Below are 41974 nucleotides of genomic sequence, written 5' to 3'. Positions count from 1 at the left end.
TGGCTGGCATCGTGCGGCCTGACGGTGGCGCAGATGCAAAACCAGATGGACCCGGTGTACACGCCGGCGCGAAAAATTCACCTGTACCACTGCGACCATCGCGGCCTGCCGCTGGCGCTTGTCAGCGCGGAAGGGGCAACAGCGTGGTACGCAGAATATGATGAATGGGGCAACCTGCTGAATGAAGAGAATCCGCAACAGCTGCAGCAGCTCATTCGCCTGCCGGGTCAGCAGTATGATGAGGAGTCCGGCCTGTATTACAACCGCCATCGCTATTATGACCCGCTGCAGGGGCGGTATATCACTCAGGATCCGATTGGACTGAAGGGGGGATGGAATTTTTATCAGTATCCGTTGAATCCAGTTACGAATACAGATCCTCTGGGGTTAGAAGTTTTTCCTGGACCATTCCCCTTGCCAATTCCATGGCCAAAAAGCCCTGCACAGCAGCAAGCAGATGATAATGCTGCAAAAGCATTGACAAAATGGTGGAACGATACAGCATCACAAAGAATATTTGACTCTCTAATATTGAATAATCCGGGACTAGCATTAGATATAACAATGATAGCTTCTCGTGGAAATGTTGCAGACACAGGGATAACTGATCGTGTCAATGACATAATAAATGACAGATTCTGGAGTGATGGGAAAAAACCCGACAGATGTGACGTACTTCAGGAACTAATTGATTGTGGTGATATTAGTGCTAAAGATGCAAAAAGCACACAGAAAGCCTGGAATTGTCGTCACTCCAGACAGTCAAACGATAAAAAAAGATAGCCTTTATGGAGGTTCCTGCAATGTCAAATACATACCAGAAAAGAAAGGCAAGTAAAGAGTATGGTTTATATAATCAATGTAAGAAACTAAATGATGATGAATTATTTCGCTTACTTGATGATCACAATTCCTTGAAAAGGATTTCATCTGCCAGAGTATTACAGTTAAGAGGTGGGCAAGACGCTGTTAGATTGGCAATTGAGTTCTGCTCTGATAAAAATTATATCCGTAGAGATATCGGAGCATTTATACTCGGGCAAATAAAAATTTGCAAAAAATGCGAAGGTAATGTGTTTAATATTTTGAACAATATGGCATTGAATGATAAGAGCGCTTGCGTTCGAGCTACGGCAATCGAGTCAACGGCTCAGCGATGCAAGAAAAACCCAATTTATTCACCTAAAATAGTAGAACAATCTCAAATTACTGCTTTTGATAAATCGACTAATGTCAGACGTGCTACAGCATTTGCTATTTCTGTTATCAATGATAAAGCAACAATTCCACTATTGATTAATCTGTTAAAAGATCCAAATGGAGATGTCAGAAACTGGGCCGCATTTGCAATAAATATCAATAAATATGATAATAGTGATATTAGGGATTGTTTTGTGGAGATGCTTCAGGATAAAAATGAGGAAGTCCGTATTGAAGCAATAATCGGACTTTCCTACAGAAAAGATAAAAGGGTTTTATCTGTTTTATGCGATGAGTTAAAAAAAAATACTGTTTATGATGATATCATTGAAGCTGCGGGTGAATTAGGTGATAAAACGCTACTTCCTGTTTTAGATACTATGTTGTACAAGTTTGATGACAATGAAATTATAACTTCCGCTATTGATAAGCTGAAGCGTTCATAGCGTGAGTTGCCTATGCACAGTGGGGTATTCCCGCCGGCACGGTGCAGATGCTCGACCGGCTGGAAAGTGAAATCCTGGCTGACCGGGTGAGTGAGGAAAGCCGCCGCTGGCTGGCATCGTGCGGCCTGACGGTGACGCAGATGCAAAACCAGATGGACCCGGTGTACACGCCGGCGCGAAAAATTCACCTGTACCACTGCGACCATCGCGGTCTGCCCCTGGCGCTTGTCAGCACGGAAGGGGCAACAGCGTGGTACGCAGAATATGATGAATGGGGCAACCTGCTGAATGAAGAGAACCCGCATCAACTGCAGCAGCTCATCCGGCTGCCGGGGCAGCAGTATGATGAGGAGTCCGGCCTGTATTACAACCGCCACCGCTATTATGACCCGCTGCAGGGGCGGTATATCACTCAGGATCCAATTGGGCTGAAGGGGGGATGGAATTTTTATCAGTATCCGTTGGATCCGGTCATAAATGTAGATCCGCAAGGTTTGGTTGATATAAATTTATACCCCGAAAGTGATCTTATCCATTCTGTAGCTGATGAGATTAATATCCCAGGCGTTTTCACAATCGGGGGGCATGGTACCCCCACATCTATTGAATCCGCAACGCGCAGTATCATGACAGCTAAAGATCTAGCATATCTAATTAAATTTGATGGGAATTATAAAGATGGGATGACAGTTTGGTTATTTTCTTGTAATACAGGTAAAGGACAAAATTCATTTGCTAGCCAATTAGCTAAAGAGTTACATACAAATGTAATAGGACCTGACACGCTATGGACGTGGTGGGGCGAGGAACTAATGGTAAGTTAAAAATGGATACAGTGCTAACAGCACCAACGAACCTTAATTCAAATAAGGATCTTATGGCTATAACAACAAAAGACCTTGGTAATTGGATAACATATGGGCCATCTGGGCACCCCATTTCTAATATGCAAGGTACGCCAGAAAAACCCAGTGATATAAGATAGGTTGTAGATGTATGAAAGCATGCTTGTTACTATTTTTTTATTTCTCTTTTATTTTTCAATTGCATGGTGCTGATGTGAAAATAAAACAAAACGAAAGTATGATGGGGTCTACAGCAATGACCTATGATTTAAGTGAAGAAAAGTTGATGAAACTGAAGTATAAATCACAACATGGTGATTCAGAGGCATCATTTCGACTATATCAATATTACTGCTTTACTAAAAATAACATTTACAAACAATTGCGATACTTAGAAAGATCAGCATCTCAGGGGAATGTTACAGCGCAGTTTAATTATGGAGTTTTTTTATCGGATACAAATCCAATATTATCAGAATATTATAATTTGAATAAAGCTATTTATTGGATGGAATTCGCTGTAAATAACGGTAATATTGATGCAAAGAGCAAACTTCAAGAGCTCAAAAAGCTAAAGCTAAAGCTAAAGCGAATGGATAGAAGGAAGAATAAGGAGAATCCGTAAAAGCAATAATTCATCAGACTGCCGCAGCAGTAGTATGATGATGAATCAGGGCTGTACTATAACTATTATCGGTAACATTAACCGCAGCAGGGGCGGTATAACACTCAGGCTCCGATTGGGCTGGAAGGTAGGTGGAATTTTTATCAGTATCCTTTGAACCCGATTTCTGGAATCGATCCCCTTGGGATTAGCCACCTGTTTATACAGCATAACTTTAGGTATGCTTTCGTGTGTTTCAGATATACCAGGTGATGATAATTCTTATGGTGTGCTTACTATTTCAGTCGCCTCTGGTAATAATGGTAATAATATGCAATGTAAAAATAATCCTGGTTGTACACACTTACAAAATAGAGGCCCAATACCTCAAGGGGTATGGACCTGGAATGTTAATGGTCCTGGAGCAACTAATAGAAAACCTAATGGTATACGTTTAGTACCGTCAGCAAATACAGAAACGTATAATCGTGATGGATTTTTAATACATAGTTGTTTAAACGCTTTTGGTCCATCTTTAGGACCTCGATTCTGTTCCGAGGGTTGTATAACTGGTTCATCTAATGACATGCAAAAATTAAATGAGCTAATATTTTCAGAGCCAGATAACACATTAACAGTGACGGACTAGAAATATGGCAAGGTTATTAACAATTGTGCTTTTTTTCTCTATTTCTGCGAATGCAGTTACTGTAAACCAATTTCAGAGAGAGTTGGATTTGGCAGACAAGGCAATATTATGGGCACTAATATCAGCCAGTACCCAAGAGGGACGAAAAGCGTGTTCACTTAGCTATTTTTCATGTAAAGCCGCAGAGGCTGAACTCGGACTGGCATATATGGCTGCTAATGATAACAAGGCATTTCTCACATCCTTATCTAGAATAATGATGTACAAAATAGATGCTGGACTTTCCGAATCTTATACATGCTATTTATTAAGCAAGGGAAAGATCATAAGACCATATCTGAAGAATCTAAATCCACACCAACTTGTCGCTGATTGCATTGAAACTGTAAATAAAATAAAAGATAAAAATAAAAAAATCATTGATATAGATTCAGTTAATATTTGCAATGATAATAAAAATATAAATTGGAGAGTTAATAGTACTATTGTAGCCATTGATGATTCTATAAAATGCATCGATGAATAATAACTTAATTATATTTAAAAATATATTAATAACTCACTCTCCAGGAGTTTTTTTAACTTAGTGTTATAATGAATACGATAATTAAAAGTGAAGAGAAAAATAGTTGTATACATATATTCCATGAACCTACATTGTGATCTATAAATTATATATTTTTAAATGTGACAGCCATTCTTCAGATAATAAAACCATCATCGCAATAGATGGAAAAGCACTCCAGCACTTTTTTGATTAGCATCGTCGCAGAGGAACAATTCATAATCATTGCGATCTCGACGATGTATAGTCTGATCCTGCGGCAGATCAAGACGGATAAAAAATCCAATGAGTTCACACTCATCCCGAACTTATTAACATAATGAATATTAAAGAAAAATCATCACAGCCGATGAAATAATATGCAAAAATAATTAGTCCTTACAAGGAGCAAAGTTCCATAATATCCCCCGCCCCCCTCAATGATCCAAATAAAGATAATGCATCCAACTGGTCATTCTTAGCAGCACCTTCCGCATCACCGAAACATGGCTGAAATGGTCGGAGTAAACTGCCACCTGGGCGTAGATGCCGTCGGGTAAGGCATCGATATCATCGTTAGGGTCCAGTTCAATGGTTCCCAGCACACCGTCCGTGCCGGGCACGACCGTTAATGATTGCAATACCCCTTGCGCCTGATACGAACCGCCTGGCACGACAGGTAAAATACTAGTCAGTTTGCCGTGGAATACCTGCCCAGGTAGCGCATTAAACACTACTTCCGCATCATCACCTGGTTTCAGACGTAACAGCGAGTTTTGCCGAAATTGGGCGACAATTTGCCGTTTTTGCTCAGGGATGAAAACCATTACCGGACGCAACGGCAAGGCAGCTGCGTATGTACCTGGGCGGATCAGCACCTGAGTGACGTAGCCATTGCTCGGCGCGCGAATGACGGTCTGCTCAAGGTTATATTTCGCTTCGGTAAGCTGCGCCCTTAAGCTGACAATCTGCGACTGCTCACCGTTAACCATACTGTCGAGCTGGCTCTGGATCTGCGCCTGCTCCGCCACCGAGCCTTTCACCAGCGCGTCCTGCGCGAGGAAGTTTTGCCGCGCATCGTCGATGTCACGTTCCGAGAACGGATTTACCGCCGCCTGGCTGCCTTTCAGGTAACGTTGATAATTTTTAAACAAGCGGTCACGCTCCGCTGAAACCTGGGTGGTATTGGCTTGCGCTTCAGTGAGCTGCGCGCGCAGTGTCTTTATATTATGCGTCGCCGTCATCAGGTCAGCCTGAAGTCTGTCGACTCGCGCCTGATAACGTACCGGGGCGAGCTTAAAAAGCACCTCGCCCTTCTGAATAAGCTGATTATTCTTGTCAGTGACTTCAGTCACGATCCCCGTCACCTGTGGCGTGATGGGAATAGCAATCACCGCTTTCTGTGCGGTAAAAGTGTAAGGGTGGTTGTAGTTCATCAACAAAATCAAACCACTCACCAGAAACACGCCTCCCAGCGCCGCCGTCGCCAGCGTCCACTGATTTACCGGAATGCGGAAGATTTTAAAGACCGCCCACGCCAGCGCCACGTAAGTTAAAACAATCAACAGATCCATATTTAGATCTCCGGGAACGTGGAATAGTCAGTCTTTTTCTCGGCGGCGAGTTGATGCTCCAGCCGGGAAATTCGGTCAGAAAGTGCGGCGATTTCCGGGTCAGTCGCTTTCTCCTGCGACGCAACATGTGACTGCATACCCCAGCCACGCTCCGGTTGATAGAGCGTCGCCCAGATCCACAGGAACGGCCAGATAACATGCAGAGTAAACAGGCTCACCCAGCCCGCCGTATGAATAGCGTCGGCATGGGGGTGATTGCGCTTTTTGGCAATCAGATAAGGGATGTCATGTATCGCGATGATTCCATAAAAAATCACCAGAAAGACGAAGATCAGCACTCCCAACGCGAAATAGTTTAGAAACATATCTGCCTCGGATTCACGTTTATCGGTGTTGTTTTTTGGCTGGCAGCCAGAAGGGAGTCAGGCTGATATTTTGACAATAATTCGGGTTCGCGATTCTCGCCATAACACCAAAGAATAATTTTTAGAGGTGATGAGTTGCTTAGTTACATAACGATTTTATGACGAAGGCATAACATGCTGCAGATCACATCAGGTGAACGCCGTAAGAAAATATCTTGTGATTCAGATCACAAAGATTCAACAAACTAACAAAACAAAAATGTGACATTACTCACATTTAAATGCCATTTTTAGCGAAAATCGCCGTCTTGTTGCTTTTTTACACAAGTATTTTGTGATGCACATCACGTCAATTACCTCTCTACCCCCTATATTTATGTGATTCATATCACACAAAAAGCCGTCGACTGGACAGTTGATCGATTCAGTGCCAGATTTCGCACTATCAACAAGGTCCGGCTACCTCTGCCGCCACATTAACAAAAAACCTCGGGCTTCCAGCCTGCGCGACAGCAAACATAAGAAGGGGTGTTTTTATGTCATCCGATATTAAGATCAAAGTGCAAAGCTTTGGTCGTTTCCTCAGCAACATGGTGATGCCAAATATCGGCGCGTTTATCGCGTGGGGTATTATCACCGCATTATTTATTCCAACAGGGTGGTTACCGAACGAGACGCTGGCGAAGCTGGTCGGGCCGATGATCACTTATCTCCTGCCGCTGCTGATCGGTTATACCGGTGGTAAGCTGGTAGGCGGCGAACGTGGCGGCGTAGTCGGTGCCATCACCACCATGGGTGTTATCGTCGGCGCAGACATGCCGATGTTCCTCGGTTCTATGATTGCAGGTCCGCTGGGCGGCTGGTGCATTAAGCACTTCGACCGCTGGGTAGACGGTAAGATCAAATCCGGTTTTGAGATGCTGGTGAATAACTTCTCCGCTGGCATCATCGGGATGATCCTCGCCATTCTGGCATTCCTCGGCATTGGTCCGATTGTTGAAGCCCTGTCCAAAATGCTGGCTGCGGGCGTTAACTTCATGGTTGTCCATGACATGCTGCCGCTGGCGTCTATCTTTGTTGAACCGGCGAAAATCCTGTTCCTCAACAACGCCATTAACCACGGTATCTTCTCGCCGCTGGGTATTCAGCAGTCCCATGAACTGGGTAAATCCATCTTCTTCCTGATTGAAGCTAACCCAGGTCCTGGTATGGGCGTGCTGCTGGCGTACATGTTCTTTGGTCGTGGTAGCGCTAAACAGTCTGCGGGCGGTGCGGCAATCATCCACTTCCTCGGTGGTATCCACGAAATCTACTTCCCGTATGTGCTGATGAATCCGCGTCTGATCCTGGCCGTTATCCTCGGCGGTATGACTGGCGTGTTCACGCTGACTATCCTGGGTGGTGGTCTGGTTTCGCCGGCATCTCCGGGCTCTATCCTTGCGGTACTGGCGATGACGCCAAAAGGTGCTTACTTCGCTAACATCGCGGGTGTGTGTGCGGCGATGGCAGTCTCCTTCGTTGTCTCTGCCATTCTGCTGAAAACCAGCAAAGTGAAAGAAGAAGATGATATTGAAGCTGCTGCACGTCGCGTTCAGGAAATGAAAGCTGAGTCTAAAGGCGCGTCTCCGCTGTCTGCGGGCGATGTGACTAACGACCTGAGCCACGTACGTAAAATCATCGTTGCCTGTGACGCCGGTATGGGTTCCAGTGCGATGGGTGCAGGCGTGCTGCGTAAGAAAATTCAGGATGCAGGTCTGTCGCAGATTTCTGTTACTAACAGCGCGATCAACAACCTGCCGCCAGATGTGGACCTGGTCATCACTCACCGTGACCTGACCGAACGCGCTATGCGTCAGGTTCCGCAGGCACAGCATATTTCGCTGACCAACTTCCTCGACAGTGGCCTGTACACCAGCCTGACCGAACGTCTGGTTGCTGCCCAGCGCCACACTGCAAACGAAGTAAAAGTGAAAGACAGTCTGAAAGACAGCTTTGACGATTCCAGTGCTAACCTCTTCAAACTGGGCGCGGAAAACATCTTCCTCGGTCGCAAAGCGGCCACCAAAGAAGAAGCGATTCGTTTTGCTGGCGAGCAGCTGGTGAAAGGCGGTTACGTTGAGCCGGAATACGTTCAGGCGATGCTGGATCGTGAAAAACTGACCCCGACTTATCTGGGTGAGTCCATCGCGGTACCGCACGGTACGGTTGAAGCGAAAGATCGCGTACTGAAAACGGGCGTGGTGTTCTGCCAGTACCCGGAAGGCGTGCGCTTCGGTGAAGAAGAAGATGACATTGCCCGTCTGGTGATTGGTATTGCCGCCCGTAACAACGAGCACATTCAGGTTATCACCAGCCTGACCAATGCACTGGATGATGAGTCCGTCATCGAGCGTCTGGCACACACCACCAGCGTGGATGAAGTGCTGGAACTGCTGGCAGGTCGTAAGTAATCCAATCCCACCTCTCCACATGGAGACGGTGGGGCTAATTGCCTGATGCGCTACGCTTATCAGGCCTACAAAACAAAGCACAGTTTGTTGAATTTGCACGTTCTTGTAGGCCGGATAAGGCATTTACGCCGCATCCGGCGCGGCCCCTCTCCACATGGAGAAGATGGGCTAATTGCCTGATGCGCTACGCTTATCAGGCCTACAAAAACAAAGCACAATTTGTTGAATTTGCACGTTCTTGTAGGCCGGATAAGGCGTTTGCGCCGCATCCGGCGCGGCTCCTCTCCACATGGAGAGGGTTTGGGTGAGGGAAAAGCCTCACCCCAGCCCTCTCGGGTAAAAACATTGATGAAGGTTAATACTATGAAAGCATTACATTTTGGCGCAGGTAATATCGGTCGTGGCTTTATCGGTAAACTGCTGGCAGACGCGGGTATCCAACTGACGTTTGCCGATGTCAATCAGGTGGTACTTGATGCCCTGAATGCCCGTCATAGCTATCAGGTTCATGTGGTCGGTGAAACCGAGCAGGTAGATACCGTTTCTGGCGTCAATGCTGTCAGCAGCATTGGTGATGATGTCGTTGATCTGATTGCTCAGGTTGATTTAGTCACTACCGCCGTGGGCCCGGTTGTGCTGGAACGTATTGCTCCGGCAATCGCCAAAGGGCTGGTGAAACGTAAAGAACAAGGTAATGAATCCCCACTGAACATTATCGCCTGTGAAAACATGGTACGCGGCACCACGCAGCTGAAAGGCCATGTGATGAACGCCCTGCCAGAAGACGCCAAAGCGTGGGTAGAAGAACACGTTGGCTTTGTGGATTCCGCCGTTGACCGCATCGTACCGCCTTCCGCTTCGGCAACGAACGATCCGCTGGAAGTGACAGTCGAAACCTTCAGCGAATGGATTGTCGATAAAACCCAGTTCAAAGGTGCACTGCCGAACATCCCAGGCATGGAGTTAACCGACAACCTGATGGCATTTGTCGAACGTAAACTCTTCACCCTGAATACAGGTCATGCTATAACCGCGTACCTCGGAAAACTGGCAGGTCATCAGACCATTCGTGACGCAATTCTCGACGAGAAAATCCGCGCGGTAGTAAAAGGGGCGATGGAAGAAAGTGGCGCTGTACTGATTAAGCGTTACGGTTTTGACGCGGACAAACATGCGGCGTACATCCAGAAAATCCTTGGTCGTTTTGAAAACCCGTATCTGAAAGACGATGTAGAGCGCGTAGGCCGTCAGCCGCTGCGTAAACTGAGTGCTGGCGACCGTCTGATCAAGCCACTGCTCGGAACGCTGGAATATGGTCTGCCACATAAAAACCTGATTGAAGGTATTGCCGCTGCAATGCACTTCCGCAGTGAAGATGATCCGCAGGCTCAGGAACTGGCAGCACTGATTGCCGACAAAGGCCCGCAAGCCGCACTGGCGCAGATTTCCGGCCTTGATGCTAACAGCGAGGTTGTATCCGAGGCAGTAACCGCTTATAAAGCAATGCAATAATGGTGGACCAGGCGCAGGACTCCCTGCGCCCGAATAACAGATTGTCAGATATGCAGGCAACAATGGAACAAACCCAGGCCTTTGAAAACCGTGTGCTTGAGCGTCTGAATGCTGGCAAAACCGTGCGAAGCTTTCTGATTACCGCCGTCGAGCTTTTGACCGAGGCGGTAAATCTTCTGGTGCTTCAGGTATTCCGCAAAGACGATTACGCGGTGAAGTATGCTGTAGAACCGTTACTCGACGGCGATGGCCCGCTGGGCGATCTTTCTGTGCGTTTAAAACTCATTTACGGGTTGGGTGTCATTAACCGCCATGAATACGAAGATGCGGAACTGCTGATGGCATTGCGTGAAGAACTAAATCACGACGGCAATGAGTACGCCTTTACCGACGACGAAATTCTTGGCCCCTTTGGTGAGCTGCACTGTGTGGCGGCGTTACCACCGCCGCCACAGTTTGAACCCGCAGACTCCAGTTTGTATGCAATGCAAATTCAGCGTTACCAACAGGCTGTGCGATCAACAATGGTCCTTTCACTGACAGAGCTGATTTCCAAAATCAGCTTAAAAAAAGCCTTTCAAAAGTAAGTACTTTCGCTTACTTCTCCTCTACCTGTTTCGGCCGATAAAGCCGACGATAATACTCCAGACGTTGTAGATATAACGGCACGCTTTCATCAGGTATTCCGGACGGAATCGCATTGCGGGGAGGAAGTTTTTTCAGATACTCCCGGAACGCCTGGCTCGATGCCATGAAATCTACAGCTTTATCGATAAGAAGCGGAACGTTTTCACCTAATTTGCCCATGATGATATCTCCGTATTACCCCGCGTCGGGAATGCGCGGCCGCCAATTTTAGTTTAGATCCCGGTATAAATGACATTAAGGAAAACGTGCTCAATCCTCAATAATGATCCTCTTCTGTTGTCTATCTTTTTTCTTTAAATTTCCTAACTAATCAATAGATTGGGTGATTTTCAAACACATTAATGGTTACAATCTGGAACTATTACAATGCCATCTGTTGTGAACAAAGCACCTGGTCGCGCATACTAGAGGCTATAAATTTATCTCTATCAGAAGTCATCACATGAAAGAAGTCGAAAAAAACGAAATCAAACGTCTCAGCGATCGCCTGGACGCTATCCGCCATCAGCAGGCTGACCTGTCACTTGTTGAAGCCGCAGATAAATATGCCGAACTGGAAAAAGAAAAAGCCACGCTGGAAGCCGAAATTGCTCGCCTGCGTGAAGTTCACAGCCAGAAACTCAGTAAAGAAGCGCAAAAACTGATGAAAATGCCCTTCCAGCGCGCGATTACCAAAAAAGAGCAGGCTGATATGGGCAAGCTGAAGAAAAGTGTTCGCGGACTGGTAGTTGTGCATCCGATGACCGCGCTGGGCCGCGAAATGGGCCTGCAAGAGATGACCGGATTCTCTAAGACCGCATTTTAAGTACCTGTCTCACCGCTGTAATCACAGCCTCTCACGATTTACTCGCTCCTGCTGGCACATGCAGGAGCCTGATACCAGATATCGGATATCTTTAACATTCTTATCACTATTGCTTCCATCTCACCGGCTCTTTGAAGCGCATATTACAGGCTAAATTCTGAAATTGTGGTATGGAATAAAAAAGTGATATATAAGCGATAACAATGAATTAATGCACATTAATGCCTGTAACAGCCATTAATTATTTATATTTATCGCTCAGAATCACACACTTCCCAAGAAAACATCACCATGCTGAATATTAATATTTCTCCTGGTCGGTGTTTTCATCCGGTGAAACATTTGACATTGATTGACATCGATCATTAAAATCCGCGCGATTAATATTATTGGCTACAATCTGAAATTGTCTGACATTTAATGTCATATTCGCACTACCAATTAATACAACAATTAATAGAAAAAGTCTCTTATAAATTTATATAACGTATATTTCCACTCGAATCATTCATAAAAAGGATGATTACGCCGTAACAGTTAACGTATCGGGATCATGAAAAGGAATTCACCCTATGAGCATCAAAAAAGCACTATTAAGCATGTTTATAACATTGCCACTCTGGGTATTGACTGGGTGTGACTATATTGAGAAAGCGAATCTGATCGACGATCTTGCCAAACAGCAAGAATTGCAAAAAAGTAAAATAGAGATTCTTGAAAAAAGAACAAGAACAATATAAAAGAAAAATAGAAATTATTGAAAATCAACAAATTAATATTGCAAACACCACTAAAGTGCTGGCGGGTGTAGTAAAGGCGGTCAAAGACAAACAGGACGAATTTGTCTTCACCGAATTTAACCCAGCACAAACAAAATACTTCATTTTAAACAATGGCTCGGTTGGTTTGGCAGGCCGGGTGCTGTCTATTGATGCAGTTGAAAATGGTAGCGTTATTCGTATTTCGCTGGTTAACCTTTTAAGCGTTCCCGTATTAAATATTGGCTTTCAAGCCACATGGGGCAATGAAAGACCCACCGATGCCAAAGCGCTGGCAAAGTGGCAGCAACTGCTGTTCAACACCACCATGAACTCCACCCTGCAATTAATGCCAGGTCAATGGCAAGACATTAATCTGACATTAAAAGGCGTTTCACCTAATAACCTGAAGTATCTGAAATTGTCCATCAATATGGCCAATCTCCAGTTCGACACTGTTCAACCTGCTGAAACCCGGCAGCGGAAAAACAAAAAATAAATGCAGCTTCTGCGCTTATATCAAGGAATAGAGAGCATCACGAATGAACAAAATATTTAAAGTTATCTGGAATCCGGCAACGGGCAGCTATAGCGTTGCCAGTGAAACGGCGAAAAGTCGTGGAAAAAAGAGCGGGCGCAGTAAGCTCATGCTGGCGACGGTGATTGGTATCAACAGCCTGGCGTTTTCATTCAGCGCATCCGCACAGTTAGTGGGGAAAGATACTGGTCGTGGCGTTGATTATGGTCAGGGTACAGGAACAGGCTGGGTTGCTGTCGGTGAGGATGCAAGAGCAAATGCTTATACAGACACCGGTGGTGGCTCCAGTACCGCAGTGGGTTATCAGTCAAACGCCGAGGGAAGATGGTCAACAGCCATCGGCGGTAAGACTCATTCGATTGGCGAAGCATCAATGGCGTTCGGGATTAATACCACCTCAATAGGCCAGCGAAGTCTCGCTATGGGCGCATCGACAACGTCAACAGGTGACTATTCAATCGCATTTGGTCGTTATGCGGAATCAATAGGCGAATTTTCTATTGCACAAGGTGATAGCGCGAAAACAGGTGCTGATAAAGCCATCGCAGTAGGACATGGGAGCAAAGCCTTAGGAATAATGAGTATCGCCCTCGGTGACACTGCCAATGCCTCGAAAGAATATTCTATGGCACTGGGAGCAAATAGTGCAGCTAACGGCACAGACAGCCTCGCTTTAGGCAGACAATCTCTCGCCAGCGCAGCAAACGCGATTGCGATTGGCGCTGAGACCGAAGCCGCTGAAAATGCAACGGCAGTGGGTACTAAAGCGGAGGCAAATGGGCTTAACAGTGTCGCGTTGGGCTCCGGGAGTATTGCCGATGTCGACAACACGATTGCTCTGGGTAACCAAAGCCAGGCAATCGCTGCGGGCGCCATTGCCATCGGTCAGGCGAATAAAGCTGACGGCGTAAATGCAATCGCACTGGGAAATGGGAGTATTACCGGTGGGGCAAATGCCATTGCTCTTGGACAAGGCAGTTATGCCGGTTTAGAAAATGGCATTGCAATTGGTGCTCAGGCCACTGCTCAAGGTAAAAATTCAATTGCTCTGGGGGCTGGTTCTGTCGCGACTGAAGCGGATACTGTCTCCGTGGGTAACACAACAGCTCAGCGAAAAATTGTCAATATGGCAAAAGGTGATATCGACAATAACAGTACTGATGCCATCAATGGATCACAGCTTTATGCTATCAGTAAGTCAGTAGCAGATAATCTTGGTGGAGGAGCGACCGTCAATTCACAGGGCGTAGTGACTTCCCCAAATTACAGACTGAAAAATGGTATTTATGGCAATGTTGGCGACGCCTTAGCGGATCTAAACACGAATACGATACAATGGGACTCCCTTAAAAAGGGATATAGTGCGGCACATGGTACAGATGCCACCAGCAAAATCACTAACGTCACCGCTGGCGACCTTTCAGCCACCAGCACCGACGCCGTTAACGGTTCTCAGCTGAAAGCGACCAAGGACGATGTGGCGGCAAACACCACCAACATCACTAACCTGACGAGCGAAGTGGCTGGCAACACCACTAATATCACTAACCTGACTGATACGGTGACTAACCTCGGTGAAGACGCCCTGAAATGGGACGATGCCGCAGGCGCATTCACCGCTGCACGCGGCACCAACGCCACCAACAAAATCACTAACGTCACCGCTGGCGAGCTCTCTGACACCAGCACCGACGCCGTTAATGGTTCTCAGCTGAAAGCGACCAAGGACGATGTGGCGACCAACACCACCAATATCACTAATCTGACGAGCGAAGTGGCTGGCAACACCACTAATATCACTAACCTGACTGATACGGTGACTAACCTCGGTGAAGATGCCCTGAAATGGGACGACGCCGCAGGCGCATTCACCGCTGCACACGGTACTAACGCCACCAACAAAATCAGCAACGTACAAGCTGGCATAGTCTCCTCTGACAGCACTGACGCCATAAATGGCTCACAACTTTACGGTTTGGCTGATTCATTCACGTCGTATCTGGGTGGTGGTGCTGATATTAGCGATACAGGTGTATTAACCGGGCCAACCTATAGTATTGGCGGCACTGACTACACTAACGTCGGGGATGCTCTGGCTGCGATTAACACTTCATTTAGTGATTCTCTCGGTGATGCTCTGCTCTGGGATACAACCGCAGGCAAATTCAGCGCCAAACACGGCATTAATAATGATCCCAGTGTAATCACTGATATTGCAAACGGTGCAGTCTCGTCCACCAGTAGCGACGCTATTAACGGTTCACAGCTTTATGGCGTTAGTGACTACATTGCCGATGCTCTGGGCGGGAACGCTGTGGTGAATGCGGATGGCAGTATCACCGCACCGACTTATGCCATCGCTGGCGGCAGTTACAGCAACGTTGGTGACGCACTGGAAGCGATCGATACCACGCTGGATGACGCCCTGCTCTGGGATGCAACAGCCAATGACGGTGCTGGTGCATTCAGCGCCGGTCGTGGGGTAGATAACACTGCCAGTAAGATTACTAACGTCGCAAATGGTGCAATCTCTGCCACCAGCAGCGACGCGATTAACGGCTCACAACTCTATACCACTAACAAATATATCGCTGATGCTCTGGGCGGTGATGCAGAAGTTAACGCTGACGGTACTATCACTGCGCCGACTTACACCATTGCGAATGCCGAGTACAACAATGTCGGTGAAGCTCTGGATGCGCTTGATGAGAACGCGCTGCTGTGGGATGCGACCGCCAATAACGGCGAAGGGGCTTACAACGCCAGTCATGACGGCAAGGCCAGCATTATCACAAACGTTGCTGATGGTAACATTGGTGAAGGTAGCACCGATGCTATCAACGGTTCTCAGCTGTTTAACACCAATATGCTGATCCAGCAGAACAGCGAAGTCATCAATCAGCTTGCCGGTAACACCAGTGAAACCTACATCGAAGAAAATGGTGCAGGTATTAACTATGTGCGTACCAATGACACCGGTTTAACCTTCACCGATGCCAGCGCAGCAGGTATTGGCTCTACCGCTGTGGGTTATAACTCTGTTGCTGAAGGCCATAGTAGCGTGGCCATCGGCCAGGACAGTTACAGCAACGTTGATACAGGTATCGCTCTTGGTAGCAGTTCCGTTTCCAGCCGTGTAATAGTTAAAGGTTCTCGTGACACCAGCGTATCGGAAGAAGGTGTTGTGATTGGTTATGACACAACTGACGGTGAACTGCTTGGCGCATTGTCGATCGGTGACGATGGTAAATATCGTCAAATCATCAATGTTGCCGATGGTTCTGAAGCCCATGATGCCGTTACGGTTCGCCAGTTGCAGAATGCGATTGGTGCAGTAGCCACCACGCCGACCAAATACTATCACGCCAACTCAACGGCTGAAGACTCACTGGCAGTCGGTGAAGACTCGCTGGCAATGGGCGCAAAAACCATCGTTAATGGTAATGCAGGTATTGGTATCGGCCTGAACACTTTAGTTCTGGCAGATGCGATTAACGGTATTGCTATCGGTAGCAACGCGCGTGCAAACCATGCAAACAGCATTGCAATGGGTAATGGTTCTCAAACTACCCGTGGCGCACAAACTGGCTACACCGCCTACAACATGGATGCACCGCAGAACTCTGTGGGTGAGTTCTCCGTAGGTAGCGAAGACGGTCAACGTCAGATCACCAACGTCGCGGCTGGTTCGGCGGATACCGATGCGGTCAACGTGGGTCAATTGAAAGTAACGGATGCGCAGGTTTCCCAGAATACCCAGAGCATTACTAACCTGAACAATCAGGTGACGAATCTGGATACTCGCGTGACCAATATCGAGAACGGTATTGGCGATATCGTGACCACAGGTAGCACCAAGTACTTCAAGACCAACACCGATGGCGTAGATGCTAACGCCCAGGGTAAAGACAGTGTGGCGATTGGTTCTGGATCCATTGCTGCCGCTGACAACAGCATCGCTCTGGGTACAGGCTCCGTGGCCAACGAAGAAAACACAATCTCTGTGGGTTCTTCTACCAACCAGCGCCGTATCACCAACGTTGCTGCCGGTGTTAATGCCACCGATGCGGTTAACGTTTCGCAACTGAAGTCTTCCGAAGCAGGTGGCGTTCGCTACGACACCAAAGCTGATGGCTCTATCGACTACAGCAACATCACTCTCGGTGGCGGCAATGGCGGTACGACTCGTATCAGCAACGTGTCCGCTGGCGTGGAAAACAACGACGCAGTGAACTATGCACAGTTGAAGCAAAGTGTGCAGGAAACGAAGCAATACACCGATCAGCGCATGGTTGAAATGGATAACAAACTGTCCAAAACCGAAAGCAAGTTGAGCGGTGGTATCGCTTCCGCAATGGCAATGACCGGTCTGCCGCAGGCTTACACGCCGGGAGCCAGCATGGCCTCTATTGGTGGTGGTACTTACAACGGCGAATCGGCTGTTGCTTTAGGTGTGTCGATGGTGAGCGCCAATGGTCGTTGGGTCTACAAATTACAAGGTAGTACCAATAGCCAGGGTGAATACTCCGCCGCACTCGGTGCCGGTATTCAGTGGTAATGATCCATTAATGAATGGGTAAACGCCAAATTGCGTGATGCGCTACGCTTATCAGACCTACGGGATGATTCAGCACATTCCTGTAGGACGGATAAGGCGTTCACGCCGCATCCGGCAAGATAAGGCGCACCAGATCAACAATCTGAGGGCAATTCTCTGATGGGAATTGCCCTTTTCTTTACAGACATCTCCCTCACTCCAAATTGGCCCTACCAATTCTTCGCTTATCTGACCTCTGGTTCACAGTTCCCCAATTAAAACTCACATCAATGTTGCCAATGCATAACATTTAGTTAACTATTCATTGTCATTATCCCTACACAACATAATTGGCAGTGCCACTTTTACACAACGTGTGACACGGAGATGAGCAACAGACTCATCACGCGGCGTGTGTGGACTGCAGGAGACCTGCAATGAATCTCTGGCAACAAAACTATGATCCCGCCGGGAATATCTGGCTTTCCAGCCTGATAGCATCGCTTCCCATCCTGTTTTTCTTCTTTGCGCTGATTAAGCTCAAACTGAAAGGATACGTCGCCGCCTCGTGGACGGTGGCAATCGCCCTTGCCGTGGCTTTGCTGTTCTATAAAATGCCGGTCGCTAACGCGCTGGCCTCGGTGGTTTATGGCTTCTTCTACGGTTTGTGGCCCATCGCGTGGATCATTATTGCAGCGGTGTTCGTCTATAAGATCTCGGTGAAAACCGGGCAGTTTGACATCATCCGCTCGTCTATTCTTTCGATAACCCCTGACCAGCGCCTGCAAATGCTGATCGTCGGTTTCTGTTTCGGCGCGTTCCTCGAAGGAGCCGCAGGATTTGGCGCACCGGTAGCAATTACCGCCGCATTGCTGGTCGGCCTGGGCTTTAAACCGCTGTACGCCGCCGGGCTGTGCCTGATTGTTAACACCGCGCCAGTGGCATTTGGTGCGATGGGTATTCCGATTCTGGTCGCCGGGCAGGTAACAGGCATCGACAGCTTTGAGATTGGCCAGATGGTGGGGCGTCAGCTACCGTTTATGACCATTATCGTGCTGTTCTGGATTATGGCGATTATGGACGGCTGGCGCGGTATCAAAGAAACCTGGCCTGCGGTCGTGGTTGCGGGCGGTTCGTTTGCCATCGCTCAATACCTCAGCTCTAACTTCATTGGGCCGGAACTGCCAGACATTATCTCTTCGCTGGTATCGCTGCTCTGCCTGACACTGTTCCTCAAACGCTGGCAGCCGGTGCGCGTATTCCGTTTTGGTGATTTGGGAGCGTCACAGGTTGATATGACGCTGGCCCACACCGGTTACACCGCGGGTCAGGTATTACGTGCCTGGACACCGTTCCTGTTCCTGACTGCTACCGTAACACTGTGGAGTATCCCGCCGTTTAAAGCCCTGTTCGCATCGGGTGGCGCGCTGTATGAGTGGGTGATCAATATTCCGGTGCCGTACCTCGATAAACTGGTTGCCCGTATGCCGCCAGTGGTCAGCGAAGCGACAGCTTACGCCGCCGTGTTTAAGTTCGACTGGTTCTCTGCTACCGGTACCGCCATTCTTTTTGCTGCCCTGCTCTCAATTGTCTGGCTGAAGATGAAACCATCTGACGCTATCAGCACCTTCGGCAGCACGCTGAAAGAACTGGCTCTGCCTATCTACTCCATCGGTATGGTGCTGGCATTCGCCTTTATTTCGAACTATTCCGGACTGTCATCAACACTGGCGCTGGCACTGGCGCACACCGGTCATGCATTCACCTTCTTCTCGCCGTTCCTCGGCTGGCTTGGGGTATTCCTGACCGGGTCGGATACGTCATCTAATGCTTTGTTTGCCGCTTTGCAGGCTACCGCCGCACAACAAATTGGCGTTTCTGACCTGTTGCTGGTTGCTGCCAACACCACCGGTGGTGTCACCGGCAAAATGATCTCTCCGCAATCTATTGCTATCGCCTGTGCGGCGGTAGGACTGGTGGGCAAAGAGTCTGATTTGTTCCGCTTTACTGTCAAACACAGCCTGATCTTCACCTGTATGGTGGGCGTGATCACCACGCTTCAGGCCTATGTCTTAACGTGGATGATTCCTTAATGATTGTTTTACCCAGACGCCTGTCAGACGAGGTTGCCGATCGTGTGCGGGCGCTGATTGATGAAAAAAACCTGGAGGCGGGCATGAAATTGCCCGCTGAACGTCAACTGGCAATGCAACTCGGTGTGTCGCGAAATTCACTGCGCGAGGCGCTGGCAAAACTGGTGAGCGAAGGCGTGCTGCTTAGTCGACGCGGCGGCGGGACGTTTATTCGCTGGCGACATGACACATGGTCGGAGCAAAACATCGTCCAGCCGTTGAAAACGCTGATGGCCGATGATCCGGATTACAGTTTCGATATTCTGGAAGCCCGCTACGCCATAGAAGCCAGCACCGCGTGGCATGCAGCAATGCGCGCCACGCCTGGCGAAAAAGAGAAAATTCAGCTTTGCTTTGAAGCAACACTCAGCGAAGACCCGGATCTCGCCTCACAAGCGGACGTTCGTTTTCATCTGGCGATTGCCGAAGCCTCACATAACATTGTGTTGCTGCAAACCATGCGTGGTTTCTTCGATGTCTTGCAATCCTCAGTGAAGCATAGCCGTCAGCGGATGTATCTGGTGCCCCCGGTTTTTTCACAACTGACCGAACAACATCAGGCTGTCATTGACGCCATTTTTGCCGGTGATGCTGACGGGGCGCGTAAAGCAATGATGGCGCACCTTAGCTTTGTTCACACCACCATGAAACGATTCGATGAAGATCAGGCTCGCCATGCACGCATTACCCGCCTGCCTGGTGACCATAATGAGAATTCGAGGGAGAAAAACGCATGATTATTTCCGCAGCCAGCGATTATCGCGCCGCAGCACAACGCATTCTGCCGCCATTCCTGTTCCACTATATGGATGGGGGGGCATATTCTGAATACACCCTGCGCCGCAACGTGGAAGATTTGTCAGAGGTGGCGCTGCGCCAGCGAATTCTGAAAAACATGTCCGACTTAAGCCTGGAAACGACGCTGTTTAATGAGAAATTGTCGATGCCGGTGGCGCTAGGTCCGGTAGGTTTGTGTGGCATGTATGCGCGACGCGGCGAAGTTCAGGCCGCAAAAGCAGCGGATGCACATGGCATTCCGTTTACTCTCTCGACCGTTTCTGTTTGCCCAATTGAAGAAGTCGCCCCCGCCATCAAGCGTCCGATGTGGTTCCAGTTATATGTGCTGCGCGATCGCGGCTTTATGCGTAACGCGCTGGAGCGTGCAAAAGCGGCAGGCTGCTCGACGCTGGTTTTCACCGTGGATATGCCAACGCCTGGTGCGCGTTACCGTGATGCGCACTCTGGAATGAGCGGCCCGAACGCGGCAATGCGCCGCTACTTGCAGGCGGTAACGCATCCGCAATGGGCGTGGGATGTGGGCCTGAATGGTCGTCCGCATGATCTCGGTAATATCTCGGCTTATCTCGGCAAACCGACCGGACTGGAAGATTACATCGGCTGGCTAGGGAATAACTTCGATCCTTCTATCTCATGGAAAGACCTTGAGTGGATCCGCGATTTCTGGGATGGCCCGATGGTGATCAAAGGGATCCTCGACCCAGAAGATGCGCGTGATGCGGTACGTTTTGGCGCAGATGGCATTGTGGTTTCTAACCACGGTGGCCGCCAGCTGGACGGTGTACTCTCTTCTGCCCGTGCGTTGCCTGCTATTGCAGATGCGGTGAAAGGTGATATCGCCATTCTGGCAGATAGCGGCATTCGTAACGGGCTTGATGTCGTGCGTATGATTGCACTCGGTGCCGATACTGTACTGCTGGGTCGTGCTTTCCTGTATGCGCTGGCAACGGCGGGCCAGGCGGGCGTGGCAAATCTGCTGAATCTGATCGAAAAAGAGATGAAAGTGGCAATGACACTGACTGGCGCAAAATCGATCAGTGAAATTACGCAAGATTCGCTGGTGCAGGGGCTGGGTAAAGAGTTGCCTGCGGCGCTGGCTCCGATGGCGAAAGGGAATGCGGCTTAAGAGTTAGATGAATATCTGCTATCCTGCCCCCGCACTAAGGGGGCAGTATGCTAAACATCGTACTTTACGAACCAGAAATTCCGCCAAATACTGGCAACATCATCCGTCTTTGCGCTAATACCGGCTTTCGTCTGCATATCATCGAACCGATGGGATTTGCCTGGGACGACAAGCGCCTGCGCCGCGCAGGACTGGACTACCACGAATTTACCGCCGTTACGCGTCATCATAACTATGCTGCGTTCCTGGAAGCAGAAAATCCCCAGCGTCTGTTTGCCCTCACCACGAAAGGCACACCCGCACACAGCGCCGTAAGTTATCAGGATGGCGACTATCTGATGTTTGGCCCGGAAACACGCGGCCTGCCCGCAAGCATTCTCGATGCCCTGCCCGCTGAACAAAAAATTCGCATTCCAATGGTGCCGGACAGCCGCAGCATGAACCTGTCCAATGCGGTGTCGGTCGTGGTGTATGAAGCCTGGCGGCAGCTGGGGTATCCGGGAGCGGTGTTGAGAGATTAGTTACTGTATGCCGGATAGATGATTACATCGCATCCGGCACAATTACAGGACGTCAGATCCCATCCCCATATTCAAACGTATGGTTAATGCCGTTGAAATGCTGATCCATATCCATTGATGGCTTATCGCTGTCTGGTTTACCGACAATGCGTGCCGGAACGCCAGCGGCGGTGGTATGTGGCGGTACCGGTTGCAGCACCACGGAACCTGCGCCAATCTTCGCACCGCGCCCAACTTCAATATTGCCGAGAATTTTCGCACCTGCGCCAATCATCACGCCTTCACGAATTTTCGGGTGACGGTCGCCGCCAGATTTTCCCGTACCGCCAAGGGTAACGGATTGCAGAATCGACACGTCATTTTCAATCACCGCAGTTTCACCCACCACAATGCCCGTCGCGTGGTCGAGCATGATACCGCGACCAATTTTTGCCGCCGGATGAATATCCACCTGGAACGTCACAGAAACCTGGTTTTGCAGAAAAATAGCCAGTGCGCGACGGCCCTGATTCCACAGCCAGTGACCGATGCGATAGGCCTGCAAGGCATGAAAACCTTTCAGATATAACAATGGGGTTGAGTATTTATCGACTGCCGGGTCGCGGGTACGCACTGCCTGAATATCACAGGCCGCAGAAGCGATCATTTCCGGGTCGGCGGCGTAGGCTTCTTCCACCACTTCACGGATAGCAATGGCAGGCATAATTGGCGATGACAGCTTGTTCGCCAACATGTAACTCAGTGCACTGCCCAGGTTTTCGTGCTTGAGTAGCGTTGCGTGGTAAAAACTGGCCAGCATTGGTTCACAGTCCGCCAGCGTTCTGGCTTCAGCTTTAATATTGTTCCAGACAATTTCCAGTTCTTCACACGACATTGCTTACTCCACACGATAAGATAATGACCAGCCCGTTCTGCGCGGGCCGGGTCATAGCGGTAACAAAGGTTCCCTGGGTTTAGTGGCTGCTGCGCTCGTCCTTGCGTGCACGACCTAGTAAAGTCAATGCTGCCTCGCGCGCGTTTTTTCCGCAATATAATACTTGATAAATTTCCTCGGTTATTGGCATTTCAACGCCGAAGCGATGCGCCAGTTCGCGGACTTCTTTCGTATTGCGGTAGCCTTCAACCACCTGACCAATCTTCTCCTGCGCGCTTTGTACATCCATGCCCTGACCGAGCATCATGCCAAAACGGCGGTTACGCGACTGGTTGTCGGTACAGGTAAGCACCAAATCGCCCAGCCCCGCCATGCCCATAAAGGTGGCAGGATCGGCACCCAGCGCCGCGCCAAGACGCGACATCTCAGCCAGCCCACGAGTGATCAGCGCCGTACGCGCATTCGCACCAAAACCGATACCATCGGACATTCCCGCGCCAATGGCAATGACGTTTTTCACCGCGCCGCCAAGTTGCACGCCAATGAAATCCGGGTTGCTGTAAACGCGGAAACTTTTACCACAGTGCAGCAACTGCTGAAGATCATCAGCAAAGGTTTGGTCGGTAGAGGCCAACGAAATAGCCGTCGGTAAACCTGCCGCCAGTTCTTTCGCAAACGTTGGGCCAGAGATAACCGCCAGCGGAATTTGATCGCCTAACGCCTCACGCGCCACGTCCTGTAACAAACGTCCGGTTTCCGCTTCCAGACCTTTGGTCGCCCACACCAGACGCGCATCAGGGCGCATCAGCGGTTTAATCTGGCGCAGCACTTCACCAAAGACATGGCTTGGCACGACGACAAGAATATTACGGCTGGCTGCCAGTGCGGTAGCGAGATCGCTTTCAAGATGGAGCGTATCGGGAAAAGGCACATCGGGGAGAAACGCGGCGTTACAGCGGTCGCGTTCAAGCGTCGCGATATGTTCAGGGTCATGGCCCCAGAGAACAACCTCGTGGCCATTTCTTGCCAGGGTGATGGCAAGAGCGGTGCCGTACGAGCCGGCACCGATCACAGTCATTGAAGCATTACGTTGGTTCATCAGGCATCCTGATGTTCTTCAGTACCTTCGCCAGCCTGCTGCTGCAAATAGTTCATGAACAGCGCATCGAAGTTAACCGGCGCAAGGTTCAGTTGCGGGAATGTACCGCGGGATACCATGCTGGTGATGCACTCACGAGCATACGGGAACAGAATGTTCGGGCAGTATGCGCCCAGGCAATGTGCCATCTGGGTGCCTTCGATACCCGCGATGGAGAAAATACCGCCCTGCTGCACTTCGCACAGGAACGCAGTTTCTTCGCCCAGGGATGCCGTTACGGTAACACGCAGTACCACTTCGTAAACGTCATCTGCCAGTTGAGAAGATGCCGTATCCAGATCAAGTTTAACTTCTGGCTGCCAATCTTTCTGGAAAACGTGCGGCGCATTCGGCGCTTCGAAAGAGATATCCTTGGTATAAATACGTTGGATCTGGAAAGTCATTTCAGTGTTGTTTTGTTCTGACATGTGTCGAAAACCCTTAAGTGTTGTCCTTAAATACTGCGCAATGTAATGCCAACGTTCACACGTTATTTCAGCAGGGGATCCAGTCCACCACGTGCATCCAATGCATACAAGTCATCACAGCCGCCAATGTGCTGTGCGTCAATAAAAATCTGGGGAACCGTGGTGCGACCGCTGCGTTTGATCATCTCTTCACGCTTAGCGGCGTTGCCATCGATCGGCAACTCCTGAAAACTCACACCCTTGCTGCTCAGCAGTGCTTTCGCACGATGGCAATACGGGCAGGTTTCTTTGGTATAGATTTCAACATTGGCCATAAATTAGCTCCTGTTTTTTACCCTGAAATTTCATGTTGCAGGGCGGCAGCAAAATGGAGTGTCCCCAGAAGCTTATAACAATAAGTTTCAGGGGGCCTAATTGCAGCTAACGGCCTGCATCATGAAAGACGACAGGTAAATTATTTGCCGCGCACCAGAGGCAAGTTTTCACCAGCCCAGCCAGCGACGCCCTCTTTCAGCACGAATACTTGCGCAAAACCTGCTTTCGTCAGCGCGTTTGCAGGCTCCTGGCACTGCATGCCAGAACCGTCTACCACGATAACCGGCTTGTCTTTGTGCTTCTCAAGCTCACCAACATTATTGGCTTTGATTTCGCTCGGCAACAGATTGATAGAACCTGCGATATGGCCTTTACGGAAGTCATCACGCTGACGTAAATCCACAACCACAGCGTCTTCTTTGTTGATCAGACGTGTAGCTTCACCACGAGTAATCACCTTCACTTTCGAGGTCAGGCTCTTAAACGTAGTCACAAGAACCGCCACCAGTAACGCGATCCAGGCGATACTCAGTATGGGATGACGGCCAACAAATTGCATAATTTCTTGCATGGGGGGTAACAACTCCCGACGTAGTGATTAAAAAAACCAGGAAAGGAGTATACCTGCGCGGTGCGGCAAATACAGCCAGCGCGTTAACTGGAATGCAATTTTGCGGGGCGCTACGAAAAAAAAGCGTAAATCTGGCATCGGCTTGCCGCGAGCGGTCGTATATTTTGATCTTCAGAGGCTATTTTATCGATTCAGCTGTAGTAAAATTACGCAAATTTTGACTCTTGAGTATGAGGTTGTCGCAATGTCGGTTTCTAAAAAACCTATGGTACTGGTGATTCTGGATGGCTATGGCTATCGCGAAGAACAGCAGGATAACGCCATTTTTAGTGCTAAAACCCCGGTAATGGATGCACTGTGGGCCAATCGTCCGCATACCCTGATCGACGCTTCCGGTCTGGAAGTCGGTCTGCCTGACCGTCAGATGGGTAACTCCGAAGTAGGTCACGTTAACCTGGGTGCCGGCCGCATCGTGTATCAGGACCTGACTCGTCTGGACGTTGAAATCAAAGATCGCGCTTTCTTCGCTAATCCGGTGCTGACTGGTGCGGTAGATAAAGCGAAAAACGCAGGCAAAGCAGTACACATTATGGGTCTGCTCTCCGCAGGTGGTGTACACAGCCACGAAGATCACATCATGGCGATGGTAGAACTGGCCGCTGAACGCGGCGCAGAAAAAATCTACCTGCACGCATTCCTTGACGGTCGCGACACTCCACCGCGCAGTGCTGAATCCTCGCTGAAAAAATTCGAAGAAAAATTTGCCGCGCTGGGCAAAGGCCGCGTAGCGTCCATCATTGGTCGTTACTACGCCATGGACCGCGATAACCGTTGGGATCGCGTTGAAAAAGCGTATGACCTGCTAACTCTGGCGCAGGGTGAGTTCCAGGCCGATACCGCCGTTGCTGGTTTGCAGGCTGCTTATGCTCGCGACGAAAACGACGAATTCGTGAAAGCGACCGTTATCCGTGCTGAAGGCCAGCCAGACGCGGCAATGGAAGATGGCGATGCGCTGATTTTCATGAACTTCCGTGCTGACCGCGCGCGTGAAATCACTCGTGCTTTCGTGAACGCTGATTTCGACGGCTTCGCGCGTAAGAAAGTGGTTAACATCGATTTCGTGATGCTGACCGAATACGCCGCTGATATCAAAACTGCGGTTGCTTACCCGCCAGCTTCTCTGGTTAACACCTTCGGCGAGTGGATGGCGAAAAACGACAAAACTCAACTGCGTATTTCCGAAACCGAAAAATATGCTCACGTCACTTTCTTCTTTAACGGTGGTGTAGAAGAGTCGTTCAAAGGCGAAGACCGCATTCTGATCAACTCGCCGAAAGTGGCAACTTACGACCTGCAGCCAGAAATGAGCTCCGCAGAGCTGACCGAAAAACTGGTTGCGGCCATCAAGAGCGGCAAATACGACACTATCATCTGTAACTATCCTAACGGCGACATGGTAGGTCACACCGGGGTGATGGAAGCAGCGGTTAAAGCCGTTGAAGCGCTGGATCACTGCGTGGATGAAGTTGCGAAAGCGGTTGAGTCTGTAGGTGGACAACTGCTGATCACCGCTGACCACGGTAACGCTGAACAGATGCGCGATCCGGCAACGGGTCAGGCGCACACAGCGCACACCAACCTGCCTGTTCCGCTGATTTACGTTGGCGATAAGAACGTGAAAGCGGTTGAAGGCGGCAAACTTTCTGACATCGCGCCGACCATGTTGTCGCTGATGGGTATGGAAATCCCGCAAGAGATGACTGGTAAGCCGCTGTTCATCGTGGAATAATCCCTCCCCATGAGGGGAAAGGCGATTAATACCATGACACGGGCCGTGAAACCGCGCAGGTTTGCAATCAGGCCCATCATCTACGCCAGCGTTCTTAGCGCTGGCGTATTGTTGTGCGCCTTTTCCGCCCACGCGGATGATCGCGACCAACTCAAATCTATTCAGGCCGATATCGCCGCGAAAGAGCGCGCGGTACGCCAAAAGCAACAACAACGCGCAAGCCTGCTCGCACAATTGAAAAAGCAGGAAGAAGCGATCTCTGAAGCCACTCGCAAGCTGCGCGAAACGCAAAACACGCTCAATCAACTGAATAAACAGATTGATGAGATGAACGCGTCGATTGCCAAACTGGAGCAGCAAAAAGCCGCCCAGGAGCGCAGCCTCGCCGCACAACTGGATGCCGCATTCCGTCAGGGCGAGCATACCGGTATTCAGCTGATTCTCAGCGGTGAAGAAAGCCAGCGTGGACAGCGTTTACAGGCTTATTTCGGCTATCTCAACCAGGCGCGACAAGAAACCATTGCTCAGTTGAAACAAACGCGTGAAGAAGTCGCTATGCAACGCGCCGAGCTGGAAGAGAAACAGAGCGAGCAACAAACGCTGTTATATGAGCAGCGCGCCCAACAGGCGAAGCTGACCCAGGCGCTGAACGAGCGTAAAAAGACGCTGGCTGGGCTAGAGTCTTCCATCCAGCAAGGTCAACAACAGTTGAGCGAGCTGCGCGCCAACGAATCTCGTCTACGTAACAGCATTGCCCGTGCGGAAGCGGCAGCGAAAGCGCGTGCTGAACGTGAGGCGCGCGAAGCCCAGGCGGTTCGCGACCGTCAGAAAGAAGCGACGCGCAAAGGCACCACCTACAAACCGACCGAAAGCGAAAAATCGCTGATGTCCCGAACTGGTGGCCTGGGAGCGCCGCGTGGTCAGGCATTCTGGCCGGTTCGCGGGCCGACGCTGCATCGTTATGGCGAGCAGCTACAGGGTGAGCTGCGCTGGAAAGGGATGGTGATTGGTGCTTCTGAAGGTACTGAAGTTAAAGCGATTGCCGACGGTCGGGTGATTCTGGCTGACTGGCTGCAAGGCTACGGTCTGGTGGTGGTGGTTGAGCATGGTAAAGGCGACATGAGTCTTTACGGCTATAATCAGAGCGCACTGGTGAGCGTTGGTTCGCAGGTTCGCGCGGGCCAGCCAATTGCACTGGTGGGCAGCAGTGGCGGTCAGGGTCGGCCTTCACTCTATTTCGAAATTCGCCGCCAGGGTCAGGCGGTCAATCCACAGCCGTGGTTGGGAAGATAAGTTTTGTTTCCATTTCGTCGTAACGTTCTTGCATTTGCCGCTCTGTTGGCGCTCTCCTCCCCCGTACTTGCTGGCAAACTTGCCATCGTCATTGATGATTTTGGGTATCGCCCGCACAACGAAAACCAGGTGCTGGCGATGCCTTCCGCTATCTCCGTCGCTGTATTACCCGATTCACCGCACGCCAGAGAGATGGCGACCAAAGCGCATAACAGCGGTCACGAAGTGTTGATTCATCTGCCAATGGCACCGTTGAGTAAACAGCCGCTGGAGAAAAATACGCTGCGCCCGGAGATGAGCAGCGACGAAATTGAGCGCATTATTCGTAGTGCGGTCAATAACGTGCCCTATGCCGTGGGGATCAACAACCACATGGGTAGCAAGATGACCTCTAACCTGTTTGGTATGCAGAAAGTGATGCAGGCTCTGGAGCGTTACAATCTTTACTTCCTCGACAGCGTAACCATCGGTAATACCCAGGCGATGCGCGCCGCGCAAGGTACTGGCGTGAAGGTTATTAAACGGAAGGTGTTCCTCGACGATTCACAGAACGAAGCAGACATCCGTGTGCAGTTCAATCGCGCAATTGACCTGGCGCGTCGCAACGGTTCAACCATTGCCATTGGGCATCCTCACCCTTCAACGGTACGCGTGCTACAACAGATGGTTTATAACCTGCCGCCAGACATTACGCTGGTGAAAGCCAGCAGCTTGCTGAATGAACCGCAGGTTGATACGTCTACACCGCCGAAAAACACTGTGCCCGACGCACCGCGTAATCCGTTCCGTGGCGTGAAACTGTGTAAACCGAAGAAACCGCTGGAACCGGTTTATGCTAATCGCTTCTTTGAAGTATTAAGCGAAAGCATCAGCCAGAGCACGCTGATCGTTTACTTCCAGCATCAGTGGCAAGGCTGGGGCAAGCAGCCCGAAGCGGCAAAACTTAACGCTAGCGCAAATTAAAGGCGCTACGCGTAATGCGATGGTGCGACCGCGTTTTGTCGCGCCATTGCCATAAGCGGAAAGACCACAGTAACGCCTGATAACCCACCTTTATGCTGCGTACATTGAAAATCAGTCGCTTATACATACCGGAAGTAAATATCTCAGCAATCATCCGTTGGCGGGTAATAATATCTGGCTCTTTACGTACCGCATGGCAAACACGTAATGCTTCGTAAGTTATTTGTTGATGAAATTCCGGGTAAATCACTATTCTGTCTGCGTAATCGCGATTTAACTTTTCCAACAGTCGGGTAATCTTAATATAGTGGCGTTGATAATTAAGGTTTTTATTTCCCTGTCTATTCAATCGGCTCACTGACGTATTATGCAAATAATATTTATATAACGATTGCTCGGTATATCGCACGCGTTGCGCGTTAAACATAAATTCTGTTGTCCAGACAATATCCTGATGATGTAATCCGGCAATAAATTTAATGTTATTTTTAACAATGACATCACGACGATAAATGCCCATCCAGACAACATGAGTCCAACGGCGGGAAGAAAGCCCCATTCGCAGCCAGTCCGGGCCGGTTAATACGCCGGTTGAGCGAAGGCGATCGCTGGGGATGGACTGCCAGGTTTCTCCCGTTTCACGAAAACACCAGTCAGCGTTGCACTGCGCCACGTCGAGGTCGTCCTCTAACGCCATGGTCATCAGCGTTTCGTACATAGTGGGATAGACCTCATCGTCAGCATCGACAAAAGCGACATATTTACCCGTCGCCGCCTCGATCCCACGATTACGCGCCACCGATGCGCCGGCATTCGCCTGATGCAGCAAACGAACGTGCGGATAGTTTTCCGCGTAATGCTTTGCTATTTCAACAGAATTATCCGTTGAACCATCGTTAATAATAATGATTTCCAGAGCAGTCCAGGTTTGCGCGATTAAAGATTCCATGCAAGTACGGAAATCATCTCCCGCATTATATAACGGGATAATAACACTGAGTTTATTGGTGCTGTTCATCATAAATACCGACGACCTCTGAAGTTATCCTGATGTTTTACAGGCTTTGTATTAAGAAACCATTAAGCCTGTGAGATATTATTTTTACAGGTGAGAGAGTCACTTCAGGGTAGAGAGATAATGAGAACAGCTATATAAGAGATCAGCGCAATTACGAACTCTTTATTACACTGACAGGATTTTACATATTTAACGGATTATCCTCAGATAAAAGGGCTGGTATTTTGGATTTTCAGATTGTAGACCAAGTGCGCTTTGTTTATGCCGGATGCGGCGTAAACGCCTTATCCGGCCTACCAAATTGTGCAGATTTAATATTTTGCAGGAACCGCGTAGGCATGATAAGCGTAGCGCATCAGGCAATTTTGTGTTTGCCATCAGCTTCAAGGGCTGGTATTCCAGCCCTTGTTCGTATTAATCCCAGCTCAGAATAACTTTCCCGGACTGGCCCGAACGCATAGCGTCAAAGCCCTTCTGGAAATCATCGATAGAGAAACGATGGGTAATGATCGGCGAGAGATCGAGGCCAGACTGAATCAGCGCCGCCATCTTGTACCAGGTTTCAAACATCTCACGACCGTAAATACCTTTAATGAACAAGCCTTTAAAGATCACTTTGGTCCAGTCGATAGACATATCAGACGGTGGAATACCCAGCATCGCAATGCGACCGCCGTGGTTCATGGTGTCGAGCATGGTACGAAACGCTGGCGGCGCACCGGACATTTCCAGACCGACATCAAAGCCTTCGGTCATGCCTAACTCTGCCATCACATCATTGAGGTTCTCTTTAGCGACGTTAACCGCACGGGTGATACCCATTTTACGCGCCAACTCAAGGCGGTATTCATTAACATCCGTGATCACCACGTTACGTGCACCAACGTGTTTCGCCACCGCCGCCGCCATAATACCAATCGGGCCTGCACCAGAGACCAGCACATCCTCGCCCACCAGATCAAACGACAGCGCGGTATGCACGGCGTTACCGAAGGGATCAAAAATGGAAGCCAGATCATCGGAGATATTGTCGGGGATTTTGAAAGCGTTGAACGCCGGAATCACCAGATATTCGGCGAAGCAGCCCGGGCGATTAACACCAACGCCTATCGTGTTGCGGCACAAATGGGTACGGCCACCACGACAGTTGCGGCAATGACCACAAGTGATATGGCCTTCGCCAGAAACGCGATCGCCGATCTTGAAGCCTTTCACTTCCTGACCGATGCCAACCACCTCACCGACATATTCATGGCCTACAACCATCGGTACTGGGATGGTTTTTTGCGACCACTCATCCCAGTTATAGATGTGAACGTCAGTCCCGCAGATGGCTGTTTTACGGATTTTAATCAGCAGATCGTTATGTCCGAGTTCCGGTTCAGGAACGTCGGTCATCCAGATGCCCTCTTCCGCTTTCAGTTTGGATAACGCTTTCATCTCACATCCTCACTCAGGCGATTACGCCCAGTTGTTTACCAATACGCGTGAACGCTTCTACCGCACGCGTAATTTGCTCAGGGGTATGCGCCGCAGACATCTGGGTACGAATACGCGCCTGACCTTTCGGAACGACCGGATAGAAGAAACCGGTGACGTAAATGCCCTCTTTTTGCAGTTCACGTGCAAATTTTTGCGCCACTACAGCATCGCCAAGCATGACCGGAATAATGGCGTGATCGGCACCCGCCAGGGTAAAGCCCGCCGCCGACATTTGCTCACGGAACTGACGCGCGTTCGCCCACAGACGGTCACGCAGCTCGCTACCCGCTTCAACCATCTCCAACACTTTGATGGAAGCGGCAACAATGGCCGGTGCCAACGAGTTGGAGAACAGGTACGGACGAGAACGCTGGCGCAGCCACTCAACCACTTCTTTGCGCGCCGCGGTATAACCACCAGACGCCCCGCCCAGCGCTTTACCGAGCGTGCCGGTGATAATATCGACCCGGCCCATCACATCGCAGTATTCATGGGAACCACGACCATTTTCACCGACAAAACCAACGGCGTGGGAGTCGTCTACCATCACCAGGGCATCGTATTTATCTGCCAGATCGCAAACACCTTTCAGGTTGGCAATCACGCCGTCCATCGAGAACACACCATCGGTGGCAATCAGCACATGACGCGCACCGGCTTCACGCGCTTCTTTCAGACGTGCTTCCAGCTCCTGCATATCGTTGTTGGCATAACGATAGCGTTTAGCTTTGCACAGACGCACACCATCAATAATAGACGCGTGGTTCAGTGCGTCGGAGATAATGGCGTCTTCCGCGCCCAACAGCGTTTCGAACAGGCCACCGTTAGCATCAAAGCAGGAAGAGTAGAGAATCGCATCTTCCATCCCCAGGAAGGCCGCCAGTTTTTGTTCAAGCTCTTTATGGCTGTCCTGAGTGCCGCAGATAAAACGTACTGAAGCCATGCCGAAACCGTGAGAATCCATTCCCGCCTTTGCCGCCGCAATCAGATCCGGATGATTCGCCAGTCCGAGATAGTTATTGGCACAAAAGTTAATGACGTGGCTTCCATCAGCCACAGTGATGTCTGCTTGTTGCGCAGACGTAATAATGCGCTCTTCTTTAAACAACCCTTCCGCCCTTGCGGTTTCCAGATCGTTGGTTAACTGCTGATAAAATTCTCCACGCATTGCGATTCTCCAGACAGGGCAAATTCCAGCACATATTACCCAAACTTATAGGTTGCGACGAGATGACGCGTTAACACTTCTGCAAAATTCAGGATAAATAACGTCCATCAATCTCACTTTTGGCGAATGGCTGAAGCCAACGCCGTGTAGTGATATGATAGAAGCATTCGTGTCTGAGATTGTCTCTGACTCCATAATTCGAAGGTTACAGTTATGATCATCGTTACCGGCGGCGCGGGCTTTATCGGCAGCAACATCGTTAAAGCCCTGAATGACAAAGGCATCACCGATATTCTGGTGGTGGACAACCTGAAAGACGGCACCAAGTTTGTGAACCTGGTGGATCTGGATATCGCGGACTATATGGATAAGGAAGACTTCCTGATCCAGATTATGGCTGGCGAAGAGTTCGGCGATGTCGAAGCGATTTTCCACGAAGGCGCGTGCTCTTCCACCACCGAGTGGGATGGCAAGTATATGATGGATAACAACTATCAATACTCCAAAGAGCTGCTGCACTACTGTCTGGAACGCGAAATCCCGTTCCTGTACGCTTCTTCCGCGGCCACTTACGGCGGTCGCACCTCCGACTTTATTGAATCCCGCGAGTACGAAAAACCGTTGAACGTCTACGGTTACTCAAAATTCCTGTTTGATGAATATGTTCGCCAAATCCTGCCAGAAGCGAACTCGCAGATTGTTGGCTTCCGCTATTTCAACGTTTATGGACCGCGTGAAGGCCATAAAGGCAGCATGGCGAGCGTCGCTTTCCATCTCAACACTCAGCTTAACAACGGTGAATCACCGAAGCTGTTCGAAGGTAGCGAGAACTTCAAACGTGACTTCGTCTATGTGGGCGACGTGGCTGATGTGAATCTGTGGTTCCTGGAAAACGGCGTTTCCGGCATCTTCAACCTCGGCACCGGTCGTGCAGAATCCTTCCAGGCAGTAGCAGATGCTACGCTTGCTTATCACAAGAAAGGCCAGATCGAATACATTCCGTTCCCGGATAAACTGAAAGGCCGCTATCAGGCGTTCACTCAGGCAGATCTGACGAATCTGCGCGCGGCGGGTTACGACAAACCGTTCAAAACCGTTGCTGAAGGTGTAACGGAATACATGGCCTGGCTGAATCGCGACGCATAAGAGCTCTGCATGAAAATACTGGTGATCGGCCCGTCTTGGGTTGGCGACATGATGATGTCGCAAAGTCTCTATCGCACGCTCCAGGCGCGCTATCCCCAGGCGATAATCGACGTGATGGCACCGGCATGGTGCCGTCCATTGTTATCGCGGATGCCGGAAGTTAACGAAGCTATCCCTATGCCTCTCGGTCACGGAGCGCTGGAAATCGGCGAACGCCGCAAACTGGGTCATAGTCTGCGTGAAAAGCGCTACGACCGCGCCTACGTCTTACCCAACTCCTTCAAGTCCGCATTAGTGCCTTTCTTCGCGGGTATTCCTCATCGCACCGGCTGGCGCGGCGAGATGCGCTACGGTTTACTTAACGATGTACGCGTGCTCGATAAAGAAGCCTGGCCGCTAATGGTGGAACGCTATGTCGCGCTGGCCTATGACAAAGGCATTATGCGTACCGCACAAGATCTGCCGCAGCCATTGTTATGGCCGCAGTTGCAGGTGAGCGAAGGTGAAAAATCATATACCTGTAATCAATTTTCGCTCTCATCAGAACGTCCGATGATTGGCTTTTGCCCGGGGGCGGAGTTTGGTCCGGCAAAACGCTGGCCACACTACCACTATGCTGAGCTGGCAAAGCAGCTGATTGATGAAGGTTATCAGGTGGTTCTGTTTGGCTCGGCGAAAGATCATGAAGCGGGCAATGAGATTCTTGCCGCTTTGAATACCGAGCAGCAGGCATGGTGCCGGAACCTGGCGGGGGAAACACAGCTTGATCAAGCGGTTATCCTGATTGCAGCCTGTAAAGCCATTGTCACTAACGATTCTGGCCTGATGCACGTTGCGGCGGCGCTCAATCGTCCTTTGGTTGCCCTGTATGGTCCGAGTAGCCCGGACTTCACACCGCCACTATCCCATAAAGCGCGCGTGATCCGCCTGATTACCGGCTATCACAAAGTGCGTAAAGGTGATGCTGCGGAGGGTTATCACCAGAGCTTGATCGACATTACTCCCCAGCGCGTACTGGAAGAACTCAACGCGCTATTGTTACAAGAGGAAGCCTGACGGATGCGGGTTTTGATCGTTAAAACATCGTCGATGGGCGATGTTCTCCATACGTTGCCCGCACTCACTGATGCCCAGCAGGCAATCCCGGGGATTAAGTTTGACTGGGTGGTGGAAGAAGGGTTCGCACAAATTCCTTCCTGGCACGCCGCCGTTGAGCGAGTTATTCCTGTGGCAATACGTCGCTGGCGTAAAGCCTGGTTCTCGGCCCCCATAAAAGCTGAACGCAAAGCGTTTCGTGAAGCGCTACAAGCAGAGAACTATGACGCAGTTATCGACGCTCAGGGGCTGGTAAAAAGCGCGGCACTAGTTACGCGTCTGGCGCATGGCGTAAAGCATGGAATGGACTGGCAAACCGCACGCGAACCTTTAGCCAGCCTGTTTTACAATCGTAAACATCATATTGCAAAACAGCAGCACGCCGTAGAACGCACCCGCGAACTGTTTGCCAAAAGTCTGGGCTATAGCAAACCGCAGACTCAGGGCGATTATGCTATTGCGCAGCATTTCCTGACGAACCTGCCAACAGATGCTGGCGAATATGCCGTATTTCTTCATGCAACAACCCGTGATGATAAACACTGGCCGGAAGCACACTGGCGAGAGTTGATTGGTTTACTGGCAGATTCAGGGATTCGCATTAAACTTCCGTGGGGCGCGCCGCATGAAGAAGAGCGGGCAAAAAGACTGGCGGAAGGATTTGCTTATGTTGAAGTATTGCCGAAGATGAGTCTGGAAGGCGTTGCTTGTGTGCTGGCGGGGGCTAAATTTGTTGTGTCAGTCGATACAGGATTAAGCCATTTAACTGCAGCACTGGATCGACCGAATATCACGGTTTATGGGCCAACCGATCCGGGATTAATTGGCGGGTATGGGAAGAATCAGATGGTATGTAGGGCACCGGGGAATGAGTTGTCTCAATTGACAGCAAATGCTGTTAAGCAATTCATTGAAGAAAACGCTGAAAAAGCTGCCATGATTTAAATTACAACTCTTTAATAGATAATTTTGAAATAAAATCAGCTTCCTTGCTGATTTTATTTCACATATTCATTACTTATCTAATAAACATTGGTCCGATTGTGCTTTAAAATAAGCACAAAGCAATATTATGGTGACAAACACAGCAGTCGGAACCGGTTTAGAAAAGAGTATTACATCACTTAGGCCTACTACCAGTAGTGAAAAAAGCAAGATTAAAATATAAGGTTCTTTAGCAGTTCTTAAGGCATATATGAATATTGCTGAAAAGGCTAAAATTGTTAATACTACTCCAGGAATACCACGCGTTGATAACGTATCTATGAGATCGTTATGCAAATGAGAATCTACAAAGGGTAAAGCGCCACTTAATCTAGGCTCTTTCTCTTCTAGTTCATGTATTTTTTCCGCGCGTTTTTCCAGTGATTGTCCTATTGGAGAATATGTTTTTAAACCAACTTCATACATTGCCAGACGGGCACCGACTGAAGTTCTGGTGTTATCATGCGAATAATTAACTAAATCCCTATTTAAGTCATTCATTCTCGTAAGTAATGTATCTTTAAAAGAAAATACACCTGCTAATAATGCAATCGCAATAAAACAATATAACTTATAATTAATTCGCTTATTAATATAACTATCCATTACGATTAATAGTAACGCAAAGAATGGAAACACTAATATGGCTGCACGCGTTTCAGTTACTATAACAGCACATAAGCTAAGCATGAAGTTAATTGTATATAATGTTGTTTTATGTCTAAAGTCGGATTTTAAAATGAGAATTGATGCCAGTAAAGAAGGGAAAAGGATGATGTAGCCTGCTGTTGTAGCGTGGGAAGCTGATAATGCAACACGGTCGACGTTTAAATAGAAATGTTGCCACATGGCATGCGCAAAAAAAAGTAACTGCGTTGCCAGGGATGCGAACAGAATTAGTTTCCCAAATTTTATTTTGGTTCTCATCTCATCTTTAGCAAAAAGAACTAAGAAAATAAAAGCACTACACAAGGCAATTTTTCCAGTTTCCATTGGGCCACGATATGCATTGGTATAAACCGAGCCTGAAACTTTATAATGTGAATACCAGATGATATTAACGATACCCAAAAGACATAATGAGATGAAAATTAACAACGTAGGATTATTAGTTATTGTTTTTTTTGGTGTCGCTAGAAAATATAATGCAGATATAATTCCAGCTGCATGAAGAAACTTTGTTGCAACATCATCCCACAAAGACAAAGTCATTAAAGACAACATACATAATATGAGAGTTAAAGACTTGACACCAGAGTTAATTTCATTCCAACAAAACGACATATAATTTCAACCTATGCTACGAGGATGGGTTATTTAATGGAAGACCTAACGTTTATTCTTTTTTCTATTTACCAGTCTTACCATCCTCCAGAGAATATAGTTTTTTGATGCTAATATTTTTGCTCGCCTCTTATCTCTCTTGCCAAGAAGATTACAATCTTTCAATTCTTTTTCATTGCTTTCAACTAATTGATTTAATAATTCAAAATCGCCATTAAGTAGAACATTCCATAAATAACGAGTTTTATGATAAGTTCTATTTTTACTCAATAATGTATGAATTTCTTCTTTCCGGTTACCTTTGTATAACTGCATCACAGAAGAGTAGATTCTTTCGTGCGCAAATGACTCATGTCGATAATGAGTGATGGTTCTACATGAGTTCATTAAGGAATTTTCTCTATAGTTATGCTTATACATATAATATGGAACCGCATACATATCGCATGTAATTAGCAGTCGATAGATAAAATCCAGATCTTCTCCTAGTCGTAAATCTTCATCAAAAAAAAGATTATTATCTTCCAGGAGTTGTTTTCTTATAAACAAGCACCCTATATGGAATCTGACCTTTTTATAAAAAAAGTCGAAAAGTAAAGACCCTTCATTAAACTCTGTATTTATAGGTGAGTAAGTAACACCATTTTTTATATGATGGCCATAAAGCCCACAATAAATCGCATCCCCTCCCGTCTCATGTTGTCTGGAATACATCTTCAGCAGATAGTTAGGATCTATCTCATCATCATCATCCATAAAACATATAAACTGTCCTTGCGCCTTGCGGATACCTGTATTCCTGGCAGACGAAACACCGCCATTTTCTTTATTGATAATAATTAATTGCGAGTGGGTTAACCCATACTCTCTCAAAACGTTTGATGTGTTATCTTTAGAACCATCATTAACAATAACAATTTCAAAATTTGGGTAAGTTTGTTTTTCTAATTTCGTTAGAGTTTCAGTAATGTAATCAGATGAATTATACGTCGGTATTATTATGGATACTAAAGGGTAATCATTGCTCATCGTGTTCTCTTGCCTGAACTAATAAAATATGATAGTACTCATCCTTAATTATTATTGTAACTCAGACATCCATGATTTTTATTGCCCAAATAGTTTTCTTTTATACTTATTTAATTTGAATTTAATGAAGTAAATGAAAGCGTTAAACGTATCACCATTTTTCTTTGCATGTTGGTATTTCACTTGATACTGCTTTTCATTCGTGGCTGGAATAAACGCCACATCATTCCAGCAAGAAGCCTGATAAGCCTCATTAAAATACTTCTGGCAGGGATAATTTGTCCAGTCGTTCCAGGGCTTCGTTACGCCAACATAATGAATCAGCTTAGTATCATCGGTAATGGTCTTTTTATAATCTTCATTGCTTTTATTTTTTAACTCATAGTCAATGCCATAAAAGCAATCATAATCGCCGCTAATAAAAATACAATGACCAAAGAACAGAATATTTAAAATATCCTGATCAAGGCATTTATATTTCGTGTGCTGCGGGTCACTTGCCAGCATAGCAATGGCTTTGTTCATAAAATCATTTTTCGACCATGCTTCAAGCTGCAGATATACTACACCAGCGTTGAAATAATTCCCTGGAAGTCCCTCTATAGCCAGACGCTTCGCTGGTTTTTCCTGCATAAAAGGCACATCTTTAATAACAGCTGCAAACTTATCGCCGTCAAAATTAATATCAAGCAATCCAGCTAATGAGCCTTTACAGATGACATCAGCATCGATATATAACAGATTTTCAATAGTTTCACTCAGATACTGGAACGCAACTAAACGGAAGAATGTTGCATAAGACCACTGTTTCAGGCTGGGGAAGATATCAATAAAGGCACTGGAGACTTTATAAATTCTTACTTCAACGTTAGCATTTTTGCTGGTAAAAGCGTTAACACGTTGTAGATAATCTTCATCAATGTAGTCGGTAAAGAGATGAAACTTAACCGCAAGGTCCGGGTTATGCATAACAACTGATTGCATAGATACTGCCGCACCAAATAAAAAATTACGGTCAATACCGTAAGCGATATTTAACACACGATCGGTGTTAGCAATTTCCCCAGAGACAGCGACTTCAGTAATACTCTCAGCTAATAAATCCATGTTGGTTCCGTTTTGACTGTGTGGTTTACGCTTTGCCTTTTAATTTTTTAATAAATTTGCGTAGTTTGGTTCTGTAGATTACTGAATAGTAGCCATAATCTTTTATTTCGTTGGCAATACCCAGGTGACGTTCCATGGCCAGACGATCACGAGCTTTACGCTCTGCCGTACAGCTTTTACCGGATAGGTCAATTATCCTGACACCATCTTTACTAACGATAAAGTTACCCCGGTGTGGGTCGCCCGATAGCATATTTAAGGCATGCAATTTTTCCATTGAAACCTTAATTTCTGCTTTAACATTTTCTGGAATAATCGGCATATCATTGAGCTCTACGCCCTCGACATACTCGATAAGCATGATAAAAACACTGGCATAGTTGAAAATTTTACGCTCAGCCAGAAAATAAAAATCATTAGGAAAAGTAAGACCTGCACTTCTGACACGATCGGTTTCAACGATCAAATTCTGATAGTAGTCACCTTTTACAAAAGATTTTAAAAAACGTTCATTCCTTTTCGTTTTCGGAGCAAAGACTTTAAAAACATAGCGACCATATTTCGTATCAATCAACGATACTTTGGTATCATCAATATTACGTAATACTTTTACTGTTTTAAAATTATAGGCCAGTATTTCATCAAAGATTTCTTTATATTTATTATCATTATCTTTGTAATAAAATGAGAAGCCGCGATAACGTATACTTGTAATCATAAGAGTAATTTATTTCTTAAGCTTGTACTTAATTAATGAAGTTATGCCTTTTATATACTCACCATGGGCAAACAGATGCTTATATTGTTTCTGCATTTCTGCAACAGTCCGCGCCTCTTTAAGAGGATATTTCTTCCAGGGAGATTGTTCACGCGCGATATTAAAGTATGATGCAGACGGATATCCAGCCCAGCTATGCCATGGTTTAGTTATCCCTGTATAGTGAATCAACACTGTTTTATCGGTAATGGTTTGCTGATACTTTCGATGACTACGATCATAAAGTTCGTTTTTCAGGGTATAAATAGTATCAAAATCCTTCGCAAGGTAGATATTATTCATATTAAATGCGATATTCAACGCATCCTGATCTAAATATTTAAGAGAGCCATATTTAGTTTCCCCTCGTAAAAGTTTGAGTAAATACGGTGTCAAATTTGCTTCATGCCATTTTTTAAGATTGACATAGATAACGCCTGCATTGAAATAACGTCCATTCATTTCGGGAATGTTAAGACGTTTTGCACATGCCGCCTGAGTACTATCATTGTCAGGAATAACCGCAGCAAACTCATCTTTAAATATAATTTTTGTGAGAGGTTTCAGACTTCCTTTACAAACGACATCGGCATCCAGATACAGCAGTGTGGAAATACTTTCACTCAGATATTCAAAGGACAATACCCTGAAGTATGTCGCGTACGACCAAAACTGTGACGTCGGTAGATCAGCAAAGTATTTTGGGTCAATTAAATATACAATAATTGAGGTATTAAATTGTTTTGCTGTTTCATTAAATGACTTTAAATAATCATCATCCACATAATCAGTGAAAACATGAAAGACAAAATTAATATCTGAATTATTAATCAAAACGGAAGAAATTGAAACGCCAGCACCATACAAAAAATTCTTATCGATACCGTAGGAAACATTTAGCTCTGGGACGTTTTCTTTTTTATTATCTGCTAAATACGAAAACCGTTCTTTTATAAATTCATTCATTTAACTTTTCTCAATGTCATTTTATTATCTTTAAATAAAAATAATAAATATAATTCATTATCCCGTTAATTGGTTTATTTTGTTTAAAATTATGCTTAGCGCAATAACGAGCATAATTTGAGTTAATTGGCCGCATTAACGGTTCATTTTTCCATGGCGATGCTTCTTTGGCTTTGATAAATGGCTGCGCGCTTGGATAACCGGCCCAGTAATGCCAGGGTTTTGTCGGGCCGACATAATGAATTAATACGGTTTCATCATTAATTGGACAAATAAATGATTTTTTTAATTCATAATTTAAACTAAATTGCGTATTGTATTTAGCATCAATGAATTTAACTTTCCCTAACAGGATAAGATTTAGTATATCTTGATCCATATAGGTTAAACGGGAAACGACGGCTTTATCAGCAAGCATCGACATCGCTTTAGCAGAAACGGACTCCTGCGCCCACGCTAGTGTATTAATTAACAGGACACCTGAATTAAAGTAACCCTTTTCAAGTTCATTACAC

37 protein-coding genes and 3 pseudogenes (1 of these 40 cut by a window edge) are annotated in these 41974 nt (G+C 47.7%); 23 read left to right on the top strand and 17 right to left on the bottom strand.

The window, feature by feature from the left end; all coding sequences use genetic code 11:
- The 7 genes and pseudogenes from BGE37_RS16580 to BGE37_RS16555 form a co-directional block, all read left to right on the top strand.
- Window positions 1–783 (top strand): polymorphic toxin type 34 domain-containing protein (locus BGE37_RS16580; RefSeq protein ID WP_105288226.1); only part of this gene is annotated, 783 nt, incomplete at its 5' end.
- Between the two features lie 20 nt (window positions 784–803).
- Complete coding sequence (locus BGE37_RS16575) at window positions 804–1646, top strand: HEAT repeat domain-containing protein (protein ID WP_001544187.1); 843 nt, start codon at window positions 804–806, stop codon at window positions 1644–1646.
- 29 nt (window positions 1647–1675) lie between these two features.
- A pseudogene (locus tag BGE37_RS16570) lies at window positions 1676–2631 on the top strand (RHS repeat-associated core domain-containing protein); the annotation flags it as partial.
- An 11-nt stretch (window positions 2632–2642) separates the two neighbouring features.
- Entirely contained in the window at window positions 2643–3116 is a 474-nt protein-coding gene (locus BGE37_RS16565) for a sel1 repeat family protein (RefSeq protein ID WP_032185457.1), read from the top strand.
- A 33-nt stretch (window positions 3117–3149) separates the two neighbouring features.
- Window positions 3150–3368: pseudogene (locus BGE37_RS26010) on the top strand (RHS repeat-associated core domain-containing protein); the annotation flags it as partial.
- Complete coding sequence (locus tag BGE37_RS16560; RefSeq protein WP_231347612.1) at window positions 3298–3744, top strand: tlde1 domain-containing protein; 447 nt, start codon at window positions 3298–3300, stop codon at window positions 3742–3744. The pseudogene BGE37_RS26010 and the gene BGE37_RS16560, both read left to right, overlap by 71 nt.
- 4 nt (window positions 3745–3748) lie before the next feature.
- Window positions 3749–4270, top strand: coding sequence for an Imm57 family immunity protein (locus BGE37_RS16555; RefSeq protein ID WP_022646265.1), 522 nt, complete (start codon window positions 3749–3751; stop codon window positions 4268–4270).
- A gap of 455 nt (window positions 4271–4725) precedes the next feature.
- On the opposite strand, the gene BGE37_RS16550 is transcribed toward BGE37_RS16555, so the two are convergent.
- Together BGE37_RS16550 and BGE37_RS16545 are read right to left on the bottom strand one after the other, a co-directional pair.
- Window positions 4726–5862, bottom strand: a complete 1137-nt coding sequence (locus BGE37_RS16550) for an HlyD family secretion protein (RefSeq protein WP_105277684.1) — start codon at window positions 5860–5862, stop codon at window positions 4726–4728.
- 2 nt (window positions 5863–5864) lie between these two features.
- Window positions 5865–6227, bottom strand: coding sequence for a DUF3302 domain-containing protein (locus tag BGE37_RS16545; protein ID WP_000479624.1), 363 nt, complete (start codon window positions 6225–6227; stop codon window positions 5865–5867).
- A 536-nt stretch (window positions 6228–6763) separates the two neighbouring features.
- Between BGE37_RS16545 and mtlA the strand changes: the two genes are divergently transcribed.
- The 3 genes from mtlA to mtlR all read left to right on the top strand — a co-directional run bounded on the left by mtlA (window position 6764) and on the right by mtlR (window position 10776).
- Window positions 6764–8677 carry a PTS mannitol transporter subunit IICBA gene (gene mtlA / locus BGE37_RS16540; RefSeq protein WP_105288225.1) on the top strand — a complete coding sequence of 638 codons (1914 nt, stop codon included), beginning with the start codon at window positions 6764–6766 and terminating at the stop codon, window positions 8675–8677.
- Between the two features lie 363 nt (window positions 8678–9040).
- Complete coding sequence (gene mtlD / locus BGE37_RS16535; RefSeq protein ID WP_000645420.1) at window positions 9041–10189, top strand: mannitol-1-phosphate 5-dehydrogenase; 1149 nt, start codon at window positions 9041–9043, stop codon at window positions 10187–10189.
- Window positions 10189–10776 carry a mannitol operon repressor MtlR gene (gene mtlR, locus BGE37_RS16530; RefSeq protein ID WP_000228261.1) on the top strand — a complete coding sequence of 196 codons (588 nt, stop codon included), beginning with the start codon at window positions 10189–10191 and terminating at the stop codon, window positions 10774–10776. Before mtlD ends, mtlR begins: the two co-directional genes overlap by 1 nt.
- A gap of 10 nt (window positions 10777–10786) precedes the next feature.
- On the opposite strand, the gene yibT is transcribed toward mtlR, so the two are convergent.
- Window positions 10787–10996, bottom strand: coding sequence for a protein YibT (gene yibT / locus BGE37_RS16525; RefSeq protein WP_000517099.1), 210 nt, complete (start codon window positions 10994–10996; stop codon window positions 10787–10789).
- A 283-nt stretch (window positions 10997–11279) separates the two neighbouring features.
- Here yibT and BGE37_RS16520 point away from each other — a divergent pair, with 283 nt between their 5' ends.
- The 7 genes and pseudogenes from BGE37_RS16520 (at window position 11280) to trmL (ending at window position 22052) form a co-directional block, all read left to right on the top strand.
- Window positions 11280–11642 carry a YibL family ribosome-associated protein gene (locus tag BGE37_RS16520; RefSeq protein ID WP_000665680.1) on the top strand — a complete coding sequence of 121 codons (363 nt, stop codon included), beginning with the start codon at window positions 11280–11282 and terminating at the stop codon, window positions 11640–11642.
- Between the two features lie 572 nt (window positions 11643–12214).
- Window positions 12215–12899: pseudogene (locus BGE37_RS16515) on the top strand (DUF3251 domain-containing protein).
- Between the two features lie 43 nt (window positions 12900–12942).
- Window positions 12943–17496: a YadA-like family protein gene (locus BGE37_RS16510; protein WP_105288224.1), complete on the top strand. Its 4554-nt coding sequence runs from the start codon at window positions 12943–12945 to the stop codon at window positions 17494–17496.
- 416 nt (window positions 17497–17912) lie between these two features.
- Entirely contained in the window at window positions 17913–19568 is a 1656-nt protein-coding gene (gene lldP / locus BGE37_RS16500) for an L-lactate permease (protein WP_001297977.1), read from the top strand.
- Window positions 19568–20344: a transcriptional regulator LldR gene (lldR, locus tag BGE37_RS16495; RefSeq protein ID WP_001353574.1), complete on the top strand. Its 777-nt coding sequence runs from the start codon at window positions 19568–19570 to the stop codon at window positions 20342–20344. Before lldP ends, lldR begins: the two co-directional genes overlap by 1 nt.
- The gene (lldD, locus tag BGE37_RS16490) at window positions 20341–21531 is read left to right on the top strand and encodes a quinone-dependent L-lactate dehydrogenase (protein ID WP_000586976.1); all 1191 of its coding nucleotides are present in this window, start codon (window positions 20341–20343) and stop codon (window positions 21529–21531) included. Before lldR ends, lldD begins: the two co-directional genes overlap by 4 nt.
- 47 nt (window positions 21532–21578) lie before the next feature.
- The gene (gene trmL, locus BGE37_RS16485; protein ID WP_000932361.1) at window positions 21579–22052 is read left to right on the top strand and encodes a tRNA (uridine(34)/cytosine(34)/5-carboxymethylaminomethyluridine(34)-2'-O)-methyltransferase TrmL; all 474 of its coding nucleotides are present in this window, start codon (window positions 21579–21581) and stop codon (window positions 22050–22052) included.
- A gap of 52 nt (window positions 22053–22104) precedes the next feature.
- Here trmL and cysE read toward each other — a convergent pair whose 3' ends face one another.
- The 5 genes from cysE to BGE37_RS16460 all read right to left on the bottom strand — a co-directional run bounded on the left by cysE (window position 22105) and on the right by BGE37_RS16460 (window position 25378).
- Window positions 22105–22926 carry a serine O-acetyltransferase gene (cysE, locus tag BGE37_RS16480; RefSeq protein ID WP_001277561.1) on the bottom strand — a complete coding sequence of 274 codons (822 nt, stop codon included), beginning with the start codon at window positions 22924–22926 and terminating at the stop codon, window positions 22105–22107.
- Between the two features lie 79 nt (window positions 22927–23005).
- Complete coding sequence (gene gpsA / locus BGE37_RS16475) at window positions 23006–24025, bottom strand: NAD(P)H-dependent glycerol-3-phosphate dehydrogenase (RefSeq protein WP_001076194.1); 1020 nt, start codon at window positions 24023–24025, stop codon at window positions 23006–23008.
- Entirely contained in the window at window positions 24025–24492 is a 468-nt protein-coding gene (gene secB / locus BGE37_RS16470) for a protein-export chaperone SecB (RefSeq protein WP_000003377.1), read from the bottom strand. The genes gpsA and secB overlap by 1 nt, the downstream gene beginning before the upstream one ends.
- Before the next feature lie 62 nt (window positions 24493–24554).
- On the bottom strand, window positions 24555–24806 hold the full coding sequence (gene grxC / locus BGE37_RS16465; protein WP_000024392.1) for a glutaredoxin 3: 252 nt from the start codon (window positions 24804–24806) through the stop codon (window positions 24555–24557).
- Between the two features lie 140 nt (window positions 24807–24946).
- Window positions 24947–25378, bottom strand: a complete 432-nt coding sequence (locus BGE37_RS16460) for a rhodanese-like domain-containing protein (protein ID WP_001156181.1) — start codon at window positions 25376–25378, stop codon at window positions 24947–24949.
- Between the two features lie 244 nt (window positions 25379–25622).
- Between BGE37_RS16460 and gpmM the strand changes: the two genes are divergently transcribed.
- The 3 genes from gpmM to BGE37_RS16440 are packed head-to-tail and all read left to right on the top strand — an operon-like array spanning window position 25623 to window position 29423.
- Window positions 25623–27167 (top strand): 2,3-bisphosphoglycerate-independent phosphoglycerate mutase, encoded by a 1545-nt coding sequence (gene gpmM, locus BGE37_RS16450; protein ID WP_001353573.1) that lies wholly within the window; start codon window positions 25623–25625, stop codon window positions 27165–27167.
- A gap of 33 nt (window positions 27168–27200) precedes the next feature.
- Window positions 27201–28460, top strand: a complete 1260-nt coding sequence (gene envC / locus BGE37_RS16445) for a murein hydrolase activator EnvC (RefSeq protein WP_230146813.1) — start codon at window positions 27201–27203, stop codon at window positions 28458–28460.
- A 3-nt stretch (window positions 28461–28463) separates the two neighbouring features.
- On the top strand, window positions 28464–29423 hold the full coding sequence (locus BGE37_RS16440) for a divergent polysaccharide deacetylase family protein (RefSeq protein WP_105288223.1): 960 nt from the start codon (window positions 28464–28466) through the stop codon (window positions 29421–29423).
- Here the strand turns inward: BGE37_RS16440 and waaH are convergent.
- From waaH to kbl, 3 genes are all read right to left on the bottom strand, one after another.
- Window positions 29410–30444 carry a UDP-glucuronate:LPS(HepIII) glycosyltransferase gene (gene waaH, locus BGE37_RS16435; RefSeq protein WP_105288222.1) on the bottom strand — a complete coding sequence of 345 codons (1035 nt, stop codon included), beginning with the start codon at window positions 30442–30444 and terminating at the stop codon, window positions 29410–29412. The two genes, BGE37_RS16440 and waaH, sit on opposite strands and share 14 nt — an antisense overlap.
- A 411-nt stretch (window positions 30445–30855) precedes the next feature.
- Window positions 30856–31881, bottom strand: a complete 1026-nt coding sequence (gene tdh / locus BGE37_RS16430; RefSeq protein ID WP_000645982.1) for an L-threonine 3-dehydrogenase — start codon at window positions 31879–31881, stop codon at window positions 30856–30858.
- 13 nt (window positions 31882–31894) lie between these two features.
- Entirely contained in the window at window positions 31895–33091 is a 1197-nt protein-coding gene (gene kbl / locus BGE37_RS16425) for a glycine C-acetyltransferase (RefSeq protein ID WP_001213834.1), read from the bottom strand.
- A 213-nt stretch (window positions 33092–33304) separates the two neighbouring features.
- Between kbl and rfaD the strand changes: the two genes are divergently transcribed.
- Genes rfaD through rfaC form a run of 3 tightly spaced genes read left to right on the top strand, consistent with a single transcriptional unit; the run spans window position 33305 to window position 36277 of the window.
- Complete coding sequence (gene rfaD, locus BGE37_RS16420; RefSeq protein ID WP_000587750.1) at window positions 33305–34237, top strand: ADP-glyceromanno-heptose 6-epimerase; 933 nt, start codon at window positions 33305–33307, stop codon at window positions 34235–34237.
- A 9-nt stretch (window positions 34238–34246) separates the two neighbouring features.
- Window positions 34247–35293 (top strand): ADP-heptose--LPS heptosyltransferase RfaF, encoded by a 1047-nt coding sequence (gene rfaF, locus BGE37_RS16415; protein ID WP_000699228.1) that lies wholly within the window; start codon window positions 34247–34249, stop codon window positions 35291–35293.
- A 3-nt stretch (window positions 35294–35296) separates the two neighbouring features.
- Complete coding sequence (gene rfaC, locus BGE37_RS16410) at window positions 35297–36277, top strand: lipopolysaccharide heptosyltransferase RfaC (protein ID WP_105288221.1); 981 nt, start codon at window positions 35297–35299, stop codon at window positions 36275–36277.
- 69 nt (window positions 36278–36346) lie between these two features.
- On the opposite strand, the gene BGE37_RS16405 is transcribed toward rfaC, so the two are convergent.
- The 6 genes from BGE37_RS16405 to waaO form a co-directional block, all read right to left on the bottom strand.
- A complete protein-coding gene (locus BGE37_RS16405) occupies window positions 36347–37600 on the bottom strand; it encodes an O-antigen ligase family protein (RefSeq protein ID WP_044720861.1) in 1254 nt (417 codons plus the stop codon).
- A gap of 45 nt (window positions 37601–37645) precedes the next feature.
- Entirely contained in the window at window positions 37646–38629 is a 984-nt protein-coding gene (locus BGE37_RS16400; protein ID WP_105288220.1) for a glycosyltransferase family 2 protein, read from the bottom strand.
- Between the two features lie 78 nt (window positions 38630–38707).
- The gene (locus BGE37_RS16395; protein WP_105288219.1) at window positions 38708–39736 is read right to left on the bottom strand and encodes a glycosyltransferase family 8 protein; all 1029 of its coding nucleotides are present in this window, start codon (window positions 39734–39736) and stop codon (window positions 38708–38710) included.
- Between the two features lie 25 nt (window positions 39737–39761).
- The gene (gene rfaY / locus BGE37_RS16390) at window positions 39762–40454 is read right to left on the bottom strand and encodes a lipopolysaccharide core heptose(II) kinase RfaY (RefSeq protein ID WP_105288218.1); all 693 of its coding nucleotides are present in this window, start codon (window positions 40452–40454) and stop codon (window positions 39762–39764) included.
- A gap of 9 nt (window positions 40455–40463) precedes the next feature.
- Window positions 40464–41459, bottom strand: coding sequence for a glycosyltransferase family 8 protein (locus tag BGE37_RS16385; protein WP_105288217.1), 996 nt, complete (start codon window positions 41457–41459; stop codon window positions 40464–40466).
- A 16-nt stretch (window positions 41460–41475) separates the two neighbouring features.
- Window positions 41476–41974, bottom strand: partial view of a lipopolysaccharide 3-alpha-galactosyltransferase gene (gene waaO / locus BGE37_RS16380; protein ID WP_105288216.1) — the final stretch only. It continues 518 nt past the right edge of the window; only the last 499 of its 1017 coding nucleotides appear in the window; the start codon falls outside the window, past its right edge — the gene reads right to left on this strand; the stop codon is at window positions 41476–41478.

Origin of the sequence: Escherichia sp. MOD1-EC6300 (assembly GCF_002965045.1) — a bacterium.
Taxonomy (GTDB): Bacteria; Pseudomonadota; Gammaproteobacteria; order Enterobacterales; family Enterobacteriaceae; genus Escherichia; species Escherichia coli_F.
The sequence above is the reverse complement of the archived record's forward strand: the minus strand, read 5'-3'. Positions and strand labels throughout refer to the sequence as shown.

Excerpts from the sequence above, each read along its gene's own strand:
- mtlD (WP_000645420.1), top strand. The coding sequence starts at position 9,041 with ATGAAAGCATTACATTTTGGCGCAGGTAATATCGGTCGTGGCTTTATC.
- grxC (WP_000024392.1), bottom strand. The coding sequence starts at position 24,806 with ATGGCCAATGTTGAAATCTATACCAAAGAAACCTGCCCGTATTGCCAT.
- trmL (WP_000932361.1), top strand. The coding sequence starts at position 21,579 with ATGCTAAACATCGTACTTTACGAACCAGAAATTCCGCCAAATACTGGC.
- rfaC (WP_105288221.1), top strand. The coding sequence starts at position 35,297 with ATGCGGGTTTTGATCGTTAAAACATCGTCGATGGGCGATGTTCTCCAT.
- gpsA (WP_001076194.1), bottom strand. The coding sequence starts at position 24,025 with ATGAACCAACGTAATGCTTCAATGACTGTGATCGGTGCCGGCTCGTAC.
- mtlA (WP_105288225.1), top strand. The coding sequence starts at position 6,764 with ATGTCATCCGATATTAAGATCAAAGTGCAAAGCTTTGGTCGTTTCCTC.
- BGE37_RS16565 (WP_032185457.1), top strand. The coding sequence starts at position 2,643 with ATGAAAGCATGCTTGTTACTATTTTTTTATTTCTCTTTTATTTTTCAA.
- BGE37_RS16400 (WP_105288220.1), bottom strand. The coding sequence starts at position 38,629 with ATGAGCAATGATTACCCTTTAGTATCCATAATAATACCGACGTATAAT.
- BGE37_RS16550 (WP_105277684.1), bottom strand. The coding sequence starts at position 5,862 with ATGGATCTGTTGATTGTTTTAACTTACGTGGCGCTGGCGTGGGCGGTC.
- rfaF (WP_000699228.1), top strand. The coding sequence starts at position 34,247 with ATGAAAATACTGGTGATCGGCCCGTCTTGGGTTGGCGACATGATGATG.
- BGE37_RS16460 (WP_001156181.1), bottom strand. The coding sequence starts at position 25,378 with ATGCAAGAAATTATGCAATTTGTTGGCCGTCATCCCATACTGAGTATC.
- lldR (WP_001353574.1), top strand. The coding sequence starts at position 19,568 with ATGATTGTTTTACCCAGACGCCTGTCAGACGAGGTTGCCGATCGTGTG.
- waaH (WP_105288222.1), bottom strand. The coding sequence starts at position 30,444 with ATGATGAACAGCACCAATAAACTCAGTGTTATTATCCCGTTATATAAT.
- cysE (WP_001277561.1), bottom strand. The coding sequence starts at position 22,926 with ATGTCGTGTGAAGAACTGGAAATTGTCTGGAACAATATTAAAGCTGAA.
- BGE37_RS16555 (WP_022646265.1), top strand. The coding sequence starts at position 3,749 with ATGGCAAGGTTATTAACAATTGTGCTTTTTTTCTCTATTTCTGCGAAT.
- gpmM (WP_001353573.1), top strand. The coding sequence starts at position 25,623 with ATGTCGGTTTCTAAAAAACCTATGGTACTGGTGATTCTGGATGGCTAT.
- secB (WP_000003377.1), bottom strand. The coding sequence starts at position 24,492 with ATGTCAGAACAAAACAACACTGAAATGACTTTCCAGATCCAACGTATT.
- rfaY (WP_105288218.1), bottom strand. The coding sequence starts at position 40,454 with ATGATTACAAGTATACGTTATCGCGGCTTCTCATTTTATTACAAAGAT.
- BGE37_RS16395 (WP_105288219.1), bottom strand. The coding sequence starts at position 39,736 with ATGGATTTATTAGCTGAGAGTATTACTGAAGTCGCTGTCTCTGGGGAA.
- lldP (WP_001297977.1), top strand. The coding sequence starts at position 17,913 with ATGAATCTCTGGCAACAAAACTATGATCCCGCCGGGAATATCTGGCTT.
- rfaD (WP_000587750.1), top strand. The coding sequence starts at position 33,305 with ATGATCATCGTTACCGGCGGCGCGGGCTTTATCGGCAGCAACATCGTT.
- lldD (WP_000586976.1), top strand. The coding sequence starts at position 20,341 with ATGATTATTTCCGCAGCCAGCGATTATCGCGCCGCAGCACAACGCATT.
- BGE37_RS16510 (WP_105288224.1), top strand. The coding sequence starts at position 12,943 with ATGAACAAAATATTTAAAGTTATCTGGAATCCGGCAACGGGCAGCTAT.
- BGE37_RS16520 (WP_000665680.1), top strand. The coding sequence starts at position 11,280 with ATGAAAGAAGTCGAAAAAAACGAAATCAAACGTCTCAGCGATCGCCTG.
- BGE37_RS16405 (WP_044720861.1), bottom strand. The coding sequence starts at position 37,600 with ATGTCGTTTTGTTGGAATGAAATTAACTCTGGTGTCAAGTCTTTAACT.
- BGE37_RS16545 (WP_000479624.1), bottom strand. The coding sequence starts at position 6,227 with ATGTTTCTAAACTATTTCGCGTTGGGAGTGCTGATCTTCGTCTTTCTG.
- kbl (WP_001213834.1), bottom strand. The coding sequence starts at position 33,091 with ATGCGTGGAGAATTTTATCAGCAGTTAACCAACGATCTGGAAACCGCA.
- BGE37_RS16385 (WP_105288217.1), bottom strand. The coding sequence starts at position 41,459 with ATGAATGAATTTATAAAAGAACGGTTTTCGTATTTAGCAGATAATAAA.
- envC (WP_230146813.1), top strand. The coding sequence starts at position 27,201 with ATGACACGGGCCGTGAAACCGCGCAGGTTTGCAATCAGGCCCATCATC.
- BGE37_RS16575 (WP_001544187.1), top strand. The coding sequence starts at position 804 with ATGTCAAATACATACCAGAAAAGAAAGGCAAGTAAAGAGTATGGTTTA.
- tdh (WP_000645982.1), bottom strand. The coding sequence starts at position 31,881 with ATGAAAGCGTTATCCAAACTGAAAGCGGAAGAGGGCATCTGGATGACC.
- mtlR (WP_000228261.1), top strand. The coding sequence starts at position 10,189 with ATGGTGGACCAGGCGCAGGACTCCCTGCGCCCGAATAACAGATTGTCA.
- yibT (WP_000517099.1), bottom strand. The coding sequence starts at position 10,996 with ATGGGCAAATTAGGTGAAAACGTTCCGCTTCTTATCGATAAAGCTGTA.